The sequence below is a fragment of the Micromonospora sp. NPDC048868 genome, assembly GCF_043198195.1.
GTDB lineage: Bacteria > Actinomycetota > Actinomycetes > Mycobacteriales > Micromonosporaceae > Micromonospora > Micromonospora reichwaldensis.
Genome location: NZ_JBICUN010000027.1, coordinates 1 through 57,671 on the forward strand (window position 1 = coordinate 1; position 57,671 = coordinate 57,671).

Annotated in this window: 30 protein-coding genes and 1 pseudogene (1 of these 31 running past the window's edge); 27 read left to right on the top strand and 4 right to left on the bottom strand. The window is 74.1% G+C overall.

Translation table 11 applies throughout. The features are described 5' to 3' along the window. Positions 1 to 498: 498 nt before the first annotated feature. Genes ACGFNF_RS28465 through idi form a run of 7 tightly spaced genes read left to right on the top strand, consistent with a single transcriptional unit; the run spans position 499 to position 7,728 of the window. Positions 499 to 672, top strand: a complete 174-nt coding sequence (locus ACGFNF_RS28465) for a hypothetical protein (RefSeq protein ID WP_165947956.1) — start codon at positions 499 to 501, stop codon at positions 670 to 672. A gap of 55 nt (positions 673 to 727) precedes the next feature. After that, positions 728 to 1,519, top strand: a complete 792-nt coding sequence (locus ACGFNF_RS28470) for a thioesterase II family protein (RefSeq protein WP_393171884.1) — start codon at positions 728 to 730, stop codon at positions 1,517 to 1,519. A 45-nt stretch (positions 1,520 to 1,564) separates the two neighbouring features. Further along, positions 1,565 to 4,312 (top strand): AAA family ATPase, encoded by a 2,748-nt coding sequence (locus ACGFNF_RS28475; RefSeq protein WP_393171886.1) that lies wholly within the window; start codon positions 1,565 to 1,567, stop codon positions 4,310 to 4,312. Then, positions 4,309 to 5,295 (top strand): L-tyrosine/L-tryptophan isonitrile synthase family protein, encoded by a 987-nt coding sequence (locus ACGFNF_RS28480; protein ID WP_393171888.1) that lies wholly within the window; start codon positions 4,309 to 4,311, stop codon positions 5,293 to 5,295. Before ACGFNF_RS28475 ends, ACGFNF_RS28480 begins: the two co-directional genes overlap by 4 nt. Next, a complete protein-coding gene (locus ACGFNF_RS28485; protein WP_393171890.1) occupies positions 5,292 to 6,098 on the top strand; it encodes a TauD/TfdA dioxygenase family protein in 807 nt (268 codons plus the stop codon). Before ACGFNF_RS28480 ends, ACGFNF_RS28485 begins: the two co-directional genes overlap by 4 nt. A gap of 58 nt (positions 6,099 to 6,156) precedes the next feature. Next, positions 6,157 to 7,122 (top strand): UbiA family prenyltransferase, encoded by a 966-nt coding sequence (locus ACGFNF_RS28490; RefSeq protein ID WP_357579774.1) that lies wholly within the window; start codon positions 6,157 to 6,159, stop codon positions 7,120 to 7,122. A gap of 21 nt (positions 7,123 to 7,143) precedes the next feature. Then, complete coding sequence (gene idi, locus ACGFNF_RS28495; RefSeq protein WP_357579773.1) at positions 7,144 to 7,728, top strand: isopentenyl-diphosphate Delta-isomerase; 585 nt, start codon at positions 7,144 to 7,146, stop codon at positions 7,726 to 7,728. Between the two features lie 81 nt (positions 7,729 to 7,809). Here idi and ACGFNF_RS28500 read toward each other — a convergent pair whose 3' ends face one another. Beyond that, the gene (locus ACGFNF_RS28500; protein ID WP_393171892.1) at positions 7,810 to 9,000 is read right to left on the bottom strand and encodes a sensor histidine kinase; all 1,191 of its coding nucleotides are present in this window, start codon (positions 8,998 to 9,000) and stop codon (positions 7,810 to 7,812) included. Between the two features lie 615 nt (positions 9,001 to 9,615). On the opposite strand from ACGFNF_RS28500, the gene ACGFNF_RS28505 reads away from it, so the two are divergent. From ACGFNF_RS28505 to ACGFNF_RS28565, 13 genes are all read left to right on the top strand, one after another. Continuing rightward, on the top strand, positions 9,616 to 10,638 hold the full coding sequence (locus tag ACGFNF_RS28505; RefSeq protein ID WP_357579771.1) for a ketoacyl-ACP synthase III: 1,023 nt from the start codon (positions 9,616 to 9,618) through the stop codon (positions 10,636 to 10,638). A gap of 76 nt (positions 10,639 to 10,714) precedes the next feature. After that, positions 10,715 to 11,728, top strand: coding sequence for a hypothetical protein (locus ACGFNF_RS28510; RefSeq protein ID WP_357579770.1), 1,014 nt, complete (start codon positions 10,715 to 10,717; stop codon positions 11,726 to 11,728). Then, on the top strand, positions 11,715 to 14,264 hold the full coding sequence (locus ACGFNF_RS28515; protein ID WP_393171895.1) for a heavy metal translocating P-type ATPase: 2,550 nt from the start codon (positions 11,715 to 11,717) through the stop codon (positions 14,262 to 14,264). Before ACGFNF_RS28510 ends, ACGFNF_RS28515 begins: the two co-directional genes overlap by 14 nt. Positions 14,265 to 14,310: 46 nt before the next feature. Beyond that, on the top strand, positions 14,311 to 15,156 hold the full coding sequence (locus tag ACGFNF_RS28520) for an alpha/beta fold hydrolase (RefSeq protein ID WP_357579768.1): 846 nt from the start codon (positions 14,311 to 14,313) through the stop codon (positions 15,154 to 15,156). A 105-nt stretch (positions 15,157 to 15,261) separates the two neighbouring features. After that, a complete protein-coding gene (locus ACGFNF_RS28525; RefSeq protein ID WP_393171897.1) occupies positions 15,262 to 16,134 on the top strand; it encodes a TauD/TfdA dioxygenase family protein in 873 nt (290 codons plus the stop codon). A gap of 93 nt (positions 16,135 to 16,227) precedes the next feature. After that, positions 16,228 to 16,464, top strand: coding sequence for a phosphopantetheine-binding protein (locus ACGFNF_RS28530; protein WP_393171899.1), 237 nt, complete (start codon positions 16,228 to 16,230; stop codon positions 16,462 to 16,464). Next, positions 16,457 to 20,287: an amino acid adenylation domain-containing protein gene (locus ACGFNF_RS28535; protein ID WP_393171901.1), complete on the top strand. Its 3,831-nt coding sequence runs from the start codon at positions 16,457 to 16,459 to the stop codon at positions 20,285 to 20,287. Before ACGFNF_RS28530 ends, ACGFNF_RS28535 begins: the two co-directional genes overlap by 8 nt. Beyond that, positions 20,284 to 21,765: an MFS transporter gene (locus tag ACGFNF_RS28540; protein WP_357579765.1), complete on the top strand. Its 1,482-nt coding sequence runs from the start codon at positions 20,284 to 20,286 to the stop codon at positions 21,763 to 21,765. Before ACGFNF_RS28535 ends, ACGFNF_RS28540 begins: the two co-directional genes overlap by 4 nt. Beyond that, the gene (locus ACGFNF_RS28545; RefSeq protein ID WP_357579764.1) at positions 21,762 to 22,790 is read left to right on the top strand and encodes an ABC transporter substrate-binding protein; all 1,029 of its coding nucleotides are present in this window, start codon (positions 21,762 to 21,764) and stop codon (positions 22,788 to 22,790) included. The genes ACGFNF_RS28540 and ACGFNF_RS28545 overlap by 4 nt, the downstream gene beginning before the upstream one ends. Before the next feature lie 5 nt (positions 22,791 to 22,795). Further along, entirely contained in the window at positions 22,796 to 23,896 is a 1,101-nt protein-coding gene (locus ACGFNF_RS28550) for an iron ABC transporter permease (RefSeq protein ID WP_357579763.1), read from the top strand. Further along, entirely contained in the window at positions 23,893 to 24,672 is a 780-nt protein-coding gene (locus tag ACGFNF_RS28555; protein ID WP_357579762.1) for an ABC transporter ATP-binding protein, read from the top strand. Before ACGFNF_RS28550 ends, ACGFNF_RS28555 begins: the two co-directional genes overlap by 4 nt. Before the next feature lie 263 nt (positions 24,673 to 24,935). Next, a complete protein-coding gene (locus ACGFNF_RS28560) occupies positions 24,936 to 25,511 on the top strand; it encodes a sigma-70 family RNA polymerase sigma factor (RefSeq protein ID WP_357579761.1) in 576 nt (191 codons plus the stop codon). 544 nt (positions 25,512 to 26,055) lie between these two features. Continuing rightward, entirely contained in the window at positions 26,056 to 27,255 is a 1,200-nt protein-coding gene (locus ACGFNF_RS28565) for a histidine kinase (RefSeq protein ID WP_357579760.1), read from the top strand. Here ACGFNF_RS28565 and ACGFNF_RS28570 read toward each other — a convergent pair. From ACGFNF_RS28570 to ACGFNF_RS28580, 3 genes are all read right to left on the bottom strand, one after another. After that, on the bottom strand, positions 27,151 to 27,756 hold the full coding sequence (locus tag ACGFNF_RS28570) for a response regulator transcription factor (protein ID WP_357579759.1): 606 nt from the start codon (positions 27,754 to 27,756) through the stop codon (positions 27,151 to 27,153). The genes ACGFNF_RS28565 and ACGFNF_RS28570 overlap by 105 nt on opposite strands. A gap of 129 nt (positions 27,757 to 27,885) precedes the next feature. Further along, positions 27,886 to 29,355, bottom strand: a complete 1,470-nt coding sequence (locus ACGFNF_RS28575; RefSeq protein WP_357579758.1) for a SagB family peptide dehydrogenase — start codon at positions 29,353 to 29,355, stop codon at positions 27,886 to 27,888. A 44-nt stretch (positions 29,356 to 29,399) separates the two neighbouring features. Then, complete coding sequence (locus ACGFNF_RS28580; protein WP_357579757.1) at positions 29,400 to 31,706, bottom strand: TOMM precursor leader peptide-binding protein; 2,307 nt, start codon at positions 31,704 to 31,706, stop codon at positions 29,400 to 29,402. Between the two features lie 291 nt (positions 31,707 to 31,997). On the opposite strand from ACGFNF_RS28580, the gene ACGFNF_RS28585 reads away from it, so the two are divergent. The 7 genes and pseudogenes from ACGFNF_RS28585 to ACGFNF_RS28615 all read left to right on the top strand — a co-directional run. Next, positions 31,998 to 33,026, top strand: a complete 1,029-nt coding sequence (locus tag ACGFNF_RS28585; protein ID WP_165947957.1) for an AfsR/SARP family transcriptional regulator — start codon at positions 31,998 to 32,000, stop codon at positions 33,024 to 33,026. Between the two features lie 55 nt (positions 33,027 to 33,081). Next, a complete protein-coding gene (locus tag ACGFNF_RS28590) occupies positions 33,082 to 33,654 on the top strand; it encodes an FcoT family thioesterase (RefSeq protein ID WP_357579756.1) in 573 nt (190 codons plus the stop codon). 37 nt (positions 33,655 to 33,691) lie between these two features. Next, on the top strand, positions 33,692 to 35,260 hold the full coding sequence (locus ACGFNF_RS28595) for a fatty acid--CoA ligase (RefSeq protein ID WP_357579755.1): 1,569 nt from the start codon (positions 33,692 to 33,694) through the stop codon (positions 35,258 to 35,260). A 5-nt stretch (positions 35,261 to 35,265) separates the two neighbouring features. After that, a complete protein-coding gene (locus ACGFNF_RS28600) occupies positions 35,266 to 35,607 on the top strand; it encodes a hypothetical protein (RefSeq protein ID WP_357579754.1) in 342 nt (113 codons plus the stop codon). Between the two features lie 30 nt (positions 35,608 to 35,637). After that, complete coding sequence (locus ACGFNF_RS28605; protein WP_393171907.1) at positions 35,638 to 40,845, top strand: type I polyketide synthase; 5,208 nt, start codon at positions 35,638 to 35,640, stop codon at positions 40,843 to 40,845. Positions 40,846 to 40,849: 4 nt separating this feature from the next. Then, a complete protein-coding gene (locus tag ACGFNF_RS28610; protein ID WP_357578073.1) occupies positions 40,850 to 51,214 on the top strand; it encodes a type I polyketide synthase in 10,365 nt (3,454 codons plus the stop codon). A gap of 61 nt (positions 51,215 to 51,275) precedes the next feature. After that, positions 51,276 to 57,671, top strand: a pseudogene (locus ACGFNF_RS28615) (type I polyketide synthase) (its annotated part continues 4,416 nt past the right edge of the window); the annotation flags it as partial.

Genomic DNA, 57,671 nt, shown 5'->3' on the forward strand with positions numbered 1-57,671 from the left:
GGAGGCACCCCTAGGGCACCCCGCAGGAGGTGTGGGTGCATGGTGGGTGTCATTGGGTTGGCAGTGTGGAGTTGCTGGTCAGGCATTGTCGGGTGCTGGTGGGGCATGAGTCCGTCATCCGGGTCCGATGAACGGCGCACGTTCGTACGGGGAAAGGTGCCGGTGAGCTGCCGAAGGTTGCTCCCACGGCCGGTGGGGAGCAATTCCTCCGGCCCGCTCCGCCGGCCGGCCCGCCGCCCGTGACCCTTGGCACGCAAGGGCTTGCTGGACCGGGGGTCCACCCTGGACACCGCGCGCGCGGCGCCCGGGACGGCCGGGCCGGGTATTGACAAAAGTCACCCGGCCTGCCACGTGCGACGGGTATGAGCGATTCACGAATGCGCTGTGACGAACCTTCGCGCAGACGGTGAACGCAGACCTTGTTGAAACAGGTGCCCGTCCAGCAGGTTTAGATGGCGTTCCGCACCACCGGGCCAAGCTGTGCGAGAGGGGACTCCCATGTCTGTCAATGCGACCGAGATTCTCAATGCCTTCTTCTTCGATGGTGCCGACGCTCCGGCGGACGGTGACGTGCGCATCGACGTCGTGGACAGCTGGACCACCAGCGACCTGGCGGCGGTCCGGCCGACCACCATCAGCTGGAGCGAGGCCCGGGTGGACGCGGCCCGCTGACGGAACCGGGGCGACCGCCACCGGCGACCACGAGCTGAATCGCGGGGGGAACGAGATGACGGACACCGACCTGTGGGTGCGACGGTTCCACCCGGCGGACGAGGCGGCGACCAGGTTGCTGTGCCTGCCGCACGCCGGCGGCTCGGCGAGCTACTTCGCCCGGGTGGCCAGGACGCTCGCCCCCGAGGTCGACGTGCTCGCCGTCCAGTACCCCGGTCGGCAGGACCGGTTGCGGGAGCCGGGCCTCACCTCGGTCCACGAGATCGCGGACCGACTGGTGACGGTGCTGCTGCCGCTTGTCGACAGGCCGCTCACCGTCTTCGGCCACAGCCTCGGCGCGACCATCGGCTACGAGGTCGCGCTGAGGCTGCGGCGGGCGGGCGCCGGCCCGACCGCGCTGTTCGTCTCCGGCAGGCGGGCTCCGCACCTCCGCAAGGAGGAGCGGACCCACCTGCGGGACGACGCCGGCCTGATCGCCGAGGTACGCGCCCTGGCGGGCACCGACAGCGCGCTGCTGGAGGACGAGGACGTGCTGCGGATGGTCCTGCCGGCCATCCGCTCGGACTACACCGCGGCCGAGACCTACGAGTACCGGCCCGGGCCACGCCTGGACTGCCCGATCGTCGCGCACATCGGCGACAGCGACCCGCGGGTGTCGGTCGACGAGGCGAAGGCGTGGCGGGAACACACCGACGCGGGGTTCGAGTTCGTCGTCCACCCGGGCGGTCACTTCTATCTCAACGACAACATGTCCGCGGTGCTGCGCAGCATCAGGGCGCACACCCGGTCGCTCAGCTCGGCCTCGCGCGGCGCCGCCACGGTCGCCCACGCCGAACAACCGGGGTGAGTCGCCGGTCGACCCGAGCCTCAGGAGTGTCCGGAGGTGACCCACATGGCACTGATCGAGAGAGAACACCTGCTGTCCGACCTCGTCGAGACGTACGCGACGGCTGCCGCGGGCCAGGGCCGGGTCGCGCTGGTCGACGGCGGCGTCGCCAGCGGGAAGACCCGACTGGTGAACGCCGTGACCGAGGTGGCCGTCGGCGAGGGCGCGCTGGTGCTGACCGCGGCCTGTTCGGTCGCGGAGAGCATGATCCCCCTGGGGGTGGTGGGACAGCTGTTCCACAGCCTCCGGGCCCAGACCACCTCGACCGGCCACCTGCCGCTGCTGCGGCGCGACACGGGGCCGGCGGGGAACCCGGACGACCCCACCCTGCGGCACGGTGACGCGCAACTGCTGGAGGACGTCTGCCAGGTCCTCCTCGACGTGGCCGCCGACCGGCCCCTGGTGGTGGTCGTCGACGACGTCCAGTTCGCGGACTCCCTGTCGTTGCAGGCGCTGCTGTACCTGCAACGGCGCATCCGTTTCGCGCGGGTGCTGCTCGTGCTGAGCGGATGCGTGGGCGCGCGGCCCGAGGCGGCCGCCTTCCGCGCGGAGCTCACGCGGCAGCCGCACTGCCGTCACCTGCGGCTGCTCCCGCTGTCGCCCGACGGCGTCGGGCGACTGCTCGCCGAGCGGATCCGGCCGGAGGCCGCCCGGCGGCTCGCCGCGTCGGCGCACGCGGTCAGCGGCGGCAACCCGATGCTCGTACACGCGCTGCTCGACGACGCCCTCGCCGGCGCCGACGGGGACGTCGCGCCCACGGTGGGCGCGACGTTCGTCCAGGCCGCGCTCGCCTGCCTGCACCGCAGCGACCCCCGGCTGCTCGACGTCGCCCGCGCCCTCGCGGTCGTCGGCCCGTCCGCGTCCGCCGGGCTCGTCACCGGGCTGGCGGGCCTCTGCGCGGCGACGACCCGGCAGGTGCTCGGCGCGCTCGCCGAGGCGGGCCTCACCGAGGGGCACTCCTACCACCACCCGGCGGTACGCGCGGCGGTGCTCGACGACTGCCCGCCGCAGACGCAGTCGGCACTGCGGTCGCGGGCCGCGCTCCTGCTCCACGAGGACGGCGCGTCCGCCGCCGAGGTGGCCGCGCACCTCGTGGGCGTCGACGGACCGGCCGGACCCTGGGCCGTGCCGGTGCTGGTCGCGGCGGCCGGGGAGGCCGTCGCCGGCGGCGCCGCACGGCACGCCGTGGACTGCCTGGAACTGGCGCTGCGATCCACCGAGGACGACCGCGAGCGGGCCGCCGTGGAGGCGGCCCTCGTCCGGGTGCACTGGCGCAGCGACCCCGAGGCGGTTCCGCGGCACCTGTCGTCGCTGGCGGCGGCGGCTCGCGCCGGCCTCCTCGACGAGGCCGACACGCTGCTGCTCGCCCGGTCGCTCGCCTGGCAGGGCAGGCACGACGAGGCGGTGGAGGCGCTCGACGGGGTCGGCGACCTCACCACGCACCCGGACCCCGACCTCGGCGCCGACCACCTCGCCACCCGCGAGTGGCTGCGGCACTGCCGCCCGCACGGCGGCGACGGTCCGGGCGACCCCGGGCCGGGCGCGGCGGTCGACCGCGCCGAGGAGGTGCTGCAACGCGCCCGCCCCGGTGACTCCCTCCTGGTGTCGGTGTGGCACGCGCTGCGGGTGCTGATCGGCGCCGACCAGCTCGACCGTGCCGCCGACTGGTGCGAGAAGCTGGCGGGGGAGGCCGAGTCGCACGGGATCACGAGCTGGCGGGCCGTCCTGACCGACGTACGGGCCGCCGTCGCGCTGTGCCGCGGCGACCTCGCCGCCGCCGAGCGGCACGCGCGCGACGCGCTGGCCACGATGCCGCCCGCCGCGTGGGGCGTCGCCGTCGGCTCGCCGCTCGCGCACCTGGTCCTGGCCTGCACGATGACCGGGCAGCTCGCCGAGGCCGAGGCGGCCCTGCGGGAGCCGACGCCGGCCGCGATGCGCCAGAGCCTGTTCTGGCCGCAGTACCTGCGGGCCCGGGGCGTCTACTACGACGCCGTGGACCGGCGGCACGCCGCGCTCGCGGACTTCCAGACCGCCGGCCAGCTCGCCGTCGGCTGGGGCGCCGACGATCCGTCCGCGCTGCCGTGGCGGGTCGACCTCGCCCGGCTGTACGTCCGGATGGGCCGGCCCGACCAGGCCCGGAAGCTGGTCACCGAACACCTGGCGCTGCCGGGTGGCGACGCCCCGCGCGCCAAGGGCATGGGGCTGCGGGCGTTGGCGGCGGCGTACGCGCCCAAGCAACGGCAGGTGATGCTGCGCGAGGCGATGGACCTGCTGCACGCCAGCGGGGACCGGCACGAACTCGCGCACGTCTTCGCGGACCTGAGCCAGACCGGGCACGCCCTCGGCGAGTTCGGGCGCGCCAAGATGATGGGCGCACACGCCCTCCAGCTCGCCGAGGGCTGCCACGCCGAGCTGCTGCGGCGCAAGCTCAAGCCGTCCGACGACACCCTCGAAGCCGGGGTGGCCGGCGCGAAGGACGGGCTCGCCACGCTTACCGACGCCGAGCGTCGAGTCGTGAACCTGGCCGCCCGCGGGCACACCAACCGCGAGATCGGCGACCGGCTGTTCATCACCGTCAGCACCGTCGAGCAGCACCTGACGCGGGCCTACCGGAAGTTGAAGATCAGCACGCGTACGGAGCTGGTGCACATCGACCCGCCGAAGGGCGCGCGCGGCGCGCGTCGCCGGCGCGTCGCCCCGGTCGGCCCGCCCTCGGGCGACAAGGAAACCACGATGCGATCGGACACGACATGACCGTTGCCGAGGACGAACAGGTCGGTAGCCGGGAGCGCACGCTCGCCCGGCAGATACTCGAACTGGTCTTCCGCTTCCGCCGTCTCGAGCACGCCGACGACCCGTGCGGGGCACAGCCGTGCGACGACTGCTTCGCGACCCACGAGGAACGGGTGGGCCGGTACGTACGCAGCGGCGAGCCGCTGCACTTCGTGCTGCCGGCGTTCCCCGCGAAGTCCCGCAACCCGGAGAAGGTGGTCGGGTCGCTGCCCGACCTCGGTGAGCGGATCTCCGTGGAGTTCCTCCAGTCCTTCTGCGAGCAGGTCAGCCACTACCACCCGGCCGGCGCGCGGATCCTCATCTGCTCCGACGGCCACGTCTTCTCCGACCTGCTCGGCATCCCCGACGAGGACGTGACCGCGTACCGCACGGAACTGCAACGCATCATCGACCAGACCGGCGCGTCCTCGGTCTCGATGTACTCGCTCGACGACGCGTTCGGGGCGATGTCCTACGACGAGATGCGCGGGCGGCTGCTCGCCGGGTACGCCACGCCGCTCGCGGACATCCGCGCCGAGGTGCTGACCGACCTGGGCGCCCGGTCGCTGTTCAACGGCATGCACCGGTTCATGCTCGAGGACCAGGGCCCGCTGCACCCCGAGCTGAGCCGGACCAAGCTGCGCGAGCACTGCAAGGAGTTCGCGTACCAGATGATCCGGCGTAGCCGCGCCTGGGGAGACCTGGTCGGCACGAAGTTCCCCGACTCGCTGCGGCTGTCGATCCACCCGCAGCCCCGGCACGCCGAGAAGATCGGGCTGCACCTGATCCGGACCAGGGACAGCTGGCTGACGCCGTGGCACGGCGTCGTCCTCGACGACGGCGTCAACCTGACGCTGGTCAAGCGCAGCCAGGCCGAGCGGGACCGGGCCTCGCTGGTCTGGCGCAACGGCCGGCCGAGCCACTACGTCAACCCCCACTTCCGGCAGGAGGAGATCGCCTCATGACCACGGCAGACGAGCTGCGGGTGCAGCGGACGCCGCTGGCGCCGTTCGGCACGCTGGTGACGGCGGAGCACGACGGCGCCGACCTGCGGGACATCGCGCCCGCGACGCTGGAGCGCTGGACGATCGAGTCCAAGGTGGTCGTGCTGCGCGGCTTCCCCCTGCTCGACACCGAGGACCTCATCGCCTACTGCGAGAGCTGGGGCGAGGTGCTGACCTGGGACTTCGGCGCCGTCCTGGACCTGGTGGTCCAGGAGGACCCGAAGAACTACCTGTTCAGCCGTACGGACGTGCCGTTCCACTGGGACGGCGCGTTCGCGCGGGCCGCGCCGCGGTTCTTCCTCTTCCAGTGCCTCGAGGCGCCGGTGCCCGGCGGCGGCGGCGAGACGGTGTTCTCCGACAGCACCGACGTGATCCGGCGCGCCTCGCCGGAGCTGGTGCGCGAGTGGGCGGCGACGGAGGTCAGCTACCGCACGGAGAAGCTCGGCTACTACGGCGGCGAGACCGTGTCGCCGCTGCTCACCACGCACTCGGAGACCGGCGAGACGATCATGCGGTACGGCGAGCCGCTCGACCCGGAGCGCTACCGCAACCCGGTGTGGGTGACCATCGGCGGCAGGTCGGCGGAGGAGGCCGAGCCGTTCATGGCCGACCTGCGCGACCGGCTGCACCACCCGGACGTCTGCTACCACCACGAGTGGGTCGACGGCGACATCGTGGTCGTCGACAACCAGGCGCTGCTGCACGGTCGCAACGCCTTCCGCGGCAACTCCTCCCGGCACCTCCAGCGGATCCAGATCCTCTGACCCCCGTCAGGGGCGCTCGCGGTGCCACCGAAGGTCCTCAACCCCGAAGGAAGACACCATGACCGTCGAAGAGGCGCGCGCGGGCGCGTCCACACCGGCGCCGGCCACCGCGCGGCGCCCGATCTACCACTCCATCCGCATCCGCCGGGTCGAGTTCCTGCCCGTGATGCTGGCCATCTACGCGATCCCGTCGCTGCTGTCGGTCGACGACCTGAGCACCCTGGCCTCGGTCCACTTCGCGCTGGTGATCGTGATGGCGCTGTCCATCATGCACTTCATCGACATGACCAACGCGTACGCCGACCGCGACGTCGACGCCGTGTACAAGACGTGGCTGTCCCAGGCGGTGTACGGGCTGGGACTGCGCAACGTGCGGTGGCAGATCGCCGCCACCGGCGCGGGTGTGCTGGCCCTCGCGACCTACTTCACCTTCCGCACCGGGCACTGGGACATCCTGCCCCTGGTCGCGTTCACCCTCTGGATCGGCGCCCAGTACTCCATCCCGCCGGTCCACCTGAAGAGCTCCGGCGTGGGGCAGATCCCCGGCCTCGCCGCCGTGCTGATCTGGCTGCCGATGCTCGTCGTCGTCCGGTCGGTGCCCGGTGAGCTGTCGTGGCCGCTGCTGGCCGTGATCATCGGCTTCGGGCTGAACCAGGTCGGCATCGTCATGGTCAACACGGCCGAGGACTGGCCGGAGGACGCGGCGTTCAACATCCGCACGTGCGTACGCGCGCTGGGGCTGACCCGCGCGATGGCCGTCGCGAGCGGGCTGATCGCGGTCGGCGGCTCCACGGTGTGCGTGTCGGTGCTCGCCATCGGCGGCTTCACCTGGGGTGCCGTGCCGATGATCGCCGCCATCGCGTTCGCGCTGGTGCACGTGTCGGGCACCTGGCGCGGCGTGCGCGGCAAGCCCCTCACGGACGCGCTGGCGTTCCTGCGGCCCCGGGCGAAGCTGGTGCCGTTGCAGGTGGCGAGCACCGGCTGGGGAACCGTGATCGCCGCCGCCTTCGCACAGGCGAGCTGAGCCCCGGTGGGGAGGGACACCATGGCGCAGGTCGTGCTGCTCGACGAGGAGGGACGGCCGGTGGGCGTCACCGAGGGCGCGACGGTGCACCACCTGCGTACGCCGTTGCACCTGGCGTTCTCCTGTTACGTCTTCACCAGCGACGCGAAGCTGCTGCTCACCATGCGCAGCGACCGCACGCGCACCTGGCCGGGGATCTGGACGAACTCGTGCTACGGGCACCCCGTGCCGGGAGAACCGGTCCCCGCGGCGGTGACCCGCACCGTACGCGCCGAGCTCGGCCTGGCCGCGCCCGCGCCGGAGCTGGTCCTGCCCGCCTTCCGGTACCGCGCCACGATGGACAACGGGGTGGCGGAGAACGCCGTGTCTCCGGTGTTCCGGGTGGTGACCGACGACCGCCCGACCCCCGACCCGGCCGCCATCGGCGACTTCGAGTGGGTCGCCTGGGCGGACTTCGTGTACGCGGTCGGCACCGGCGACATCTCCGTGTCGCCGTGGTGTCGCCTCCAGGTCGCCGAACTCGTCACCCTCGGCGACGACCCGACGCGGTGGCCCACGGCCGACGAGTGCCTCCTGCCCGGCGGGACGCTGACGGCCACCGGCTGATCGGCGCGCGGTGGACCGTGCCCACCGGCGAGGTGGGCGCGGTCCGTCGTCCGTTGCGGCGGGTGCTGCTGTCGGGCCCGGTCAAGACCCGGCCCGGACGCTGGCCTGCACGGTGAACGTGCCGTTCCCCCGCCAGGTGCGCAGCGTGCCGCCCGCGTCCCGCAGCCGGTCGGCCAGCTCCGGCAGCCCGCTGCCGTCGAGGTCCGGCGCCCCGTCGCCGGCCCCGTCGTTGACCACCGTCAGCCGCGCCCCGGACGCCTCGCCGGTGATCTCGATCGTGCACCACCGCGCCTCGCCGTGCCGCAGCACGTGGGCGCCGGCCTCGCGCAGCACGGACACCAGCGGCCCGGTGAGCGCGGGCGGCAGGTCGCGCTCCGGCTGCGTCACGGAGCACCGCACACCGGCGTTGCGCAGCACCCGTGCCACCGTCTCCGCCTGCTCGCGCAGGCCGACGCTGCGGTAGCCGTGCACGGCCTCGCGCATCCGGGCCGACGCGGCCGCCGCGAGCGCCCGCATCTCGGCGGTCTCCTTCCTGGTCCGCTCCCCGTCGACCATTGCCAGCCGCGACGCCAGCTCCGCCTTGAGGACGAGCGCCGACAGCTCGTTCGCGAGCAGGGCGTAGACGTCCCGGGCGCACCGCAGCCGTTCCTCGGCCGTCGCCAGCCGGGCCAGGGCGTCGTGCCCCTCCCGGGCCTGCGCCCGGAACGTCCAGAACCACAGGTGCAGCACGTTCCACGTCGCCACCGTCAGCCCGAGCATCGCCGTGACGGTCACCGCGTCGCGCACGGGACCGCCGAGCCACCAGGCCGTCGCCGCGGCCACCAGCACCGTCCCGGCCATCAGGGTCACCGCGCACCGGACCGGCAGCAGCAGCGGCGCGGCCCCGACGAGCGCGGCCCCCACGAACGCCCAGGCCCGCCCCGGGGTGTCGCCGACCGGCCCGACGAGCGGGACGGACAGCACGGCGGCCGTGGCGCAGCCGGTGACCAGCCACCGGCCGGTCGTCGTCGCCCGCCACGGCATGACCGACCGGTACAGCGCCGCGGCCAGCGCCAGGACCAGGAGCAGCGACCCCGCCGCGCCGAGCACGATCCCGCGCGGGTCGGGCTCGCGACGCAGCTCCAGGGCGGCGAGCAGTACGCAGGCGGCCACGCCGCTCGCGGCGCCCGCCAGGATGCACAGCCTCGCCCGCCGCATGCCCGGGGTGGACAGGGCGTCAGCCGGCGCGGCGGGGGTCCCCGTCAGGCCGGTGGGCCGGCTCCCGGTGACCATCAACGCCACGGCTCCCGGCGGACGTGGCGCGTGCCGGGCCCCGGCACGCCCGGACGCGCCGACCCGGGCAGCGGCGCGCTCGGTGTCGTCGCCTGCCGGATCACGGTCACCACGGAATGCATGGTATCGGTTACGGTCGGTTCGTGCCGACGTGGATCCGTCCCCGCCGTCGCGTCCCGGGGCCGCCACCCGCCGGGCTCGCCCGTGCGGTGGGTGGTCTCGAGGAGCTGCGCTGTCATCGGAGGGCCTCCGTCCGGTCCTGGTCGCGTGGGCGCCGGCGGGCGCCGGTCCGCCCCGCGGGTCGCCGGCCGAGCCGCGGGCGTCGCCACGCGCTCGGTCGTGCCGTCAGCATGGCGGCGGGGACGCGCCGGATCCCATCCCCGCGTGTCACGTACGACCCGGGAGAACTGCACGGGTGAACCGTGCGCCGGTGTGTCGTCTGCGGGTTCCCGGGCGGCCCGGAAATTGCGCGTTCCATCGCCCTGAAATTGTTACCGCCATCGCTCGGTAATTTGCGCTTCGAGTCGTGTCGACAGATGGCGAACGTGATTGCGGCCGATGGTTCGACTCGGCTAATTTGCAGACACGAAATGCCTCTCCTCTCTGGAGGCTGCTGTGTCCTCATCCGTCGGAATTCTGGGCACCGGATCCTGGGTGCCCACGCGAGCATTGCCGAACGAGGAAATCGCGCGTCGCGTACCGGGCGCCAGCCCGGAATGGATCGTACGCAAGACCGCCATTCGTTCGCGCCGGTTCGCGGCGGCGGAGGAGGCCACGTCGGACCTGGCCGTGCGGGCCGCGTCCCGCGCCCTGCGGGACGCGGGCATCGGCGCCGACCGCGTCGACTACCTCATCGTGTCGACGTCGACCCCGGACCACCCGCAGCCGCCGACGGCCTGCCTGGTGCAGGACCGTCTCGGCGCGTACGGGGCCGCGTGCTTCGACGTCAACGCGGTGTGCGCGGGATTCGTGCACGCCCTGGTGCTGGCGCAGTCGCTGGTGGCGGACCGGCCCGGCACCCACGCGCTCGTGGTCGGCGCCGACGTGTACTCGCGCATCCTCGACTTCGACGACCGGCGCACGGCCGTGCTGTTCGGCGACGGCGCCGGCGCGGCCGTCGTGGGGACGACGGCACCGGGGCGCGGTGTCGTCGAGTACGAGCTGGCCAGCCGGGGCGACGCCAGCGGCCTGATCGGGGTGGCGGCGGGCGGCAGCAGGCTGCCGGCGTCCGCGACGACGGTGGCGGACGGCGGCCACTTCTTCCGCATGCACGGCCGCGGCGTCACCGAGCTCGTCCTCCAGGACGTCCCGCCGTTCGTGGACAAGCTGCTGGCCAGGGCGGGCGTCGGCGCGGCGGACGTCGCGCACGTGGTGCCGCACCAGCCCAACGGCCTGCTCCTCGACGAGCTGGTACGCGCGTGCGGGCTGACCGCCGCGCACACGCACCGCACGGTGGAGGAGTACGCGAACGTCGGCAGCGCCTCGGTGCCGCTCACCCTCGACCACGCCAACCGGGCCGGGCTGCTCCGCGACGGCGACCTCGTCCTCCTGCTGGCGTTCGGCGGTGGGATGTCGCTCGGGGCGTGCCTGCTGCGGTGGGGCCGGACATCCGGCCCGGACCCCGGTGGGGACCGGTGAGCCCACCGGCCGACCACCGCACCCCTGAAACCCTGCCCGCTTCCACGCCAACCCTGTCGAAACAGGACGGTTATTCATGAAGACCTTGACGAAGCTCGGCGCGTTCGCGCTCGCCCTGGTGTTGGTGCTGGGTAGCGCCTACACCGTCGGCCGCGTGGTCGGGCCGCCGCCGACCGCCGCACCCGCGGCCGCACCCGCCGCCAAGCCGGCCGCCGTGGCCGAGGAGTCCTCGTACGGCCTGACCATCAACCACGAGAGCATGAACCTGAAGGTGATCACGGACAACGTCCGGGCGGGCACGAAGCAGACCTTCGCCTTCCAGATCCTGCAGCACGACGGCACGCCGCTGGTGAAGTACAAGCCGCAGCACGAGAAGCTGATGCACCTGATCGTGGCGCGGCGCGACCTGTCGAACTTCCAGCACGTCCACCCGAACCTCGGCTCGGACGGCGTGTGGCGGGTGCCGCTGACCTTCGCGGCGGCGGGCGAGTACCGCGTCTTCGCCGACTACATGCCGCTGTGGGGCATCCACGGCGAGACGCTCGGGGCGGACGTGTCGGTGTCGGGCGACTACCGGCCGGAGGCGCTGCCCGCGCCGTCGACCACCTCGACGGTCGACGGCTACACGGTGACCCTCGGCGGCGAGCTGACGCCCGGCAAGAGCGGCAAGCTGACGCTCAGCGTCGCGAAGGACGGCAAGCCGGTCACCGACCTGGAACCGTACCTCGGCGCCTTCGGGCACCTGGTCGCGCTGCGCGACGGCGACATGGCGTACCTGCACGTCCACCCCGACGGCACGCCGGGCGACGGGCAGACCGCGCCCGGTCCGGACGTCCTGTTCCACGCCACCGCGCCGAGCTTCGGCGACTACCGGCTGTTCCTGGACTTCCAGCACCAGGGCGTCGTGCGCACGGCGTCGTTCACCCTGCGCGTGAAGGGCCCCAACCCGCCGCCGCACGGCCTGAGCGAGGAGGCCTTCGCGGCGGCCAAGGCCCGCAACGAGGAGGCCGTGCGCAACGGCGGAGCCGCTGTCCCGGCCGACACGACCGGCGGCGGCACGGAGGGGGGCACCGAGCATGGCCACGGCTGAGAACCACCTGGAACTGCTGATCGGTGGCATGACGTGCGCGGCCTGCGCCGCGCGCATCGAGAAGCGCCTAAACGACATCGACGGGGTGGAGGCGACCGTCAACTACGCCACCGAGAAGGCGAAGGTGCTCCTCCCGCCCGGGCTCACGCAGGCGCGGGTGATCGCCGCCGTCGAGGAGATCGGCTTCACGGCCCGGCCGGTGCAGCCGCGCGTGGCCAGGGCGGAGAACCACCTGGAACTGTTGATCGGTGGCATGACGTGCGCGGCCTGTGCGGCGCGTATCGAGAAGCGCCTCAACGACATCGACGGGGTGGAGGCGACCGTCAACTACGCCACCGAGAAGGCGAAGGTTCTGGTCGCGCCCCAGGTCTCGCGGGAGACGGTGATCGCCGCCGTCGAGGAGATCGGCTTCACGGCCCGGCCGGCGCTGCCGCCCGCGGCACCGGCGGCGGACGTCCCGGATCCGGCGGCCGCGGAGGAGGCCGAGCACGACCGTGAGCTGCGGGCGGCCCGCCACCGCCTCTGGGTCGTCGCCGTGCTGGCGGTGCCGGTCATCGCGATGTCGATGTTCTCCCAGCTCCAGTTCGAGTACTGGCAGTGGGCCTGCCTCACGTTGAGCGCGCCGGTCGTGGTGTGGGGGGCGTGGCCGTTCCACCGGGCCGCCTTCGCCAACCTCCGGCACGCCGCCGCCTCGATGGACACGCTGGTCTCGGTGGGCACGCTCGCCGCGTTCGTGTGGTCGCTGTACACGCTGTTCCTCGGCACCGCCGGCGTGCCCGGCATGCGGCACCCGTTCCGGATCACCCTGGAGCGGACGCCCGGCGAGGGCAACATGTACCTGGAGGTCGCCGCGGGCGTGACCCTGTTCATCCTCTGCGGCCGGTACTTCGAGGCCCGCGCGAAGCGCCGCTCCGGCGCCGCGCTGCGCGCGCTGCTGTCGCTGGGCGCCAAGGACGTGACGGTGCTGCGCGACGGCGCCGAGGCGATCGTGCCGATCTCGGCGCTCGCCGTCGGCGACCGGTTCCTCGTGCGGCCCGGCGAGAAGGTGGCGACCGACGGCGTCGTGGAGGAGGGCTCCTCGGCGGTCGACGCGAGCATGCTCACCGGCGAGTCCGTGCCGGTCGAGGTGGGACCGGGTGACGAGGTCGTCGGCGCGACGGTGAACGCCGGCGGGCGGCTCGTCGTCCGCGCCACGAAGGTGGGCGGCGAGACGCAGCTCGCGCAGATGGCCAGGCTCGTGGAGGACGCGCAGACCGGCAAGGCCGCCGTCCAGCGGCTCGCGGACCAGGTGTCGGCGGTGTTCGTGCCCGGGGTGATCGCGCTGTCGCTCGCCACGCTGGGCTACTGGCTCGGCTCCGGCCAGCCGGCGGCGGCCGCGTTCACCGCTGCCGTGGCCGTACTGATCATCGCCTGCCCGTGCGCGCTGGGACTGGCGACGCCGACCGCGCTGCTGGTCGGCACCGGCCGGGGCGCCCAGCTCGGCATCCTCATCAAGGGACCGCAGGTGTTGGAGTCCACGCGGACCGTCGACACCGTCGTGCTCGACAAGACCGGCACGGTGACCACCGGCGAGATGTCCGTCGTGGAGGTCGTGCCCGTCGACGGGGAGGACGACGTCCAGCTGCTGCGGCTCGCCGGCGCACTGGAGAGCGCGTCGGAGCACCCCATCGCCCGGGCCGTCGTCGCGGGAGCCAGGGACCGGTGCGGCGAACTGCCCCCGGTCACGGACTTCGCCAGCGAGGCCGGCGTCGGCGTGCGCGGCACCGTCGACGGGCACGAGGTCGTCGTCGGCCGGGCGTCGCTGCTGGGCGCGTGGGCGACCGACCTGCCCCCGGAGCTGGTCGCCGCCAGGGCGACGGCCGACGCGGCGGGCCGTACGTCGGTCATGGTCGGCTGGGACGGCGCCCTGCGGGGGATGCTCGTCGTGTCCGACCGGGTGAAGTCCACAAGCGCGGCGGCGGTGGCGCAGTTCAAGCGGCTCGGGCTGCACCCGATCCTGCTGACGGGCGACAACTCCGCGGTGGCGGCGGCGATCGCGGCGGAGGTGGGGATCGACGACGTGGTCGCCGAGGTCCTCCCCGCCGGGAAGGTCGATCTGGTCAAGCGGCTCCAGGCCGACGGCAAGGTCGTCGCGATGGTCGGCGACGGCGTCAACGACGCCGCCGCCCTCGCGCAGGCCGACCTGGGCATCGCGATGGGCACCGGCAGCGACGTGGCGATCGAGTCCGGCGACCTGACGGTGGTCCGGGGCGACCTGCGGGTGGTCGCGGACGCCATCCGGCTGTCGCGGCGCACCCTCGGCACGATCAAGGGCAACCTGTTCTGGGCCTTCGCGTACAACGTCGCGGCCATCCCGCTCGCGGCGAGCGGGCTGCTCAATCCGATGCTGGCGGGTCTGATCATGGCCGGCAGTTCGGTGTTCGTGGTGTCGAACAGCCTGCGGCTGCGGCGGTTCAAGGCGCTCGCCGGCAACGAACTCCCGGACCGGGCCGACACGACGGAGGCGTCGCGCGCCCCGATGGTCACCGCCTCCTGACGCGTCGAGCGCGCACGTCCCGTACGGAAAGAAACGGAGCCGCACCATGGCCGAGCCGAGCCGGCTCGCGGAGGATCCTCAGCTCCTGCTGCTGCACGCGGCCGGTCTCGGCCGGGCGAGCTGGGACGCCGTCGTCGAACGCATCCCGGGCTTCGCCCGGACCCTCGCGATCGACCTGCCCGGTCATGGCAGCGTGCCGGGGCTCGCGTACGACCGGGACGTCGTGCCGAGGCTCGCCGAGTACGTCGCGGAGCGGATCGCCGCGCTGGGGCTGCGCAGGCCGCACGTGGTCGGGCACTCGCTCGGCGGGGTGATCGCGCTCGAACTGGCGCGTCGGGTGCCCGTCGCGGCGGTGACCGCCCTGTGCAGCATCGGGTTCCGGGCGGTCTGCCACGCCTCGATGTGCGTGGTGCGGACCCACGCGATCCTGCGGATGACCGCCGCGGTGGGGCCGAGGACGCGGGGGCGGCTGCTCAACCGGGGGGTGGTCCGCAGGATGGTCATGGGCAGCGTGTCGGCCCGGCCCGCCGCCCTCCGGCCGGACGTGGCCGCCGCCGACGTGAACTCGATGATCACCAGCGACCTGTCCGCCCTGAGCCGGTACGCGGGGCTCTACTCGTTCCGCGCCGACGCCACCGACACGACGCCGGTGAACCTCGTCTGGGCCGACCAGGACCGCGTGGTCCCGTTGCGCGACGCGCTGCGGGCCCGGCGGGTGCTCCCGAGGGCGCAGCACTACGTCATTCCCGGCAGCGGTCACTTCGTCGTACGCGACGACCCGCACAGCGCCGCTGCCGTCATCCACGCCTGTCACGCCCAGGTGCTGTGGGAGAGGCAGGCCGAGACTCGCAGAGGAGTTCGCGGAAATGTGAACCCACAGCGCGGTAATTGAGCAGGCAATTCGGCCCCGCACATCTGTCGGGGCGGGAACTGTTGACCGACCGGACGCGACTACTGAGGTACGCGGAGCCCGGGACCACCGCTCAGAGGAGTGCGAATGAAAATCACCCCGCAGGCTGGAAAGAAGTTCGGCGTGATCGTGGAGGGTTTCGACGCGGAAACCGCCTCGCCGGAGGACATCGTCGAGCTGAAGAAGGCCATCTACTCGAACAAGATCGTCGTGCTGAAGAACCAGGACCTGTCGCCGCAGCAGTTCCTGGCGCTCGGCCAGCGGCTGGGCCGGGTCGCAGAGTACTACGAGCCGGTCTACCACCACCCCGAGGTGAAGGAGGTGTTCGTCTCCTCCAACGTCAAGGAGGAGGACGGCCGCCAGATCGGGGTGCCGAAGACCGGCAAGTTCTGGCACTCGGACTACCAGTTCATGCCGCGTCCGTTCGACATCACCATGATCTACCCGCAGGTCGTGCCGTCGAAGAACCGGGGCACCTACTTCATCAACCTGGCGACCGCCTACGAGCAGCTCTCCGAGGAGCTGAAGCTGGCCGTCAAGGACAAGACGGCGACGCACAGCGTGCTGCGGTACTTCAAGATCCGGCCGACCGACGTCTACCGGCCGATCTCGGAGATCATCGACGAGGTCAACGCGAAGACCCCGCCGGTGACGAGCCCGCTCGCGTTCCCGCACCCGCACACGGACGAGACCCTGCTCTACCTGAGCGAGGGCTTCACCCTGTCGGTGCAGGACGCGGACGGCAACGACCGGCCGGAACTGCTGGCCGAGCTGCTCACGGCCACCGGCCAGCTCGACCGCACCTACGAGCACGAGAACATCCACCTCCAGACGTTCGAGAAGGGCGACATGCTCCTCTGGGACAACCAGAGCCTGGTCCACCGGGCGCTGCACACCGCGACGCCGGAGCCGGCCGTGTCCTACCGCGTCACCGTCTACGACGACGTGGACGCCGCCTAGTCCCGCACGGACGTTCGATCCGCGGTGGGATCCGACGGCGTCGACCGTCGGATCCCACCGGTGTCCACATCGCACGAGGTCGAGAGGCATGACGTGGCAGGTCAGTTGACGGCGGCGACGATCAGGGCGGACGTCGCCGAGATGCTCCACCGTCGCCCGGACGAGAGTTTCGACGCGGAGGATCTGTTCGACTGCGGCCTGGACTCGGTGCGGCTGATGACGCTCATCGAGCGGTGGCGCGACGCCGGCGCCGAGGTCAGCTTCGTCGATCTGGCCGAGCGGCCGACGGTGGAGCACTGGGTGAAGCTGCTGGTGGGCGGCGATGGCTGAGCCGCTGCCGCTGGGCGCCGCCCAGGAGGGCATCTGGACCGGTCAGCAGTTCGACCCGGACAGCCCCGCCTTCAACACCGCCGAGTACGTGGAGATCCGCGGCCCGGTCGACGCGCGGCTGCTGGAGGCGGCCGTGCGCGGGGCCGTCGGCGAGGCCGAGGCACTGAACGTGGTGTTCGAGGAGGACGCCGACGGGCGCCCGTGGCAACGCCCCCGCGACGACGGGTCGTGGCCGCTGCACACCATCGACACCAGCGCCGAGGCGGACCCGCTCGCCGCCGCGACGGCCTGGATGCGCGCGGACCTCGACACCCCCGTCGACCTGCGCAAGGACCCGCTGTTCCGGCAGGCGTTCGTCCGGCTCGGCCCGGACCACCTCCTGTGGTACCAGCGGGTGCACCACATCGCCCTGGACGGGTACGGGCTGTCCCTGGTCGCCCGCCGGGTCGCCGAGCTCTACACCGCCCTCGTCGAGGGGCGTGAACCCCCGCCCCGGACGTTCGGGTCGCTGGCCGCCGTGGTCGACGAGGACCGGGCCTACGCCGACTCGGACAGGTACGCCGCCGCCCGCGAGCACTGGACGTCCCGGGCGCAGGGCAGGCCGGCGCCGGTGGTGCTCGCCCGCCGCACGGGGAAGCTGGCGCGGACGGTGCTGCGCGCCACCGCGGACCTCGACGCCGCCGGCATCGACGCGTTGAAGGCGGTCGCGAAGGCCACCGGAACGACGTGGAGCGAGGCCGTCATCGCGGCCTTCGCGGCGTACCTGCACCGGATGACCGGCGCGGACGAGCTGACGCTCGCGCTGCCGGTCATGTCGCGGCTCGGCTCGGTGTCGCTGCGGGTGCCGTGCATGGTCACCAACGTCGTGCCGCTGTGGGTCCGCGTCGAGCCCACCGCCACGCTGGCGGGCCTCACCGCGCAGGTCGCGGCGGAGCTGCGGGCCGGGCGCCCGCACCTGCGCTACCGCTACGAGCAACTGCGCCGGGACCTGCGGATGGTCGCCAGCGAGCGCAAGCTGTTCGGCCCGTCGGTCAACATCATGCCGTTCGACTACGGCCTGCGCTTCGCCGGGCACCGGGGCGTCGTGCACAACGTCAGCGCCGGGCTCGTCGAGGACTTGGTGGTCCACGTGTACGACCGGGCGGACGGCAGCGGACTGCGGATCGTCCTCGACGCCAACCCGAACTGCTACGACGACGAGGAGCTCACCGGTCACCTGACCCGGTTCCTGGCCTTCCTGCGCCGCGTGACCGACGCCGCCGACACTCCGGTCGCCGACGTCGACCTGCTCCTCGACGGCGAGCGCCGGCTCCTCCTGGAGGAGTGGAACGACACGGCCCGGCCCCTGCCGGCGGTGACCGTACCCGCGCTGTTCGCGGCACAGGCCGCCGCGACGCCGGACCGTACGGCGCTGGTGGCCGGCGACGCCACGCTGACCTTCGCCGAACTCGACCGCCGCGCCGACCGCCTCGCCCACCTGCTCGTCGCCCGGGGGGCCGGCCCCGACCGGCACGTGGGGCTCCTGCTGCCCCGCACCTCCGAGGCGATCGTGGCGCTGCTCGCCGTGCTCAAGGCCGGCGCCGCGTACGTGCCCGTCGACCCGGACCTGCCCGCCCGGCGGGTCGCGGCGATGCTCGCCGACAGCGCACCGGTCGTGCTGCTCGCCACCGAGGCGCTGTGGGCCGGGCACCGGCAGTCGGAGGTACCGGTCCTGCTCGTGGACGCCCCCGCGACCGTCGCGGAGCTGGCCGGGGCGCCCGACGCGCCCGTACCGGACACCGGCCTCGCGCCGGAGCACGCGGCCTGCCTCATCTACACGTCCGGCTCCACCGGCGTGCCGAAGGGCGTCGTCGTCGAGCACCGTGGTCTGGTCAACCTCTTCCACCACCACCGCGACACGATGATCCGGCCGGCGGCCGCCGGCCGGGTGTGCCGGGCCGCGCTGTCCGCGTCGCTGTCGTTCGACACGTCGTGGGAGGGCCTGCTGTGGCTGCTCGACGGCCACGAGCTGCACTTCGTCGACGACGACCGGCGCCGGGACCCCGCCGCGATGCTCGACTACGTCGACCGGCACCAGATCGACTTCATGGACATCACCCCCACGTACGCCGAGGAGCTGGTGGCGAACGGCTTCCTCGACGCCGGCCGGCACCGGCCCGCCGTGCTCGCGCTCGGCGGCGAGGCCACCGGCCCGGCGCTCTGGACGGCCCTGCGCGACGCCGGCACGACCGTCTACAACCTGTACGGCCCCACCGAGTGCACCGTCGACACCCTCTGGTGCCGGCTCTCCGAGAGCGCCGAGCCGATCGTGGGCAGGCCGCTGACCAACACCAGGGCGTACGTGCTGGACCCGGCGCGCGGGCTCGTGCCGCCCGGCACGGTGGGCGAGCTGTACTTCGCCGGGGCGCCGGTCGCCCGCGGCTACCACGACCGTCCGGAGCAGACCGCGGAGCGGTTCGTGACGGATCCCTTCGGGCCCCCGGGCAGCCGGATGTACCGCACCGGCGACCTCGCCCGCTGGCGGCGCGACGGCACCCTGGAGTTCCTCGGCCGCGCGGACGACCAGGTCAAGATCCGGGGCTTCCGCATCGAGCCGGGGGAGATCGAGGCGGTCCTGCTGGCCCACCCCGCGGTCGCCCAGGCGGCGGTGGTGCCCCGCGAGGACGCGCCCGGTCAGGTGCGGCTCGTCGGCTACGTCGTGCCGGTGGGCGACGCCGCGCCGGAGCCCGCCGCGCTGCGGCAGTTCGTGGCGGAGCGGCTGCCCGACTACATGGTGCCGCCCGCGTTCGTCGCGCTGGAGGCGATCCCGCGTACCACGAACGGCAAGCTCGACCGCGCGGCGCTGCCCGCGCCGGACCTGGCCGCGACGGTCGGCGGCCGCGCGCCCCGCGACCACCGCGAGGCGGTGCTGTGCGGTCTCTTCGCCGACCTGCTCGGCCTGCCGGAGGTCGGCATCGACGACGACTTCTTCTCGCTCGGCGGGCACTCCCTGCTCGTCGCCCGGCTGATGGGCCGGGTACGCGCCGAGTTCGGCGTGGAGATCAGCATCCGGACGGTGTTCGAGGCGCCGACCGTCGCGAAGCTCGCGCCGGCGCTCGCCACGGACACCGGCGGCGGCTCGACGGAGGTGCTGCTCCCGCTGCGGACGCGGGGGAGCGGGCCGCCGCTGTTCTGCGTCGCGCCGGCGACCGGGCTGGCGTGGTCGTACGCCGCGCTGCTGGCGAGCCTGCCCGACCGCCCGGTGTACGGACTCCAGTCGGTCACCGCCGCCGGGTGCGCGAGCGTCGCCGACCTGGCCGCCGACCACGTGCGCCGCATCCGTGAGATCCAGCCCGCCGGGCCCTACCACCTGCTCGGCGCCTCGTTCGGCGGCCTGGTGGCCCACGAGATGGCCACGCAGCTCGCGGAGGCCGGCGAGGCGGTGGCCCTGCTCGCGCTGCTCGACTCGTATCCGGTGCCGGCCGCCTGGCGGGACCTGCCGCCGCCCGCCGAGCACGCCGCGGCCGCCGCAGTGCTCGGCCAGGCCGTGCTCGGCGGCCTCGACGAGACGCAGCGTCGCCTCGCGTACGACGCCTTCGCGCGCAACTCGCGGCTCGCCGCCGGCTGGACGCCCCGGCGCCTCGGCGGCGACGTGCTGGTCATCGAGGCGACCGACGGCAAGACACCGGACTGGCCCGGCCCGCGGAGCTGGGAGCCACACGTCGACGGGCGCATCGACGTGCACCGGCTGGACTGCACCCACGACGGCATGCTCGCCGCCGGTCCCCTGGCGCGGGTCGGCGCCGTACTCGCACCTGTCGGCGACCTTCGGAGGGCAACATGAGCGAACGGCGTGAGTGGCTCGGACTCGGCGCGGTTCTCGCCGCGACGTTCATGACCCAGGTGGACGGCTTCGTCGTCAACGTGGCCAGCCCGTCCATCCAGCGCGACCTCGACGCGGGCTTCGACCAGATCCAGTTCGTCGGCGCCGCGTACGTGATCGCCTTCGGGGCCCTGATGGTCACCGGCGCGCGGCTCGGCGACCGGATGGGCCACCGCACGGTGTTCCTCTGGGGCGTCGCCGGCTTCACGGTGACCTCGTTGCTGTGCGGCATCGCGCCGGACGCCGACCTGCTCATCGTGGCCCGCTTCCTGCAGGGCGCCACGGCGGCGTTCATGGCACCCCAGGTGCTCGCGATCATCCGGGCCACGATGCAGGACCCGGACCGGCTGGCGAGGGCCATCAGCGTCTACGGCGTGGTCATCGGCCTGGGCGTGATCAGCGGCATCGCGGGCGGCGGTCTCATCGTCGAGGCCGACCTCTTCGGCCTCGGCTGGCGGCCGGCGCTGCTCATCAACGTGCCCGTCGGGATCGCGATCCTGGCGCTGGGCGGGATCCTTCCGCGTACCGTGCCGAAGGCGCCGCACCGCCTCGACCTCGCGGGCGCGGCGCTCACCATCGTGGCGGCCCCCGCCCTGCTCGTGCCCCTGGTCTTCGGGACGGACGGCTCGCCGTGGCTGTGGCTCGGCGTGCCGCTCGCCCTCGTCCTGGCCGTCGTGCTGGTGCGCCAGCAGCGGCGCCTGCACCGCGAGGGCGGCGAGCCGCTGTTCCCGCCGCGGGTCGTCACCGCCCCCGGGATGCGGCTGTCCCTGCTGACGGTGCTGGCGCTGTTCGCCACGAACTCGGGGCTCTTCCTCGTGTTCACCTACTACCTGCAGACGGGGCTGCGCTTCACGCCGCTCACGGCGGCGCTGATGTTCGTACCGCTCGGGATCGGCTTCTCGCTGGGCTCCGCGGCGAGCCGCCGGGTGGCACGCCTGGTCTCGGCGCCGACCCCGGCCGTGGGCTGCGGCCTGCTCGCCGCCGTCCTGCTGGCCAGCGCGGCCGTCGTCCAGGCGCCCGAGTCCGCGCAGGCGCCCATGCTCGTCGCGGTGGTCACGCTGGCCGGCTTCGGGCAGGGCCTGGTCGTCTCACCCCTGGTGGCCGGGATCCTCGGCCGGGTCAGGCCCGCCGAGGCGGGCGCGGCGTCCGGCATGGCGACCACCGTGACGCAGTTCGGCCTGGCGCTCGGGGTCGCGGTCGCGGGGGTCTGCTACCGCACCGTGCTCGGCGCGACGCCCGGCGACCCCGACGTGCCCTTCGCCGACCACGCGACGGCCTTCGCGGTCACCGCGCTCCTGCTCGCGGCCTCCGCGATCTGCGCCGGCCTGGTCAGTGTCCGTCTGCACCACCTGCCCAAGCCCGCGGCCGCGGCAGCGGAACCGGAAGAGGCGGCGGCGCCGTCGCCCGTCGCCACGTCAACTGCTCGGAGGACCGGATGAAACTCAAGCGACTCCCCCTCGCGGCGGCCATCGCCGCCCTGCTTCTCACGACGGCCTGCTCGACGGCCAAGAGCGAGGCCGGCCAGTCGGACGACCCGCCGAAGGCGGGCTACCCGGTGACGATCACCAACTGCGGCAAGAAGTACACCTACCAGCAGGCGCCGAGCCGCGTGGTCGTGATGAACGGCGGGTCGGTCGCGGAGGTCTCCGCGCTGCTGGAGCTCGGCGTCGCCGACCGGATCGTCGCCAACGCGCAGTCCTACGGCGCCTCCGAGGTCGACGGCCGGGTCGACGCGATCAAGAAGCTGCCGACGGGCAACATCAAGCTCAACGACATGTCGGACATCCCGCGCGAGGCCATGATCGGGCTGACGCCCGACTTCGTGATCTCCACGTACGACGGCGGCTTCCGCGCCGAGGCGGGCTTCGCCACCCGCGACGACCTCGCGGCCGTCGGGGCCAACACGTACGCCCCGAAGAGCTCGTGCGGCGAGGTCGGCACGGTCTCCGGCACGCCGACCGTCGAGGACAGCTACGCGCTGCTGCGCGACCTCGGGGCCATCTTCGGGGTGTCCGAGCGCGCCGAGAAGATCATCGCCGACTCGAAGGCGCGCATCGCCGAGGTCGGGACGAAGACCGCGAGCCTGCCGAAGCAGAAGGTCATGCTGATCATCCCCGGCATGGCGATGGGCGGTGAGTTCAGCTCGGTCGGCGGCAACGGGATCTGGAACGACATCATGGCCAAGTCCGGTGCGGTGAACGCCTTCGAGGGCGCCACCGACCAGATGTTCGCCAACCTCTCCCGCGAGCAGGTCGCCAAGGCCGACGTGGACGTCCTGCTCGTCGTGAACTACATGTCGAAGGATCCGGACGCGGACGCGAAGAAGCTGCTCGCCCAGTTCCCGCAGTGGGACGCGGCGAAGAACAACCGCTACGTCGTGTTGTCCGACTCGATCTACCTCGGCCCCAGCAACCACCTCGCGGTCGCCAAGATCGCGCAGGCCGCGCACCCCGAGGCGTTCTGAGCGCCATGACCACCTTGTCGCGTTCCACGAACGACCGGGTGTCGGCCGCGCCGAAGCGCCCCGCCACCCGGCCGGCCCCCCTGCACGGCGCGCCCCTGCCGCTGTGCCTGCTCGTGCTCGGCGTACTGCTGGTCGTCCTGATCCTCGTCGCGGCGGCCGTCGGCTCGGTGCCGGTCTCCATCGGCGACACCGGCCGGATCGTCTGGGCGCACCTGACCGGGGCGACCCCCGCCGTGGACCCGGCCCACGACCAGATCGTCTGGACCTTCCGGATCCCGCGGGTGCTGCTGGCCGCGCTGTGCGGCGCCGGGCTCGCGGTCGCGGGCGTCGTGTTGCAGGCCCTCGTGGCCAACCCGCTCGCCGACCCCTTCATCCTCGGGGTGTCGGCGGGCGGCTCGGTCGGCGCCGTCACCGTGATGGCGCTGGGCGCCGGCGCGGCCGGCGGACTCGGGGTGTCGGGCGCGGCGTTCGTCGGCGCGATGCTGGCGGTGGCGCTGGTCTTCACCCTCGGGCAGCAGCACGGCCGGCTCAACCCGGTCCGGCTCGTGCTCGCGGGCGTCGCGATCAGCTACGTGTTCACCTCGATCACGAGCCTGCTCCAGTTGCAGACGACGCCCAACAACATGCGCCAGATCATGTTCTGGCTGCTCGGCAGCGTCGCGGGCGCCCGCTGGGAGCAACTCCAGGTCGCGGGCGTGGTCGTCCTCGCGGTGACCGTGCTGCTGACCATGTACGCCCGGCAGTTCAACGCGCTCGTCACCGGCGACGAGTCGGCGACCGCCCTCGGGATCGACGTCAAGCGGCTGCGGATCGTGTCGATCGTCCTGACGTCGCTGCTCGCGGGCGTGCTCATCGCCGTGGCCGGCGGCATCGGCTTCGTCGGGCTGATGGTGCCCCACCTGGTGCGGCTCGCGTTCGGCGTGGACCACCGCCGGGTGCTGCCCCTCGCGGCCCTCGTCGGCGCGGTCTACCTCGTGATCGTCGACCTGCTGTGCCGGACGGTCGACCCGCCGAACGAGTTGCCCCTCAACATCCTGACCGCCCTCTTCGGCGCACCGTTCTTCATCTGGCTGATGCGCCGGGATAGGAGCCTGTCCCACTCATGAAGCTTCAGGTGCAGCAGGTGTGCGTCTCCATCGGTGGTACGCCGATCCTCCGCGACGTCAGCATGGAGGTCGCGCCCGGCGAGGTCGTCGGCCTGATCGGCCCCAACGGCAGCGGCAAGTCCACGCTCCTGCGGACCATCTACCGGTCGGTCCGGCCCGCCGGCGGGCAGGTGCTGCTCGGCGACGAGGACGTCTGGTCGCTGTCGGCGCGGGCGGCCGCGCGGCGGACCGCCGCCGTGTTGCAGAACAGCCCCACCCCGCCGGGCCTGACCGTGCGGGAGGTCGCCGCGTTGGGCCGGACCCCGCACAAGGGGGTGTTCGACCGCGAGACGGCCGACGACAACGACATCGTCGCCGACGCACTGGAGCGCACCGGCATGCTGGGGCACGCGGACCGGATCTACGGCTCGCTGTCCGGCGGCGAGCGGCAGCGGGTGCTGCTCGCCCGGGCGCTGGCCCAGCAGCCGCAGCTCCTGGTGCTCGACGAGCCGACCAACCACCTGGACATCCGGGCCCGGTTCGAGCTGTTGGAACTGGTGCACACGCTGGCCGTCACCACGCTGGCGGTGCTGCACGACCTGGACCTCGCGGTGCGCAGCTGCGACCGCCTCGTCGTGCTGGACCGCGGTGAGGTGGTCGCGTCGGGGCCGGTGCTGGAGGCGCTCACGCCCCAGGTGCTGTCCGAGGTCTTCGGGGTCACCGCCGAGACGGAACGTCACGACGACGGGGTCGTCCGCGTCACGTACGGTGCCCGGCCGCTGGCCAAGACGGGCTGAGCCGGGTGCGGCGGACATGCCCACCGCCCGGCCGGACCCGGCCGGGCGGCGCCCCGTCGGGCGGGCGGCGCGCCCCGGGCGGGCGGCCCTCGTCGGGCGCGTGCCCGACGCCGCCTTCCCCGCGCCCGTGCGCCGCGCGGTCCCCGGGACGCCCGGCACGCTGGCCGAACGGTTCCATCGAATTCTGGTTCCCGGCGATGAGGCCGGCTGGACTGCCACTGGAATCCGTTCTTCTCGGCATCCCGCATGGTTACCGTGAATTCATGTCGGAGCCACTGGAAGAAAGCGCGGTCACGGCTCTGGCCCTGGCCGTCGGGCGCGGCGACCGTTCCGCGGCGGATCCTCTCGTGCGCAGCACGCAGCGTGACGTCTGGCGATTCCTGGTCTACCTGGTGGGGCACGCCGACGCCGAGGACCTGACGCAGGAGACGTTCGTCCGCGCGCTGGGCAGCGCGCACCTGTTCACCGGGCGCCACCACGCACGGTCCTGGCTGCTGGCCATCGCGCGGCACGTGGCCGCCGACCACTTCCGCGCCGCCGCGAGCCGGCCCCGGATCGTGTCCAACCAGGACTGGCAGGCCACCGCGGAGCGTTCCGCGGCCCACCACCTGCCCGGCCCGGACGACACGGTCGCGCTCAACCTCGCGGTACGCACGCTGCCCGCGGCCCGCCGCGACGCGTTCGTGCTCACCCAGGTCGTCGGCCTCGGCTACGCGGAGGCGGCCGAGTTGTGCGGCTGTCCCGTCGGCACGATCCGCTCCCGCGTCGCGCGGGCCCGCCGCGACCTCGTGTCGCTCCTGGCACCGGCCCCGCGGCGGCGTCCGGCGCTGCCCCGGTAGGCCCTCGCCACCGCGCGGCGGCCCCCGCGTCAAATGTCCCTACTAGAGGATATGACGTGACGGTGGCAAATGTTCCCTAGCATCGATTAGGACCCTTTCGCGCTGCGGCGGCCAGGGGTGGACGGCTTGACGGCCGTCATTTTTTTGTGGAAAGGTCGACCCTCAAGGGGGAAGGTGTCCGTAAGGGCACATCGCAATTCGGGGCCGGGAATCCGTCAAAAACGTTTGCGTTGCGTAACAACTCTGTGGGGTGCGACGCCTGTCGGCGTCCGATCGGCCGCACCGGGTTCTTGCGCGGGTCGACGAGGCACTCCCGCCCTCGGGTCGATCACTGGGGAGTGTGTCGTGGTTGTTGGATCGACGCCCGCTACCGGGCATCGCGGCTGGCGGGGGGCCGGCCACACCGGGTACGGGGCCAGTTGGCCTCTGGGCGTACGCCGGCTGCGCTAGAGCAAACGAGAGCGCTGCTGCCGTGAACCTCTCCGTCACACCAGGGCGCTCATCATCGCGAGGGGCCGCGCCGCTACCGGCGCCCCGTCTCGCGATGGGCGTCGTCACCGCCGTCTTCGCAAGCATCAGTCTCATCGGCTTCATCCACGTCATGTTCCTGCCGGTCGGTCCGGTGGCCATCGCGCTGTCGTTCACGTGCATCGCCGTCCTGATGGCGATGCAGTTGCTGTGGTACGGCCGGGACAACGGACGCCTGCGCACGCCGCTGGGCTACGGCGTCCTCGCCACCCAGGCCGCGCTGGTCTACCTGCCGATCCTGACCTTCGGGCAGGCGTGGGTCGGCATGCCGGGCTTCCTGGCGGGCAGCGTGCTGCTCGTGCTACGGGCGGTCACGGCGTGGGTGACCTTCGTCCTCATCGTCGCCTCGATGGCCGTCGCCCAGTGGATCTTCACCCGCGCGCCGATCGACATGCTCTACACCGCGATCTCCACCGTCACGACGGGGCTCGTGGTGTACGGGTTGTCCCGGCTGACCGCCCTCGTCGTCGAGGTGCAGGAGAGCCGTGCGGAGATCGCCCGCATGGCGGTGCTGCGGGAGCGACTGCGGTTCGCCCGCGACCTGCACGACCTGCTCGGCTACAGCCTGTCCGCCATCTCGCTCAAGATCGAGCTGGTGCACCGGCTGATGGAGAAGTCACCGCAGGAGGCGAGCGACCAGCTGCTGGAGATCCTGGAGATATCGCGGGTCGCGCTCTCCGACGCGCGGACCGTCGCCAGTGGCTACCGCGAACTGTCGCTGGAGGAGGAGTGCCGGTCCGCCGTGTCCGTGCTGTCCGCCGCGGACATCCAGGTGCGGCTGGACAGCGACCACCTGGACCTGCCGGTCCAGGTGAGCACGGTGCTCGCCACGGTGCTGCGGGAGGGGGTGACCAACATCCTGCGGCACAGCAAGGCCAAGCGCTGCGACATCACCATCCGGCAGACGCAGGACGACGCCTGGATCGAGATCGTGAACGACGACCTGGCCGTCGGGCCGCCCAGGGATCCGGGCAGCGGTCGGAACGGGCTGCGCAACCTGTGCGTACGCGCCGAGGAGATCGGCGGCTCGCTGACGGTCGACCAGCAGCCGGACCAGTTCCGGCTCTGCGCCAGGGTGCCCCTGCGGCTGGAGCGCCACGGGGCGACCCGGTCACAACCAGCCGGCCTCCCGGGCGACCCGGATGGCGTCGACGCGGTTGCGCGCGGAGAGCTTGTTGACGATCGTGGTCAGGTAGTTGCGGACGGTGCCGACTGACAGGAACATCTGCGCCGCGATGTCGACGGCCTGGAGTCCCTCCGCCGTGAGGCGGAGGACTTCGGTCTCGCGCGACGTGAGGGGGCACTCGGCGCTGTCCCAGGCGGACATCGCGAGCTGGCTGTCGACGACCCGGCGGCCGGCGGCGACGCTGCGGATGGCGTCGACCAGCTGCTCGGTGGGGGCGTCCTTCAGCAGGAAGCCGGTCGCCTTCGCGGACAACGCCCGGCGCAGGGTGCCCGGTCGGCCGAGCGCGGTCAGGACCAGGGTGCGGATCTCCGGCAGGTGGGCCTGGATGTCGGCGATGGCGGAGAGCCCGTCCTTGCCCGGCAGGTCGATGTCGATCACGGCGACGTCGGGCCGGAACCGCCGCGCCATGGGGAGGATCTCCGTGCCCGAGGCGACCGCGGCGACGACCTCGATGTCCGGCTCCAGGTTGAGCAACGCGACCAGCGCATCGCGGACCATGTGCATGTCCTCGGCCAACAACACCTTGATCAACTTGGCATCCCCTGTCGGGCCGGCGCAATTAACCCCGTTCTATCACGCGCCCGCACACATCCTGAATGCTGTTTTCGTGCCCGCCCGCGAAGTGTCGCCGAGCCATTTGCCGACGGTCGATCGGACCATTCACATTCCGTGCACGCCCAGGTACTCGTCGTTACAGGACATGTCGTTTTCGGGTAGTCCGATGGCGAATTCGCCGACTCCGACCTCCGCCGGCCAGTCGAGCCCGAACGCCGATGCGGAGACCCTGGCGTCGCCCATGGTCAGGGCGCACGTGGCGAGCCCGAGCATCGTGGCGACGAGGCAGAGCGTCTGCTGGAGCATGCCGACGTGCTTCAGGGTGGTGGCGTAGGAGATGCTGTCGTACACCCAGGAGAGCCTGCCCACCCGCGCGGTCATGGTGATCAGCACCGGCGGGGGCCGCCGGCCCCCGACGGACACCCGGGCGTTGTCGAGCATCTCGTCGATGTCCGCCGGACTGGCGTTGACGAGGGTCAGCGCGTGCTCGACCGGGCTGTAGTGGTAGATCCCGCGCCGCAGGTCCGGGCAGCGGTCCACCGTCAGGTACAACTCCAGCTCGTACAGCGAACCCGCGCTTGGATACGGCCGTCGCGTCACCGTGTACCGCACGTTGTCGGGAGCCGTGGCCACCGTCTGCATCCGGACCCGCGCCGCGTGGAACAGCAGTTCCCCGAGTTCGCGGGTCGACGGCGCCGCCTCGGCGAACGTGCGGGTGGACCGGCGCCGGTCGACGGCCTCGGTGAGCGTCATCCCGTGCGGAACCGAGACAGGCGGCCGGTACATCGGGATCCGCGGCCCGGCGGGGGCCGGCTTGACGGCGGCCGGGGGCGGCAGGGCCGCGACGTGACGGAACGTCGCGCCGGCGGGGTCGTCGTGCGTGCCGAGCCTGCTGCGCGAGTGGAACAGCAGGTCGTACGGCGACCACATCGCCAGCGTGGGGTCGGAGTCCTCGGGGAACCGCGACGTGCCGGCCGCACCGACGACGACCATGCCCGCGCCGACCAGGTAGGCGACGACGTCGGCCACCCCGGGGAGCGCCAGGTCGACCCGCCGCGCCACCTCGACGACGGTGGTCGCGCGGGGGAGCGCGCCGAGCACCAGCGACACCTGCGGCCGGTGCAGCACCACCCGGTGGTGCGACAGCGGGGACTCGAGCACCAGCTCGCCGTCCCGCTGGTGGGCGAACGCGAAACGGGACAGCCTGACCGGCTGGTCCTCGGCGACCTCCGGCAGCTCGAACACCCCCAGCGGGGACACCGGCTGGACGGACAGCAGCGGCACCGGCGAGTCCCGCGAGCCGAGCGAGCGGACTATCCGGCCGGGCAGCCGGTCGAGGAGCGACCGGAGGGCGCGCCCGTCCAGCCCGGCGACGTTGCCGAGCGCGACCGGCCCGTAGGTCATGCGGTGCAGGACCTCCTCGACGGCGGGCGCGGGGCGGCCCACCGGGACGTCGCCCCAGCGGGTGAGGATGGTCAGACTGCCGTCCTCAGCCGTCTCGATGGTCACGTCGTCCCGGAAGGACCACAGCGACAGGCTCGGTCCGGGGCGGGACGTGTCGGCGTCGGATGGCAACCTGGCTCCTCGACGGGCGTGGCTGGGGCCACGTGCACCCCGCTCTACACGAAAAGTGGTATCGGGTTGAGGTTCTCGTACTCCGTGGGGCGGTCGAGCCTGCCGAGCTGCACCGGGACGTCGAACAGTCTGCCCGGCGCGAACCTCGCCCAGAAGCCGCGCATCCCCGGCACGATGGCCTTCACGACGGGGAGCCCGACGTCCGGGCGGGTCTGGTCGAGCACGAGCACGTCGAGTCCCAGTGCCTCCAACCTGTGCTGCACCGAGCGGACGTCGGCCAGCAGATCGTCCGTCGGGGTGTGGCGGTAGTCGGCGAGCCGGCGCGCCGGCACCGCCGGATCGGGCCGCAGGTAGGCGTCCCCGGCCCAGGTGGCGGTGCGCCACCACCGTACGGCGTCCGGATCGGACCAGCCGTACCCGCCGTCGTCGTCGCCGCCGACCTCCGCCACGGTCGGCATCAACTGGTTCATCTCGGTGAGCGCGCGGACCAGCGCCGCCCGCGGGTCGGGGTGGGTGCCGAAGCCGAACATGATGTCCTCGCACCGCTTGTCGGTGCGCCGGGACAGCGCGGCCATGGTGGGGATCCCGACGTCCGACGACACGTCCAGCACCCACACCTCGCGGTGCAGGCCCGCGTAGACCTCCCGCAGCTCGTCGATCCAGCGGTCGCGGAAGCTGTCCAGGTCGACCGCCGGGGCCTGGGTGCGGTTGTACCACCAGAGGGCCACCGCGTCGCGCTCCACGACCTCCAGCAGGCCCTGGAGCAGCGCGTCCTCCAGGCTGCTGCCGGCGGCGTTGCCGTTGGAGTCCGCGCACAGCGACATGCCGCCGTGCTGCTCCGGCACGTTGAAGTAGAGCATCGAGGTGGGCAGCAGGCGGTGCCGCTGCTCGGTGAGCGACCACACCGGGGTCCAGCTCGTCACGGCCGCGTCGTCGAACGGCGCGCACACGTACTGGAACGGCGAGCAGGTGGCGTTCCAGCGGTCGCGGTCGGCGTACTGCCGCTCGTCGAACAGCAGGCAGTCGTCGGGATGGACGGCGGTGTCGGCCAGCTCGGCGTAGCTGCCGGTGACCCGGGCCTCGTCGCCGTGGAAGTACGCGCTGTGCCGCTCGATGGCCTCGCACAGCGCGCTCACCTCGGCGTGCACGGGGGTCACGCCCTTGCCGCCGTTCTCGGCCCGCAGCGCGAAACGCATCTGCTCGGCGTTCCTGCGGGTGGTCATCGCGAGATTCGGGCCGGAGCGGAACGAGTTGAAGAAGGCCGGGCCCCGCCCGTCGCGGGTGATCTCCTTGACCACGCCGCTGACCGGGCTCACCAGGTGCCCGTAGTCGCGCAGCACCTGCTCCGGCGGCAGGGCGCGGTGGCTGCCGCCGCTGCGGGACGCCTTCGGCCGGCTGCGCAGCGGCACGGGGCGGAACGCCCGGTCCCGCTCGATGCCGGGGTCGCCGCACTCGGGGCACTGCGGCCGGGCGCGCACCTCGTGGTGGGCGCCGCGCAGGGTGACGCTGTCCAACGTCCACACCGCGCGCTGCCCGTCGTGCCGGAGCCCGGCCGTCCACTTCGCGGCCTCCAACGCCACCAGGTGCAGGGCGGCGGCGCCGAGCGGGGGCAGCGACACCGGCGGGGTGCCGATCTCCGTGCCGGGGCCGACGACGGCGCGCAGGCGCGTCTCGGCCTGGCGGTGGCCGCGCAGCCGGTGCCCCAGGCAGTGCCAGCACCCCGTCGCGGCGACGGGGTCGAACACGGGCCCCACCCACACCTGTGCGCCGCCCGGCTTCGCGAGGAGCCAGGGCCGGCGGGCCGCGCGATGCGCGGCGTCGACGGCAGCCAACCCCTCGTCGAGGTAGTCCTCACAGAGCACAATCGATAAGTCGGCGGGCGGGGCCGAAAAGTTCCCGGACACCGGCGTCACCGTCAACCCGGCCGCGCGCAGCGCGTCTGTCGCCGCCACGGCATCCTCCGCACGGCCGCCGACGCGGACGAGGTCGACCCGGGCGGCGGCGGTGGCCCGTACGGCGGCGGTGGGGTCCAGACCCGCCGCCTCCCAGTACGCGAGCGCGGGCTCGTCGGCCTCCGCCTCCCGCGCCGGCCGCAGCGTCACCAGGCCGGCGTCGACGAGCCGCCGGACCACCGTGCCGATCTCGGCAGGTGACATCCCGGCCGGACTGTCCCGGACGAGTTCCGTCAGGTCGCGGGTGCCGTCGAGCAGTGGGGCCAGGGCCTCGACGTGCGCCCCGCTGACCGAGGTCGCTCCGCGCTCGGAGAGCAGGTAGACCGCGTCACCGCGTACCACATGGGCCCGCAGGTGCCGCTTGAACCCGACGCGCAGCTGTGCATCCCCACCCGACATGGTTGCTCCCTGCTCGACCAGTGCCGCTCCAGCGACACTCCAGCGTGCCTCCAGCCAGCCTCGCGGCAGCGCAGGCTGCGGACAAGTGCCGCGGTCACATGCTGCCCCCTCGTTTGGTCATGCCCGTCCATGACGCGGTCACTATCGGCTCGACCTTCGCTTGGAATAGCGTGGAAGCCTGTCCTGACTCCCCCTGGTCGGAATCGTCGCTCCCGTCACGGAACCAGTACGCCGACACGCTCGTCGGCGGTGGAAAGTGCGGTGGATCCGACTGATAGCGAGGTCGGCGAAATGATTACCAAGTTTGCGGAACTGGGATCGATGTCGCACGAGGAGAAACTGACGCTCCTCGCCGCGTTGCTGGAGTCGGCGGCCGAACCCGCGACGGAAGTCCGGCGCCCCGAGCCGCCGCCGGTCGTGCCGCCCCGGCACCCGGCGGGGAACCCGCTCGCCGGGCTGCGGTTCGAACTGCTCGGCCCGCTCGTCATCCGGCACGACGGGGTCGACATCGCACCGAGCGCACCGAAGCTGCGGCTGGTCCTGTCCGCGTTGCTGTTCAACGTGAACCAGCCGGTCGGCGCGTCGGTGCTCGTCCGGGAGCTGTGGAGCACGGGGGCGCCCCGCACCGCCCACGCCACCCTCCAGACGTACATGTTCAAGGTGCGCAAGCTCTTCCGCGGCGTGCTCGGCGGCTCCGTCGAGGACATCGCACGCGACGTCCTGCTCACCTGCTCCGGGGGCTACACGCTGCGGGCGGACCCGAAGCAGCTCGACATCGTCGAGTTCGACGAGCTGGTCACGGCGGGCACCGCGGCGATGCACGCGGGCGACTACGAACAGGCGGGCGCGCACCTGCGCCGGTCGCTGGCGCTCTGGCGCGGCAACGTCGTGCACCAGGGCCAGTGGGGCCCGCAACTGCGCGCCCAGGCCGCGCGGCTCGAGGAGCGGCGGTTCTACGCGTACACCACCAGGATCGACGCCGACCTCTGCCTGGGCCGGCACCGGGAGGCGACCTCCGAGCTCGCGTCGCTGGTCGTGGAGCACCCGCTGCACGAGTCGGCGCACACGATGCTGATGCTCGCGCTGCACCGGTCGGGGCGCACGCCGGCGGCGCTGGAGGTCTACCTGCGGTTCCGGCGGCGGATGATGAACGAACTCGGCATCGAGCCCTCGGAGCGGATCCAGGCGCTGCACCTGGCGCTGCTGTCGACCGACCCGCTGCTCGCGGACCTGTCGCTCACCTCCGACATGCTGCTGGACCGGCTCGTCGGCCGGGTCCGCCACGGGCGTCGGCTGAGTTCTTCCGCTGTTACCGGCTGATGGGCCGGCCGCGATTACCTTCAATTTCGCACTCGTGCGCAAAGGAGGAATAGCAATGACCACATCGCCGGTGAAGAACAGTGCGCCTATCGGGCGTACGACATTTGCCAACGACCCGGGACTGCTTTCGGACGTGCTGCGCCCGTACGCGAGGCCGAAGACCCAGTACCTGAAGTCCGCGACGGTCACCGTCGCCAACGGGCTGGCGAGCGCGGAGGGCGAGTTCGCCATCCCGTACCCGTGCTACATCGACGACACCGGTCACCTCAACTCGGTCGAGGTGAACATCTGCTTCAACCAGCTCATGTACTACCTGATCGCCAAGTGCGTCCAGGACCGGGCGGTGCCCGCGCTGGCCGCGTGGACGATGGAGGACTACTGGGCCAAGCAGCTGCCGGACATGCTCATCGCGAACTTCACCAGCAGGTTCCGCCGGCCGATCGACTCGTCGTCGTTCCACGGCGAGGTCTCCTTCGCCGAGTTCAGCGAGCGCAACCGCAGCAAGCCGGTGCAGATCATCGACATGCCGTGGCGCTTCTGGGACACCCAGGGTGGCGTCGCCGACGGCGAGGTACGGATGGCGCTGGTCAACCCGCCCGGCATGCGTTTCCAGGCCGACGCGGCGTGAGCCGCCCCCACCCGTACGTCCCCTGAGGAGGACCCCGGTGACTGTTCAGTTGCGCACCCTCGTCGACGTGGTGCGCAGGCACGCCGTCCAGCAGCCGGACGTCGTCGCCATGGTCTGCGAGGGCCGGCGCGTCGACTACGCCACCCTGCACCGCGTCAGCAACCAGGTCGCGCGCGCCCTCCAGGCGGCGGGCCTGCGCCCCGGTGACCGCATCGCCTACCTGGGCAGGGAGTCCGAGCACTACTACGAGCTGCTCTTCGGCGCCGCGAAGACGGGCGTGGTGCTGGTGCCGATCAACTGGCGGCTGGCCGCCGGCGAGGTCGAGCACATCCTGCGCGACTCGGGCGCGGCCCTGCTCTTCGTCGACTCGGACTCGGCCGCCGTCGCCGAGAAGCTGGCGGCGGAACTGCCGACGCTGACCGGGGTGGTCGCGCTCGACGAGCCGGGTGCCGCCGGGGCCGGCTTCACCGCCTGGGTGTCGGCGCAACCGGACGCGAACGTGCTGGCCAGGGTCACCCCCGACACGCCGCTGGTGCAGATGTACACCAGCGGCACGACGGGCCTGCCGAAGGGCGTCGTCCTCGCGCACCGCAGCTTCTTCGCGGTACGCCAGGCGCTCGCCTCGGCGGAGCTGGACTGGATCGACTGGCGCGAGGGCGACGTCAGCCTCGTCGGCATGGCCGGTTTCCACATCGGCGGCCTGTGGTGGGCGACGCAGGGCTTCGTGTCGGGCGTGACGAACGTGGTGATGCGCGAGTTCACCACGGCGGGCGCGGTCGAGCTGATCAGGACGCTGCGCGTCACCACCGCCTGCCTGGTGCCCGCGATGCTGCGGCTGCTGCTGGCGGAGCCCGGCGTGTCGAAGGAGGACTTCACCTCGCTGCGCAAGGTGGTCTACGGCGGCGCGCCCATCTCGGCGGCGCTGCTGGCCCGCTGCGTCGAGGGCTTCGGCTGCGAGTTCGCCCAGATCTACGGCCTGACCGAGACCGGCAACACGGCCATCTGCCTGCCCCCGGCCGACCACACGCCGGACAGCGGCCGGATGCAGGCGGCGGGGCGCCCCTACCCGGGTTTCGAGGTCAAGATCGCCGACAGCCGGGGCGAGCCGCTGCCGCCCGGCGAGATCGGCGAGGTCTGGCTGCGTACGCCGGCGGCGATGGTCGAGTACTGGAACCTGCCCGAGGCCACGGCGAAGACGCTCGTCGACGGCTGGGTGGTCACCGGCGACGCGGGCGTGCTGGACGAGGACGGCTACCTGTTCATCCGGGACCGGATCAAGGACATGATCATCGTGGCGGGGGAGAACGTCTACCCGGCGGAGGTCGAGCACGTCATCGGGCGCCACCCGCTGGTCGCCGAGTCGGCCGTCGTGGGCGTGCCGGACGAGCGCTGGGGCGAGGCCGTGCACGCGTTCGTGGTGCCGGTGGAGGGGCAGCAGCTCACCGAGAGCGACCTCGCCCTGCACCTGCGCGGCAAGCTCGCCGCCTTCAAGCAGCCCCTGCACTACGAGTTCATCGACCGGGTGCCGCGCAACCCCAGCGGCAAGATCCTGCGCCGCGAGCTGCGCGAGCGATTCTGGCAGGGTCACGAGCGCAGGGTGAGCTGATCGCGATGACCGCCGAGCGCGAATGCCGCGCCCCGCTGCACCGGCTGCCCCGGCCGGCAGGGTGGCGCGGCACCACGCTGCTCGACACCACGCCGCTCGACGCCCTCGCCGAGGTCGCCGCCATCCACCGCACGACGATCGCGGCGCCCGGCGGGACCGGACGCCGCGAACCCGTGGCGCGGGGCGTCGCAGACCACGCGCGGGTCGTGGGCGGCCCCGACCGCGCACCCGACCCCGGCGTGGTCGCCGAGGTCGTCCGCCCGGAGGACACCCGGGCCCGTCCCGTGTCCGCGCTCGCCGCCGGCCCCGCCCGGCGGCGCGGTGCGCACGGGCGCATCCCGCTCTAGCACACGATCCCCCACCGGTCCGCCCTTGGAGTGACGTCGATGCCCGACAACGAGGAAAAGCTGCTCGACTACCTCAGGCGGACGACAGCGGAGCTGCGCGAGACGCGGCGGAAGCTGCGTGACGCGGAGGAGGCCGCGCACGAGCCCATCGCGATCGTCGGCATGGCGTGCCGGTATCCGGGGGGCGTGCGTACGCCGGAGGACCTGTGGGACCTGGTCGCCGCCGGACGCGACGGGATCGGCGGCTTCCCCACGGACCGGGGCTGGAACGTGGGGGAGCTGTACGACCCGACCCCGGGCACGCCGGGCCGGTCGTACACCCGCGAGGGTGGCTTCCTGCCCGACGCCGCGGACTTCGACGCCGAGTTCTTCGGGATCAGCCCGCGCGAGGCGTTGACCACGGACCCGCAGCAGCGGCTGCTGCTGGAGACCTCGTGGGAGGCGTTGGAGAACGCGGGCATCGACCCGGTGGGGCTGCGGGGCAGTGCCACCGGCGTCTTCGCCGGGATGATGTACCACGACTACACGGGCAACAGCTCCACGGGCTCGATCGCCTCGGGCCGGGTGGCGTACACGTTCGGGCTGGAGGGGCCGGCGGTCACCGTCGACACCGCCTGCTCGTCGTCGCTGGTCGCCCTGCACCTCGCCGGGCAGGCGCTGCGCAACGGCGAGTGCACGCTGGCGCTGGCCGGCGGCGTGACGGTGATGGCGACGCCGGAGACGTTCATCGAGTTCTCCCGGCAGCGCGGGCTGTCGCCGGACGGCCGCTGCAAGTCCTTCGCCGCCGCCGCCGACGGGACCGGCTGGTCCGAGGGCGTCGGCGTGCTCGTGCTGGAGCGGCTGTCGGACGCGCGGCGCAACGGCCACCGCGTGCTGGCGGTGGTCCGGGGCACGGCCGTCAACTCCGACGGGGCCTCGAACGGCCTGACCGCCCCGAACGGGCCGGCGCAGCAGCGGGTGATCCGGGCCGCGCTGGCCAACGCGCGGCTGTCGGCGAGCCAGGTCGACGTGGTCGAGGCGCACGGCACGGGCACCGTCCTGGGCGACCCGATCGAGGCGCAGGCGATCCTGGCCACCTACGGGCGGGACCGGGACCGGCCGCTGTGGCTGGGGTCGATCAAGTCGAACATCGGTCACACCCAGGCCGCGGCCGGCGTCGCCGGGCTGATCAAGATGGTGGGCGCGCTGCGGCACGGGCTGCTGCCGCGCACCCTGCACGTCGACGAGCCGTCCCCGAAGGTCGACTGGTCGGCGGGGGCGGTGTCGCTGCTGACCGAGCCGGTGGCGTGGCCCGCCGGCGACCGCCCGCGTCGTGCCGCCGTGTCGTCGTTCGGCATCAGCGGCACCAACGCGCACGTGGTGCTGGAGGAGCCCGAGCCGGCCGAGGCCCCCGAGCCGGTCGCCGTGGCCGAGCCGCCGGTGATCCCCTGGGTCCTCTCCGGACGGACGCCGGAGGCGGTACGGGCACAGGCCGCGCGCCTGGCCGGCGCGGTGGCGGGCCGCGACCCGCAGGACGCCGGGTTCGCCCTGGCCGTCGGGTTCACGCTGGCCGTCGGGCGCACCGCGTTCGAGCACCGCGCCGCGGTGGTGGGCCGCGACCTCGCGGAGCTGGTACGCGCGCTGGAGGCCGGCGTGCAGCCGACCGCCGCCGGCACGGGCGGGCGGCTCGCCTTCCTGTTCACGGGGCAGGGGGCGCAGCGGCCGGGCATGGGCACCGAACTCGCCGCCGCGTACCCCGTCTTCGCCACCGCCTTCGACGAAGCCTGCGCCGCCCTCGACAAGCACCTCGACCGGCCGCTTCGCGACGTCATCGACACCGACGAGCTGCACCGGACCGGCTACACCCAACCCGCCCTGTTCGCCTTCGAGGTCGCCCTGCACCGACTCCTCGAATCCTGGGGCGTCCACCCCCACGCCGTCGCCGGACACTCCATCGGCGAACTCGCCGCCGCCCACGTCGCCGGCGTCCTCGACCTCACCGACGCCGCCACCCTCGTCGCCGCCCGCGCCCGCCTCATGCAGGCCCTCCCCGCCGGCGGCGCCATGATCGCCGTCGAGGCCACCGAGGAACAGGTCACCCCCCACCTCACCGGCACCGTCGGCATCGCCGCCGTCAACACCGCCACCAGCCTCGTCATCTCCGGCGACGACACCGCCACCCGCGCCGCCGCCGACGCACTCGCCGCCCAGGGGCACCGGACGAAGCGCCTCACCGTCTCGCACGCCTTCCACTCCCACCTGATGGACCCCATGCTCGACGACTACCGGGCCGTCGCCGCGTCCGTCACCCACCACGAACCCCGCATCCCCCTCGTCTCCACCGTCGACGGCCGACCACTGCGACCCACCGCCGACCACTGGGTCGACCAGGTCCGCCAGGCCGTCCGCTTCCACGACGCCGTCACCACCCTCACCACCACCCACGACGTCGACACCTTCCTCGAGATCGGCCCCGACACCGTCCTCGCCACGGCCGCCGCCACCGGCGACGCCACCGCCATCGCCACCACCCGCCGAGGACAACCCGAGACGCACACCCTCACCAGGGCCGTCGCCGCCCTCCACACCCGCGGCGTCCCGGTCGACTGGCCCACGTTCTTCGCCGGCGCCCGGACCACGGAGTTGCCGACTTACCCCTTCGAACGCCAGCGGTACTGGGCGGAGAACGCCGCCGCGACCGGGGCGGCGAGCCGGCTCGGGCTCGCCGACACCGAGCACCCCCTGCTCGGCGCGGCCGTCGCGCTGCCCGACTTCGACGGCGTCGTCTACACCGGCCGGCTGTCGACCGGCACCCACCCGTGGCTCGCCGACCACGTCGTCGCGGGCGTCGTGCTCGTTCCCGGCGCGGCGCTCGTCGAGCTCGCGGTGCACGCCGCGGACGCGGTCGGCTGCCCGGTGCTGGAGGAGTTGACCACGGTCGCCCCGCTGGTCCTGCCCACCGACGGCGCGGTGCAACTGCGGCTGCGCGTCGGCGAGCCGGACGAGGAGGGCCGCCGCACCGTCGAGATCCACTCGCGCGGCGAGCACACCGGGAGCTGGACGGCGCACGCCACCGGACTCGTCGCCGCAGAAGCGGTCACTGCGCCCGACACCGTGACCGAGTGGCCCCCCGCCGACGCCCGGCCGGTCGACCTGACCGACGCCTACGACCGGCTCGCCGACTCCGGCTACGAGTACGGGCGGGCGTTCCGTGGCGTCACGGCGGTGTGGGAACGCGGCGACGAACTGTTCGCCGAGGTCACCCTCCCCGAGGCGGACGAGCGGTTCGCGCTGCACCCCGCCCTGCTGGACGCGGCGCTGCACGCCCCGCTGCTGGCCGACCCCGCCGGCACGGGCAACACCGTGCTCCCGTTCTCGTGGCAGCAGGTCGTGCTGCACGCCACGAACGCCACCGCCCTGCGGGTCCGCATCGCCCCCGTCGATTCCGGCTGGGCGATCACCGCGACCGACGGCACGGGCGCCCCCGTGGTGTCGGTGGGCAGGCTGGAGACCCGGCCGGTCGGCGCGCTCGACGCCCGCCCGACCCACCACGACTCGCTGTACGAGCTGACCTGGACCCCCGTGCCGGCCGCCGCAGGGCAGGACGGGGACGTACGGCTGCTCGACACGACCACGTTCCCGTCCGCCCCCGCCCCGGCGGACACCCCGGCCGGCGTCCGCGCCGTGCTGCACCGCGTCCTCGACGAGCTCACGTCGTGGCTGGCCGAACCCGCCGGCTCCCGCATCGTCGTGCGTACCCGCGGCGCGGTGGCCCTGCCCGGCGAGGACGTCACCGACCTCGCGGGCGCCGCCGTGTGGGGGTTCGTCCGCTCGGTCCAGGCCGAGCACCCCGACCGCGTCGTCCTGGTCGACGGCGACGTGCTGCTGGCCGACGACGAGCCGCAGCTCGTGGTCCGCGACGGCGTCCCGTACGCCGCCCGGCTGGCCCGGGCGGCCACCGCCGACCCGGTCGCCACGGACCTCGGCGCCGGGACGGTGCTGGTCTCCGGCGCGTCCGGCGCGTTGGGCGCGGTGGTGGCCCGGCACGTGGTGGCGGTGCACGGGGTGCGCGACCTGCTGCTGGTGTCCCGCCGTGGCGCGAGCGCCCCGGGCGCCGAGGAGTTGGCGGCGGAGCTGACCGCGTCGGGCGCGTCGGTGCGCTGGGCGGCCTGCGACGTGGCCGACCGGGACGCAGTGGCGAAGCTGGTCGCCGGCTGCGACCTGTCGGCGGTCGTGCACGTCGCCGGCGTGGTGGACGACGGTCTGCTGGCGTCGTTGTCGCCGGAGCGCCTCGACCGGGTGCTGGCGCCGAAGGTGGACGCGGCGTGGCACCTGCACGAGGTGACGGCCGGGACGCCCCTGTCGGCGTTCGTGGTGTTCTCGTCGGCGGCGGGCGTGTTCGGCAACGTGGGCCAGGCGGCGTACTCCGCCGCGAACGCGTTCCTGGACGCGCTTGTCGTGCGACGCCGGGCGGCCGGCCTGACCGGGCAGTCCCTGGCGTGGGGCATGTGGGACGGGGGGATGGCGGGCGAGCTGACCGGCGCGGAGCGGCAGCGGCTGGCCCAGGCGGGCGTACGCGCCCTGCCGGTCGACGAGGGCCTGCGCCTCTTCGACGCCGCGCTCACCTGCGCCGCGCCGGTCCTCGTACCCATCGGGCTCGACCTCGGTGTGGTCGACGGTCCGCTCTACCGCGGCCTGGTCCGTCCCCGGACCCGGCGGGCGGCGTCCACCGGCGACGGCCTCGCCGCGCGCCTGGCCGGCCGGTCCGGACCGGAGTGCGCGGACCTGCTGCTGGACCTGGTCCGCACGAACGTCGCGACGGTGCTCGGGCACCGCGACCCCGACGCCGTCGACCCCGGCCGCGCCTTCACCGAGCTGGGCTTCGACTCGCTCGCCGCGCTGGAACTGCGCAACCAGCTCAACGCCGCGACCGGCCTGCGGCTGCCCGCCACCCTGACCTTCGACCGGCCCAACACCCGCGCGGTCGCGGAGCTGCTGTACGAGCGGCTCGTCCCCGACACCGGCAGCGACGGCGGGCTGCCGGAGGACGAGGTCCGCCGCATCCTGCTCGCCATCCCCCTCAGCCGGCTCCGGGACGCCGGCCTGATGGACAGCCTGCTCGAACTGGGCGGCGTCCGGGTCGCCGCCGCCGAGCCGGACGCCGCACCCAGCGGATCCATCGACGACATGGACGCCGACGCACTGATCAGCATGGCGCTCGCCGACCTCGGTGAAGCGACGACGGAAGCGGGGAGCTGACCACATGGCCAACTCGGAGGAGAAGCTCGTCACCGCGCTGCGGGCCTCGCTCAAGGAGAACGAGTGGCTGCGGGAGCAGAACCGCAAGCTCAACTCGACGCTGCGCGAGCCGATCGCCATCGTCGGCATGGCCTGCCGCTACCCCGGTGGGGTGCGGACCCCCGACGACCTGTGGAACCTCGTCGCCGCCGGCGGGGACGGCATCACCGGCTTCCCCACCGACCGCGGCTGGAACGTCGCGGAGCTCTACGACCCCACGCCCGGCACGCCGGGACGGTCGTACACCCGCGAGGGCGGCTTCCTGCACGACGCGGCCGAGTTCGACCCGGAGTTCTTCGGGATCAGCCCGCGCGAGGCGTTGACGATGGACCCGCAGCAGCGGCTGCTGCTGGAGACGTCGTGGGAGGCCCTCGAGAACGCCGGCATCGACCCGACCGGGCTGCGCGGCAGCGACACGGGCGTCTTCGCCGGGATGATGTACCACGACTACGCGGAGAACAACGCCACCGGCGCGATCGCCTCCGGCCGGGTGGCGTACACCTTCGGCCTGGAGGGGCCCGCCGTCACCGTCGACACCGCGTGCTCGTCGTCGCTGGTGGCCCTGCACCTGGCCGTGCAGGCCCTGCGCAACGGCGAGTGCTCGCTCGCGCTGGCCGGCGGGGTCACCGTGATGGCGACCCCGGAGACCTACGTCGCGTTCTCCAAGCAGCGCGGGCTGTCGCCGGACGGCCGGTGCAAGTCCTTCGCCGCCGCCGCCGACGGCACCGGCTTCGCCGAGGGCGTCGGCATGCTGATCGTGGAGCGGCTCTCCGACGCCCGGCGCAACGGGCACCAGGTGCTCGGCGTCGTCCGCGGGACGGCGGTCAACCAGGACGGCGCCTCCAACGGCCTGACCGCCCCGAACGGGCCGGCGCAGCAGCGGGTCATCCAGGCGGCGCTGGCCAACGCGCGGCTGTCGGCCAACCAGATCGACGTGGTCGAGGCGCACGGCACCGGCACCACCCTGGGCGACCCGATCGAGGCCCAGGCCATCCTCGCCACCTACGGCCAGGACCGGGACCGGCCGCTGTGGCTCGGCTCGGTCAAGTCCAACATCGGCCACACCCAGGCCGCCGCCGGCGTCGGCGGCATCATCAAGATGGTGCTCGCCATGCGGCACCGGCTGCTGCCGAAGACGCTGCACGTGGACGCCCCCAGCGACCAGGTCGACTGGACCGAGGGCTCGGTCGACCTGCTGACCGAGGCCGTCGCCTGGCCCCGGGGCGCGGAGCCGTCCCGCGCCGGCGTCTCGTCGTTCGGCGTGAGCGGCACCAACGCCCACGTGATCATCGAGGAGCCGCCCGCGCCGGAGGCCGCGCAGCCCGGCGTGGCGGCGACCGGGCCGGTGCCCTGGGTGGTGTCCGGCCGTACGCCCGAGGCCCGGCGCGAGCAGGCGGCCCGGCTGGCAGCCCACCTCGACCTGCACCCCGCCGCCCCGGCCGACGTCGCCGCCGCCCTGGCGACCCGCGCCCGGTTCGAGCACCGGGCGGTCGTGATCGGCGCGGACCCCGCCGAGCTGCGGGCCGGCCTGGCCGCCGTCGCGGCGGACGAACCCGGGCCGACCGTCGCCACCGGCGCCGCGCTGGGCGACGAGCCCCGCGTCGTCTTCATGTTCCCCGGGCAGGGCTCGCAGTGGGCGGGCATGGCCGTCGAGCTGATGGACACCGCCGAGGTGTTCGCGGACCGGATGGACGAGTGCGCGCGGGCCGTCGACGCGTTCACCGACTGGTCGCTGCTGGACGTCGTCCGGGGCGTGCCCGGCGCGCCGTCGCTCGACCGGGTGGACGTGGTGCAGCCCGTGCTGTTCGCCGTGATGGTGTCGCTCGCGGCGCTGTGGCGCTCGTACGGCGTGCGGCCCGCCGCCGTGGTGGGGCACTCGCAGGGCGAGATCGCCGCCGCCGTCGTCGCCGGCGCGCTCACCCTCGACGACGGCGCCCGCGTGGTCGCGCTGCGCAGCCGGGCGATCGCCGCCGGGCTGGCCGGTCGCGGCGGCATGGCCTCGGTGGCGGCGCCCCGGGCGGACGTGGAGGCGCTGCTCGCCCGGTGGGGCGAGCGGATCTCCGTCGCGGCGGTCAACGGTCCGGCCGCCACAGTCGTCTCCGGCGAGCCCGACGCCCTCGCCGAGCTGCTGGCCGCGTGCGAGGCCGACGGCGTGCGGATGCGGATGATCCCCGTGGACTACGCCTCGCACTCCGCGCAGGTCGAGGCCATCCGGGACGAGCTGCTGCACGTCCTCGCCGACGTCCGGCCGCGAAGCGCCGACGTGCCGCTGTACTCCACGCTCACCGGCGAGGTCGTCGACACCGCCACCCTCGACGCCGACTACTGGTACGCGAACCTGCGCGGCACGGTCCGGTTCGAGGACGCCATCGACCGCCTGCTCGCCGACGGGCACGACGTCCTCGTGGAGATCAGCCCCCACCCCGTGCTCGGCATGGGGGTACGCGAGATCCTGGACCGCGCCGACGCCCCGGCCGCGCTCGTCGGCTCGCTGCGGCGCGACGAGGGCGGCCTGTCGCGCTTCCTGCTCTCCCTGGCCGAGGCGTACGTGCGCGGGGTCGCCGTCGACTGGTCCCCGCACACCCGCGGCGTCCCGGCCCCGCTGCCGACGTACGCGTTCCAGCACCAGCGGTACTGGCAGCTCGCGGCGGCGTCCGCCGTGGACGCCCGCGGCCTCGGCATCGACGTCGTCGGCCACCCGCTGCTCGGCGCCGCGCTCACCGTCCCGGAGCGGGACCTCGTCGTGCTCGCCGGCCGGATCAGCCTGGAGACGCACCCGTGGCTGGCCGACCACGCCGTCCTGGACACCGTCCTGCTGCCCGGCACGGCGCTTGTCGAACTGGCCGTCCGCGCCGGCGACGAGGTCGGCTGCCCGGCCGTCGAGGAACTCGTCATCACCGCCCCGCTCGTCGTGCCGGCGCACGGCGGGGTGGCCCTGCGGCTCACCGTGGAGGCACCGGACGAGCACGGCCGCCGCGCGCTCGGCGTCTACGGGCAGACCGACACCGAGGCGAGGATCGGCATGTGGACCCGGCACGCCACCGGTGTCCTCGCCGCCGCCACGGCAGCGGGGGAGCAGCTCACCGAGTGGCCGCCCGCCGACGCGCTGGCCGTCGACCTCGGCGACCTGTACGACCGGCTCGCCGGGCTCGGCCTGCGGTACGGCCCGGTGTTCCAGGGCCTGCGGGCCGCGTGGCGGCGCGGCGACGAGACGTACGCCGAGGTGGCCCTGCCGCAGGGCGTGGACGTCGACGGGTTCGGCCTGCACCCGGCGCTGTTCGACGTCGCCCTGCACGCGCTCGCCGCGGACGTCGGGGACGGGGCGGCGAAGCTGCCGTTCTCGTGGAACGGCGTGACGCTGCACGGGGCCGGCGCGACGAGCCTGCGCGTCCGGCTCACCAGGACGGGGGCGGACAGCGCGACCCTGCTCCTCGCGGACCACACGGGCGCCCCCGTCGCCTCCGTGGCGGCGCTCACCGTACGCACGGTGGCCCCCCAGGCGCTCAAGGGACGCAGCGGCTTCGTCGAGTCGCTGTTCCGGCTGGAGCAGATGCCGCTGCCCGCCGGCCGGGGCGAGCGCGGCACGTGGCAGACGCTTGGCGACACGGCGGTCTTCGGCGCGCCGCCGGTGGCGCTGGCCGACGTGGCCGCCGACACGCTCTTCCTGCCGTGCTTCTCCGCCGCGCCCGGCATCGCCGCGGTGCCCGACCTCACGGCGTACGCGCTGAGCGCGATCCAGCAGTGGCTCGCCGATCCCCACCAGGCCGAGACCAGGCTCGTCGTGGTGACCCGCCCGGACGACCTCGCCGGCGCGGCGGTGCACGGCCTGGTCCGCTCCGCGCAGGCGGAGAACCCGGAGCGGATCGTCCTGCTGGAGGCCGACGACACCGCCGACGAACTGGTGGCGGCGGCGCTGGCGACGGGCGAGCCGGTGCTCACCGTCCGCGACGGCGTGGTGCGCGCGCCCCGCCTGGCCCGGGTGCCCGAGCAGGACGTCGCCGGGCCGGCGGTGTTCGGCCCGGACAGCCGGGTGCTCGTCACCGGCGGCACCGGCACCCTGGGCGGGCTGGTCGCCCGCCACCTGGTCACCGGGCACGGCGTACGCGACCTCGTGCTGACCAGCCGCCGCGGCCTCGCCGCCGCCGGCGCGGAGGAACTGCGCGACGAACTCGCCGAGCTGGGCGCGACCGTGACGGTGCTGGCCTGCGACGTCGCCGACCGCGACCAGGTCGCGGCGCTGCTGGCGGACCACCCGGTCACCGGCGTCGTGCACACGGCGGGCGTGATGGGCGACGCCACCATCGCCACGCTCACCCCCGAGCAGCTGGCCGCGGTGCTGCGACCCAAGGTGGACGCGGCCTGGCACCTGCACGAGCTGGCCGGGGACGTCACCGCCTTCGTGCTGTTCTCCTCGGCCGCCGGCATCTTCGGCAGCCCCGGCCAGGGCGCGTACGCCGCCGCGAACGCGCTGCTCGACGCGCTCGCGGCGCGGCGCCGGGCCGCGGGACTGCCCGCCCACTCGCTCGCCTGGGGGCTGTGGGCCGAGCGCAGCGAGATGACCGCCGACGTGGGCGGCGCGCAGCTGGGCCGGATGGCGCGCAGCGGCATGAGCGAGCTGTCCAGCAAGGACGGGTTGGCGCTGTTCGACGCCGCGGTCCGGTCGGCCGACGCGCTGCTCGCGCCGGTGCCGGTGGACCTCGCCGCGTTCGGCCGCGACGACCGGGAACCGCCGGCGCTGCTGCGCGGCCTGGTCCGCGCCCCGGCCCGCCGGGCGGTGGGCGGCTCCTCCCTCGCCCAGCGGCTCGCCGAGGTGCCCGGCGAGCGCTGGACCGAGGTCGTGCTGGAGGTGGTGCTCACCCGGGTCGCGTCCGTCCTCGGCTACGCCCGGGCGGACAAGCTGCCTGCCGGCCGCCCCTTCAAGGAGCTGGGCTTCGACTCGCTCACCGCGCTCGACCTGCGCAACCAGCTCGGCGCGGCGACCGGGCTGCGGCTGCCGGCCACCCTGGTGTTCGACTACCCGACGCCGGAGGCGCTGGCCGGGTACCTGGTGTCGCAGTTGGCCGGCGGGCGGACCGCGACGGCGGACGTCGCCGTGACCCGGCACGACCACGAGCCGGTCGCGATCGTCGGCATGGCCTGCCGCTTCCCCGGCGACGTGCGTACGCCCGAGGACCTGTGGCGGCTGCTGGTGGGCGGCGGCGACGCGATCGGGCCGTTCCCCGGCAACCGGGGATGGAACCTCGACGCGCTCTTCGACCCCGACCCGGACACGCCGGGCACCAGCTACGTCGACCGGGGCGGCTTCCTCCACGACGCGGCCCACTTCGACCCCGGCTTCTTCGGCATCTCCCCGCGCGAGGCGCTGGCGATGGACCCGCAGCAGCGGCTGCTGCTGGAGACCTCGTGGGAGGCACTGGAGCGGGCGGGCATCGACCCGACCAGGCTGCGCGGCAGCCGGACCGGGGTGTACGCGGGCGTCATGTACAACGACTACGGCACCGTGCTGAGCGCCTCCGCCGAGTCGGTCGACGGGTTCCTCTCCACCGGCAACTCCGGCGGCGTCATCTCCGGCCGGATCTCGTACACGCTCGGGCTGGAGGGCCCGACGATGACCGTCGACACCGCCTGCTCGTCGTCGCTGGTCGCCCTGCACCTCGCCATCTCCGCGCTGCGCAACGGGGAGTGCTCCCTCGCGCTCGCCGGTGGCGTGTCGGTGATGTCGACGCCGGGCACCTTCCTGGAGTTCTCCCGGCAGCGCAACCTGGCCCCCGACGGGCGGTGCAAGTCGTTCGCGGGCGCGGCCGACGGCACGTCGCTCTCCGAGGGCGTCGGCGTGCTGGTGGTCGAGCGGCTCTCCGACGCCCGGCGCCACGGGCACCCCGTACTGGCCGTGGTGCGCGGCTCGGCCGTCAACTCCGACGGCGCCTCCAACGGGCTCACCGCACCCAACGGGCCGTCGCAGCAGCGGGTGATCCGGGCCGCCCTGGCCGACGCGCGGCTGTCCCCGTCCGAGGTCGACGTGGTCGAGGCGCACGGCACCGGCACCACGCTTGGCGACCCGATCGAGGCGCAGGCCGTCCTCGCCACGTACGGCCAGGACCGGGCCACGCCCGTGCTGCTCGGTTCGGTCAAGTCGAACCTCGGGCACACGCAGGCCGCCGCCGGCGTCGCCGGCATCATGAAGATGGTGCTGGCGCTGCGGCACGGCGTGCTCCCGCAGACCCTGCACGTGGACGAGCCCTCGCCGCACGTGGACTGGTCCACTGGCGCGGTACGCGTCGCCTCGGAGACCGTCCCGCTCACCGCCGCCGACCGCCCGCTGCGGGCCGCCGTGTCGTCCTTCGGCATCAGCGGCACCAACGCCCACGTCGTACTGGAGCAGGCCGACCCGGCGCCGCCGGCCGACGAGCCGGCCGTGCCGTTCACGCCGTGGCTGCTCTCCGCGCGGACCGAGGAGGGGCTGCGGGAGCAGATCCCGCGGCTGCGCGCCCACGTCGCCGCCGACCCGACGCTGCGTCCCGTCGACGTCGCGTACACCCTCGCCACCGGGCGGGCCGGGTTCGCGCACCGCGCGGTGCTGCTCGGCGACGAGGTGGTGACCGGCACGGCCGACGGCGGGAAGCTCGCCATGGTCTTCACCGGGCAGGGGTCGCAGCGGGTCGGCATGACGGCGGAGCTGATGGCCTTCCCCGCGTTCGCGGCGGCGTTCGACGAGGTGTGCGGGGAACTGGACCGGCACCTTGAGCGGCCGTTGCGGGAGGTGTTGGACACCGAGGAGGTGCATCGGACGGGGTGGGCGCAGCCGGCGTTGTTCGCGGTGGAGGTGGCGCTGTTCCGGTTGTTCGAGTCGTGGGGGGTGCGGCCGGACTTCGTGGCGGGGCACTCGATCGGTGAGTTGGCGGCGGCGCACGTGGCGGGGGTCTGGTCGCTGGCCGACGCCGCGAAGGTCGTCGCCGCCCGCGGCCGGCTGATGCAGGCGCTGCCCACCGGCGGCGCGATGGTGGCCGTACGCGCCACCGAGGACGAGGTCGTCCCGCTGCTCTCCGACGCCGTGGCGATCGCCGCCGTGAACGGGCCGGAGTCGGTGGTGCTCTCCGGCGACGAGACCACCACCCTCGCCGTGGCCGAGAAGCTGTCGGGGAAGGGCCGCAGGGCGCGGCGGCTGACCGTGTCGCACGCGTTCCACTCGCCGCTGATGGACCCCATGCTCGACGAGTACCGCGCGGTGGTGGCCCAGGTGGAGTGCCGGGAGCCGGCCGTCGCGCTGGTCTCGACCGTCACGGGCGGGCCCACCACGCTGGACGCCGAGCACTGGGTGCGGCAGGTGCGCGAACCGGTCCGGTACGCCGACGCGGTCGCCACGCTGGCCGCGTCCGGGGCCACCACCTTCCTGGAGATCGGCCCCGACGCGGTGCTGACCGCGCTCGGGCGCAACGTGGCCGACGGCGAGTGGATCCCGGCGTGCCGCAAGGGCCGCGCCGAGCCCGAGACCGTGGCCACCGCGCTCGCCCGGCTCGCGGTGCGCGGCACGCCCGTCGACTGGTCCTCGGTGGTGCCGGGGCGGACCGTCGAACTGCCCACGTCCGCGTTCCAGCACCAGCCGTACTGGCCCCGGGCGGGCGCCGGCACCGGCGACGCGAGCGGGCTGGGCCAGACGCGGGCGAACCACCCGCTGCTGGGCGCGGCGGTCGAGCTGCCGGACGGCGGCGCGGTCTTCACCGGCCGCCTCGCGTTGACCACCCACCCGTGGCTGGCCGACCACGCGGTGGCGGACCTGGTGCTGCTGCCCGGTGCGGCGCTGGTCGAGCTGGCGGCCCACACCGGCCGCGAGGTCGGCTGCCCGCGCGTCGAGGAGCTGACGTTGGAGGCGCCGCTGGTGCTGCCGGACTCCGGCGGCGTCCAGGTGCGCGTGACGGTGGGCGAACCGGCGCCGGACGGCGGCCGGGAGGTGGGCGTCCACTCGCGGAATGAGGACGGGGACGGGTGGACCACCCACGCGGTGGGCCGGCTGACCCCGGCCGGGGCCGCCGGCGCCGACCTGCGGGCCTGGCCGCCGGACGCGGAGCCGGTCGACGTCGCCACGGCGTACGACGACCTGTTCGCGCGCGGCCTGCGCTACGGCCCGGTCTTCCAGGGCCTGACCGCGGCGTGGCGACGCGGCGACGAGGTGTTCGCGGAGCTCACCCTGCCCGAGCAGGCCCACGACGACGCCGGCCGCTTCGGTCTGCACCCGGCGCTGCTGGACGCCGTCCTGCACGCGGTGGCGTCGACCGGCGACGGCGACCCGGTGCTGCCGTTCTCGTGGCGCGGATTCACCGTGCACGCGGCGGGCGCCGACCGGCTGCGGGCCCGGATCGTGCCGGGCGACGGCACGGTGGCCATCACCCTGGCCGACGCGACCGGCGCCCCGGTGGCCTCGGTCGAGGCGCTGGCGGTACGCCCGGTGTCGCCCGAACAGCTGGCGGCGCTGCGCCGCGACCGGCACGAGTCGCTGCTGCGCCTGGACTGGACGCCGCTGACCGGGTCGCCCCGGCCGCGCACCCTCGCGGTGCTCGGGGAGCGGATCGACGGCCTCGACGCGACCGCGTACCCGGACCTGGCGGCCCTCGCCGCCGCCGTCGACGCCGGCGCCGCGGTGCCCGAGGTGGTGGTGGCGCGGTGCGCCCCGGACCGGGGCGTCGCGGGGGACGCGCGGGCCCGTGCGGCCACCCACCAGGTCCTCGCCCTGGCGCAGCAGTGGCTCGCCGACGAGCGGTTCGCCACCGCCCGCCTCGCCGTCCTGACCGGCGGCGCGGTGGCCACCCGGCCCGAGGACGACGTCACCGACCTCGCCGGGGCGGCGGCCTGGGGCCTGGTCCGCTCCGCCCAGTCCGAACACGGCGACCGGTTCGTCCTGGTCGACGTCGACGACGACCGGGCCGCCGGGACGGGTCTGTCGGCCGCGCTCGGCTCCGACGAGCCGCAGCTCGCCGTCCGCGGCGCCGACGTCCTGGTGCCCCGCCTGGCGCGGGCCGGCGCCACCGACGAGACCGCCGCGACCGCGTTCGAGGGGACCGTCCTGGTCACCGGCGCCACCGGCGCGCTCGGCCGGCTCGTCGCCCGGCACCTGGTCACCCGGCACGGCGTACGCGAGCTGGTGCTGGTCAGCCGCAGCGGCCCCGCCGCCGAGGGCGCGGCCGAGCTGCGCGACGAACTCGTCGCCCTGGGGGCCGAGGTCACCGTCGCCGCGTGCGACGTCGCCGACCGGGCCGCCCTCGCCGCGCTGCTGGCGGCGCACCCGGTGCGCGGCGTGGTGCACACGGCCGGCGTCGTCGACGACGCCGTCATCTCCTCGCTCACCCCCGAGCGTGTCGACCGGGTGCTGCGGCCCAAGGTCGACGCCGCGACGAACCTGCACGAGTTGACCGGGGACCTGACCGCGTTCGTGCTGTTCTCCTCGGCCTCCGGGGTGCTCGGCGGCCCCGGCCAGGGCAACTACGCCGCCGGCAACGCCTACCTGGACGCGCTCGCCCAGCACCGGCGGGCGAACGGCCTGCCGGCCGTGTCGCTGGCCTGGGGCCGCTGGGAGCAGGCGGGCATGGCGGAGCAGCTGACCGAGGCCGACCTGCGGCGCATGTCGCGCTCCGGCGTCGGTGCGCTCGGAGTCGAGGAGGCGCTGGAGCTCTTCGACGCGGCGCTGCACACCGGGGGCATGGTGGCGCCCATCAAGCTCGACCACCGGGCCCTGCGGGAACGCGCCGTCGCGGGCATGGTGCCACCGGTGCTGAGCGGGCTGGTCCGGGTGCCCGCCAGGCGTACGGCCGGCGCCGACGCGGGAGCGGCCGACGCGCTGCGGCAGCGGCTCGCCGGCCGGGACGCCGAGGAGGCCGAGGCGATCCTGCTCGACCTGGTGCGTACCCAGGTGGCGGGGGTGCTGGCCTACCCGGACCCCGGCGCGGTCGCCGCCGACCGACCGTTCAACGAGCTCGGCTTCGACTCGCTCACCGCGGTCGAACTGCGCAACCGGGTGAACGCGGCGACCGGGCTGCGACTGCCCGCGACGCTGGTGTTCGACCACCCCACGTCGAAGGCCCTCGCCGCGTACCTGCGGGCCGAACTCTCCGGCGAGGCGGGCGACACCAACGCGGTGCTGGCCGCGTTCGCCGAACTCGACCGCCTCGAGGCGGTCCTGTCGGACGTCGACGAGCAGTCCCGCACCCGGCTGACGCTGCGGCTGCGCGACGTGCTCTCGAAGCTGGGCGGCGAGCCGGCGTCCACCGGCAACGACATCGAATCCGCGACCGACGACGAGGTCTTCGCTCTCATCGACAGCGAGCTGGGGATCTCATGACAGTGCGAGGAGGGCGACCGTAGTGGCCAACGAGGACAAGCTCCGGGACTACCTGAAGCGGGTCACGGTCGACCTGCAGAAGACCCGGCAGCGCCTGCACGAGGTGGAGGCGTCCGCGCACGAGCCGGTCGCGATCGTCGGCATGGCCTGCCGTTACCCCGGCGGCGTGACGAGTCCCGAGGACCTGTGGCGGCTGGTGGAGTCCGGGACCGACGCCACCGGCGCGTTCCCGACCGACCGCGGCTGGGACCTGGAGTCGCTGTACGACCCCCAGTCGCAGCGGGAGGGCACCTCGTACACCTCGCGCGGCGGTTTCCTGTACGACGCGGCGGACTTCGACCCGACGTTCTTCGGCATCAGCCCCCGCGAGGCGGTCGGCCTGGACCCGCAGCAGCGGCTGCTGCTGGAGGTCGCGTGGGAGACGCTGGAGCGCGCCGGCATCGACCCCGCCTCGCTCGCCGGCAGCCCGACCGGCGTGTTCACCGGCCTGATGTACCACGACTACGCGGGCAGCAACAGCTCCGGCAGCGTGGTCTCCGGCCGGGTCGCCTACACCCTGGGGCTGGAGGGGCCGGCGGTCACCGTCGACACCGCCTGCTCGTCGTCGCTCGTCGCGCTGCACCTGGCGATCCAGGCGCTGCGCCGGGGCGACTGCACCCTCGCGCTCGTCGGCGGCGTCTCGGTCATGGCGACGCCGCTGACGTTCGTCGAGTTCTCCCGCCAGCGGGGCCTGTCACCGGACGGGCGGTGCCGCTCGTACTCGGCGGACGCCGACGGCACCGGGTTCGCCGAGGGTGCCGGCGTGCTGCTGGTGGAGCGGCTGTCGGACGCGCTCGAGCACGGTCACCGCGTACTGGCGGTGGTGCGGGGCTCCGCGGTCAACCAGGACGGCGCGTCGAACGGGCTGACCGCGCCCAACGGGCCGTCGCAGCAGCGGGTCATCGAGGCCGCGCTTGTCGACGCGGGCCTGTCGACGCGCCAGGTCGACGTGGTCGAGGGGCACGGCACCGGCACGACCCTGGGCGACCCGATCGAGGCGCAGGCGCTGCTCGCCACGTACGGCCAGGACCGGGAGGACCCGCTCTGGCTCGGCTCGGTGAAGTCGAACATCGGCCACACCCAGGCCGCAGCCGGGGTCGCCGGGGTCATCAAGATGGTGGAGGCGATCCGGCGCGGTGTCCTGCCCGCGACGCTGCACGCCGAACAGCCGTCGGACCAGGTGGACTGGACGGCCGGCAACGTACGGCTGCTGACCGCCGCCACGCAGTGGCCGCAGACCGGGCAGCCGCGCCGGGCCGCGGTCTCGTCGTTCGGGTTCAGCGGCACCAACGCCCACGTGATCGTGGAGCAGGCGCCGGAGACCGTCGTCGCGCCCGAGCCGGCCGCCGCGCCGGTGACGTCGCTGCTGCTCACCGCCCGCGACGCCAACGCGCTGCGGGACCAGGCGCGGCGGCTCTCCGCCGTGGTGTCGCAGGTGGAGCCGGCTGAGCTGGGCTACGCCCTGGCCACCACCCGGTCCCGCTTCGCGCACCGGGCCGCGGTGCTCGGCGGCACCGCCGGGGAACTGGCCGCCGGCCTGGGCGCCCTGGCCCGCGACGAGCAGGCCGCCAACCTGGTCCGCGGCCGGGTGGCCGACGGCGGGGTCGCGATGCTCTTCTCCGGGCAGGGCGCGCAGCGGCTGGGCATGGGCCGCGGGCTGTACGCGGCGTACCCGGAGTTCGCGGCGGCGTTCGACGAGGTGTGCGCCGCCCTGGACCCGCACCTGGACGGGCCGCTGCGCGACGTCCTCGACACCGAGGACCTGCACCTGACCGGCTGGACCCAGCCCGCCCTGTTCGCCGTCGAGGTGGCCCTGTACCGGCTCGTCCGGTCGTGGGGCGTCACCCCCTCGGTCCTGGCCGGGCACTCGATCGGCGAGCTGGCCGCCGCGCACGTCGCGGGGGTGTTCACGCTCGCCGACGCGGCCCGCCTGGTCGCCGCCCGGGGCCGGCTGATGCAGGCGCTGCCGGCGGGCGGGGCGATGCTCGCCGTGCAGGCCACGGAGGACGAGGTCGCGCCGCTGCTCGGCGCGGACGCCGACATCGCCGCCGTCAACGGCCCGGGCTCGGTGGTCGTCTCCGGCACGGAGGAGGCGGTGGCGGCGGTGGCCGAGCGGTTCGCCGACCGCCGCACCCGGCGGCTGACCGTGTCGCACGCCTTCCACTCGCCGCTGATGGACCCGATGCTCGCGCAGTTCCGGGCGGTGGCCGAGACGGTCTCGTACGCGCCGCCGAGCATCCCGCTGGTCTCCACGGTCACCGGCGCGCCCGCGGGCGACGAGCTGGCGACGCCCGACTACTGGGTCGGGCAGGTCCGCGCGACCGTGCGCTTCGCGGACGCGGTACGCGCCGCCGCCGCGACCGGCGCCACGACGTTCCTCGAACTCGGCCCGGACTCGGTGCTCGCCACCATGGCGGCGGACTGCCTGGACGGCGACGTGCTGACCGCGCCGGTGCTGCGCCGGGACCGCGACGAGCCGCGTGCCCTGGTGGAGGCGCTGGCGCGGCTGGAGACCCGGGGCGTCGCGCTGGACCCGGAGGCGTTCTACCACCGGTCCGGACGGTCCTGGGTGGACCTGCCGACGTACCCCTTCCAGCACGAGCGTTTCTGGCAGGACAGCGTGGACCCGGCCGGCTCCGGCCAGGCCGGCGACGACGACGGCCTGTGGGCGGCGGTGGACAGCGGTGACCTCGACACGGTGGTCACCACGCTCGACGTGGACCCGCAGGCGCCCCTGGCGTCGGTGCTGCCCGCGCTCTCCGCGTGGCGCCGGGGACGGCAGGAGCGCTCCGCGCTGGACCGCTGGCGCTACGAGGCCCGGTGGGAGCGCCGCCCCGGCGGCACCCCGGCGGCGCTGACCGGCACCTGGCTGCTGGTGGTCGCCGACCCGGCGGCGCCGGGCGACGCGGGCGCAGCGGTGGCCGACGCGCTCACCGCGCACGGCGCCACGGTCGTCACCACCGGCCCGGCGGACCTGGCCGGTCACCTCGACGCGGCACCGGCCGGCGTGGTCTCCCTCCTCGCGCTCGACGAGGCGTTCCTGCCCGGCCACCCCGGCGTCCCGGCGGGCGCCGCCGCCACCCTCGACCTGATCCGCGCGCTCGCCGGGCGGGGCGCCAGGCTGTGGTGCCTCACCCGTGGGGCCGTCGCCACCTCCCCGGCCGACCCGGTGACCGCCGTGGCCCAGTCGCAGGTGTGGGGCCTCGGCCGGGTCGCCGCGCTGGAGCTGCCCGAGACCTGGGGCGGCCTGGTCGACCTGCCCGCCGAGCTGGACGGGCGCGCCGCCGCCGCGCTGGCCGGCGTGCTTGCCGGCATCGGGGAGGACCAGGTCGCGGTGCGCCCGGACGGGGTGTTCGTCCGCCGGCTGCACCGCGCGCCGGTGACCGGCGCCCCGCCCTGGCGCGGCGCGTCCGGCACCGTGCTGATCACCGGAGGCACCGGCACCCTCGGCATCGAGGCCGCCCGCCTGTACGCGCGCCACGGCGCCGAGCGGGTCGTGCTGCTGAGCCGGCGCGGCACCGCTCCCGCCGAGGCGCTCGACGAGCTGCGCGGACTGGGCGCGCAGGTCGACGTCGTCGCCTGCGACGTGGCCGACCGGGCCGCCCTGGCGGCGGTCGTCGACGGCTACCCCGACGTACGCGCCGTCGTGCACGTGGCGGGGCTGGCGCAGCTCACCGGCATCGTCGACATGGAACTCGCCGAGTACGCCGACGTCGTCTCCGCCAAGGTCGCCGGCGCCACCCACCTCGACGCGATCTTCGCGGATCGCGACCTCGACGAGTTCGTGCTCTTCTCCTCCGTGGCCGGCGTCTGGGGCAGCGGCGGTCAGGCCGCCTACGCCGCCGGCAACGCGCACCTGTGCGCCCTCGCCGAGGCGCGGCGCGCCCGGGGGCAGGTCGCCACCGCCCTCGCCTGGGGCCCGTGGGCCGAGAGCACGCTGGTGGACGACGAGATCTCGGCCTCGCTGCGCAAGCGGGGCCTGGCGCCGATGGCGCCGGAGCGGGCCGTCGCCGCCATGCGTACGGCCCTGGCGGCCGGGGACACGGACGTCGTGCTCGCCGACGTGGACTGGGCCACCTTCGTGCCGTCGTTCACCGCGCTGCGGCCGAGCCGGCTGTTCGACACCATCCCCGAGGCGGTCGCCGACGAGGAGTCGGCCGAGACCTCCACCTCGTCGGACTTCGCCCGCCGGCTCGCCGACCTGCCCGAGGCGGACCGCCTCGACCACGTCGTCGGGCTGGTCCGCACCCAGGTCGCGCTCACGCTCGGCTACCCGGGGCCGGAGGCGGTCGAGCCGGCCTCCGCGTTCAAGGAACTGGGCTTCGACTCGGTCACCGCCGTGGAGTTCCGCAACCGGATGGTCGAGGCCACCGGCGTACGGCTCTCCGCGGCCGTCGCCTTCGACTACCCGACCCCGGTCGCGCTGGCCGAGCACCTGCTGGAGACGGGTCGCACCGAGGTGGTCGTCGGCACCGTCGCCGCCGACGAGCCGATCGCCATCGTCGGCATGAGCTGCCGCTTCCCCGGGGGCGTCAGCTCGCCCGAGGAGCTGTGGACGATGCTGCGCGAGGGGCGCGACGGCATCGGCCCGTTCCCCACCGACCGCGGCTGGGACCTCGACGGCCTGTTCCACCCCGACCCGGAGCACTCCGGGACCAGCTACGTCCGCGAGGGAGGCTTCCTCGCCGACCTGCCGGGCTTCGACGCGGCCTTCTTCGGCATCAGCCCCCGCGAGGCGGAGGCCATGGACCCGCAGCAGCGGCTGGTGCTGGAGGCGTCCTGGGCGGCCTTCGAGGACGCCGGCATCGACCCGACCGGGCTGCGGGGCAGCGCGACAGGCGTGTACGTCGGCGCCAACAACGTCGACTACGCCCGGATCACCGGGGCGGCCGGGGCGAGCGCGGAAGGCTTCATGGCCACCGGCAACGCCGCGAGCATCCTCTCCGGTCGCCTCTCGTACGTGCTGGGGCTGGAGGGCCCGGCCGTGACCGTGGACACCGCCTGCTCGTCGTCGCTGGTGGCGATGCACCTGGCGGTGCGGGCGCTGCGCTCGGGCGAGTGCGCGATGGCGGTCGCGGGCGGCGTCACCGCCATGTCGACGCCGGGCGCGTTCCTGGAGTTCAGCCGGATGCGCGGGCTCGCCCCGGACGGGCGCTGCAAGGCGTTCGCGGCCGGCGCGGACGGCACCAACTGGGGCGAGGGCATCGGCGTGGTCGTCCTCGAACGGCTCTCCGACGCGCTCGCCGCCGGCCACGAGGTCCTCGCCGTGGTACGCGGGACCGCCGTCAACCAGGACGGCGCGTCCAACGGGCTGACCGCCCCCAACGGCCCCTCGCAGCAGCGGGTCATCCGGCAGGCGCTGGCCGACGCCGGGCTCTCCACCGCCGACGTCGACGTGGTGGAGGCGCACGGCACGGGCACCACGCTGGGCGACCCCATCGAGGTCGACGCGCTCTTCGCCACGTACGGCCGGGACCGCGCCGGAGACCGGCCGCTCTGGCTGGGCTCGGTGAAGTCGAACATCGGGCACACCCAGGCCGCCGCCGGCGTCGCCGGGGTGATCAAGATGGTGCTCGCGCTGCGGCACGGCGAACTGCCCCGGACCCTGCACGTGGCCGAGCCGACGGCGCACGTCGACTGGTCGGGCGGCGTACGGCTGCTCGCCGAACCGCAGCCGTGGGAGCGCAACGGCCACCCGCGTCGCGGCGGCGTCTCGTCGTTCGGGTTCAGCGGCACCAACGCCCACCTCGTCATCGAGGAGGCGCCGGAGGCGCCCGAGGCCGAGCGGACGCCCGACGACGGGCCGGTCGCGCTCGTGCTCTCCGCCCGCTCAGACGGGGCGCTGCGCCGGCAGGCCGCCGACCTCGAGCCGCTCCTGGCCGAGGTGGCGCCCCGCGACCTGGCGTACTCACTGTCGCTGCGGGCCACCCACCCGCGCCGCGCGGTCGTGGTGGGCGGCGCCGACGAGCTGCGCGCCGGCCTCGCCGCGCTCGCCGCGGGGGAGCCCGCGCCGAACCTGGCCACCGGGGTCGCCGCCGGCACGCCGGGGAAGGTGGCGTTCTCCTTCCCCGGGCAGGGCTCGCAGTGGATCGGCATGGCCGTGGAGCTGCTGGACACCGCCCCGGTCTTCGCCGCCCGGATGGCCGAGTGCGAGGCCGCGCTGGCGCCGCACGTCGACTGGTCCCTGGAGGCCGTCCTGCGGCAGGGGGAGGAGCTGGACCGGGTGGACGTCGTCCAGCCCGTCCTGTTCGCCGTCATGGTGTCGCTGGCCGAGCTGTGGCGCTCCCACGGGGTCGAGCCCGCCGCCGTGGTGGGGCACTCCCAGGGCGAGATCGCCGCCGCCTGCGTGGCGGGCGCGCTCTCCGTGGCCGACGCGGCCAGGGTCGTGGCCCTGCGCAGCCGCGCGCTGCTGCGCCTG

Excerpts from the sequence above, each read along its gene's own strand:
- ACGFNF_RS28465 (WP_165947956.1), top strand. The coding sequence starts at position 499 with ATGTCTGTCAATGCGACCGAGATTCTCAATGCCTTCTTCTTCGATGGT.
- ACGFNF_RS28470 (WP_393171884.1), top strand. The coding sequence starts at position 728 with ATGACGGACACCGACCTGTGGGTGCGACGGTTCCACCCGGCGGACGAG.
- ACGFNF_RS28475 (WP_393171886.1), top strand. The coding sequence starts at position 1,565 with ATGGCACTGATCGAGAGAGAACACCTGCTGTCCGACCTCGTCGAGACG.
- ACGFNF_RS28480 (WP_393171888.1), top strand. The coding sequence starts at position 4,309 with ATGACCGTTGCCGAGGACGAACAGGTCGGTAGCCGGGAGCGCACGCTC.
- ACGFNF_RS28485 (WP_393171890.1), top strand. The coding sequence starts at position 5,292 with ATGACCACGGCAGACGAGCTGCGGGTGCAGCGGACGCCGCTGGCGCCG.
- ACGFNF_RS28490 (WP_357579774.1), top strand. The coding sequence starts at position 6,157 with ATGACCGTCGAAGAGGCGCGCGCGGGCGCGTCCACACCGGCGCCGGCC.
- idi (WP_357579773.1), top strand. The coding sequence starts at position 7,144 with ATGGCGCAGGTCGTGCTGCTCGACGAGGAGGGACGGCCGGTGGGCGTC.
- ACGFNF_RS28500 (WP_393171892.1), bottom strand. The coding sequence starts at position 9,000 with ATGGTCACCGGGAGCCGGCCCACCGGCCTGACGGGGACCCCCGCCGCG.
- ACGFNF_RS28510 (WP_357579770.1), top strand. The coding sequence starts at position 10,715 with ATGAAGACCTTGACGAAGCTCGGCGCGTTCGCGCTCGCCCTGGTGTTG.
- ACGFNF_RS28515 (WP_393171895.1), top strand. The coding sequence starts at position 11,715 with ATGGCCACGGCTGAGAACCACCTGGAACTGCTGATCGGTGGCATGACG.
- ACGFNF_RS28520 (WP_357579768.1), top strand. The coding sequence starts at position 14,311 with ATGGCCGAGCCGAGCCGGCTCGCGGAGGATCCTCAGCTCCTGCTGCTG.
- ACGFNF_RS28525 (WP_393171897.1), top strand. The coding sequence starts at position 15,262 with ATGAAAATCACCCCGCAGGCTGGAAAGAAGTTCGGCGTGATCGTGGAG.
- ACGFNF_RS28535 (WP_393171901.1), top strand. The coding sequence starts at position 16,457 with ATGGCTGAGCCGCTGCCGCTGGGCGCCGCCCAGGAGGGCATCTGGACC.
- ACGFNF_RS28540 (WP_357579765.1), top strand. The coding sequence starts at position 20,284 with ATGAGCGAACGGCGTGAGTGGCTCGGACTCGGCGCGGTTCTCGCCGCG.
- ACGFNF_RS28545 (WP_357579764.1), top strand. The coding sequence starts at position 21,762 with ATGAAACTCAAGCGACTCCCCCTCGCGGCGGCCATCGCCGCCCTGCTT.
- ACGFNF_RS28550 (WP_357579763.1), top strand. The coding sequence starts at position 22,796 with ATGACCACCTTGTCGCGTTCCACGAACGACCGGGTGTCGGCCGCGCCG.
- ACGFNF_RS28555 (WP_357579762.1), top strand. The coding sequence starts at position 23,893 with ATGAAGCTTCAGGTGCAGCAGGTGTGCGTCTCCATCGGTGGTACGCCG.
- ACGFNF_RS28560 (WP_357579761.1), top strand. The coding sequence starts at position 24,936 with ATGTCGGAGCCACTGGAAGAAAGCGCGGTCACGGCTCTGGCCCTGGCC.
- ACGFNF_RS28565 (WP_357579760.1), top strand. The coding sequence starts at position 26,056 with ATGGGCGTCGTCACCGCCGTCTTCGCAAGCATCAGTCTCATCGGCTTC.
- ACGFNF_RS28580 (WP_357579757.1), bottom strand. The coding sequence starts at position 31,706 with ATGTCGGGTGGGGATGCACAGCTGCGCGTCGGGTTCAAGCGGCACCTG.
- ACGFNF_RS28585 (WP_165947957.1), top strand. The coding sequence starts at position 31,998 with ATGATTACCAAGTTTGCGGAACTGGGATCGATGTCGCACGAGGAGAAA.
- ACGFNF_RS28590 (WP_357579756.1), top strand. The coding sequence starts at position 33,082 with ATGACCACATCGCCGGTGAAGAACAGTGCGCCTATCGGGCGTACGACA.
- ACGFNF_RS28600 (WP_357579754.1), top strand. The coding sequence starts at position 35,266 with ATGACCGCCGAGCGCGAATGCCGCGCCCCGCTGCACCGGCTGCCCCGG.
- ACGFNF_RS28610 (WP_357578073.1), top strand. The coding sequence starts at position 40,850 with ATGGCCAACTCGGAGGAGAAGCTCGTCACCGCGCTGCGGGCCTCGCTC.